At 40.5% G+C, this 57,671-nt stretch carries 51 protein-coding genes and 1 pseudogene (1 of these 52 running past the window's edge); 29 read left to right on the top strand and 23 right to left on the bottom strand.

The window, feature by feature from the left end:
* The first annotated feature begins 403 nt into the window (after nucleotides 1-403).
* The 15 genes from G3T18_RS03140 (at nucleotide 404) to lepB (ending at nucleotide 18,301) form a co-directional block, all read left to right on the top strand.
* A complete protein-coding gene (locus G3T18_RS03140) occupies nucleotides 404-1,156 on the top strand; it encodes a WecB/TagA/CpsF family glycosyltransferase (protein ID WP_224409069.1) in 753 nt (250 codons plus the stop codon).
* Nucleotides 1,157-1,236: 80 nt separating this feature from the next.
* On the top strand, nucleotides 1,237-2,349 hold the full coding sequence (locus G3T18_RS03145) for a glycosyltransferase family 4 protein (RefSeq protein WP_224409070.1): 1,113 nt from the start codon (nucleotides 1,237-1,239) through the stop codon (nucleotides 2,347-2,349).
* A gap of 30 nt (nucleotides 2,350-2,379) precedes the next feature.
* Complete coding sequence (locus tag G3T18_RS03150) at nucleotides 2,380-4,620, top strand: GumC family protein (protein ID WP_224409071.1); 2,241 nt, start codon at nucleotides 2,380-2,382, stop codon at nucleotides 4,618-4,620.
* 67 nt (nucleotides 4,621-4,687) lie between these two features.
* Nucleotides 4,688-6,067: a flippase gene (locus tag G3T18_RS03155; RefSeq protein WP_224409072.1), complete on the top strand. Its 1,380-nt coding sequence runs from the start codon at nucleotides 4,688-4,690 to the stop codon at nucleotides 6,065-6,067.
* A 14-nt stretch (nucleotides 6,068-6,081) separates the two neighbouring features.
* The gene (locus tag G3T18_RS03160; RefSeq protein WP_224409073.1) at nucleotides 6,082-6,984 is read left to right on the top strand and encodes a sulfotransferase domain-containing protein; all 903 of its coding nucleotides are present in this window, start codon (nucleotides 6,082-6,084) and stop codon (nucleotides 6,982-6,984) included.
* Nucleotides 6,985-7,046: 62 nt separating this feature from the next.
* Entirely contained in the window at nucleotides 7,047-7,985 is a 939-nt protein-coding gene (locus G3T18_RS03165) for a glycosyltransferase family 2 protein (RefSeq protein ID WP_224409074.1), read from the top strand.
* Nucleotides 7,979-9,229, top strand: coding sequence for an O-antigen ligase family protein (locus tag G3T18_RS03170; protein WP_224409075.1), 1,251 nt, complete (start codon nucleotides 7,979-7,981; stop codon nucleotides 9,227-9,229). The genes G3T18_RS03165 and G3T18_RS03170 overlap by 7 nt, the downstream gene beginning before the upstream one ends.
* Before the next feature lie 60 nt (nucleotides 9,230-9,289).
* Nucleotides 9,290-10,384, top strand: coding sequence for a glycosyltransferase (locus G3T18_RS03175; protein ID WP_224409076.1), 1,095 nt, complete (start codon nucleotides 9,290-9,292; stop codon nucleotides 10,382-10,384).
* A gap of 63 nt (nucleotides 10,385-10,447) precedes the next feature.
* Nucleotides 10,448-11,557, top strand: a complete 1,110-nt coding sequence (locus tag G3T18_RS03180; RefSeq protein WP_224409077.1) for a glycosyltransferase family 4 protein — start codon at nucleotides 10,448-10,450, stop codon at nucleotides 11,555-11,557.
* 63 nt (nucleotides 11,558-11,620) lie between these two features.
* Complete coding sequence (locus tag G3T18_RS03185; protein WP_224409078.1) at nucleotides 11,621-12,232, top strand: serine O-acetyltransferase; 612 nt, start codon at nucleotides 11,621-11,623, stop codon at nucleotides 12,230-12,232.
* A gap of 67 nt (nucleotides 12,233-12,299) precedes the next feature.
* Nucleotides 12,300-13,403 (top strand): glycosyltransferase family 4 protein, encoded by a 1,104-nt coding sequence (locus G3T18_RS03190; RefSeq protein WP_224409079.1) that lies wholly within the window; start codon nucleotides 12,300-12,302, stop codon nucleotides 13,401-13,403.
* A 66-nt stretch (nucleotides 13,404-13,469) separates the two neighbouring features.
* Nucleotides 13,470-14,348, top strand: a complete 879-nt coding sequence (locus G3T18_RS03195; protein WP_224409080.1) for a DUF6492 family protein — start codon at nucleotides 13,470-13,472, stop codon at nucleotides 14,346-14,348.
* A 128-nt stretch (nucleotides 14,349-14,476) separates the two neighbouring features.
* Nucleotides 14,477-16,813, top strand: a complete 2,337-nt coding sequence (locus G3T18_RS03200; RefSeq protein WP_224409081.1) for a carbohydrate-binding protein — start codon at nucleotides 14,477-14,479, stop codon at nucleotides 16,811-16,813.
* Between the two features lie 81 nt (nucleotides 16,814-16,894).
* On the top strand, nucleotides 16,895-17,602 hold the full coding sequence (gene rpe, locus G3T18_RS03205) for a ribulose-phosphate 3-epimerase (RefSeq protein ID WP_224409082.1): 708 nt from the start codon (nucleotides 16,895-16,897) through the stop codon (nucleotides 17,600-17,602).
* A 99-nt stretch (nucleotides 17,603-17,701) separates the two neighbouring features.
* Complete coding sequence (lepB, locus tag G3T18_RS03210; RefSeq protein ID WP_224409083.1) at nucleotides 17,702-18,301, top strand: signal peptidase I; 600 nt, start codon at nucleotides 17,702-17,704, stop codon at nucleotides 18,299-18,301.
* Between the two features lie 38 nt (nucleotides 18,302-18,339).
* On the opposite strand, the gene G3T18_RS03215 is transcribed toward lepB, so the two are convergent.
* The 5 genes from G3T18_RS03215 to G3T18_RS03235 all read right to left on the bottom strand — a co-directional run bounded on the left by G3T18_RS03215 (nucleotide 18,340) and on the right by G3T18_RS03235 (nucleotide 25,115).
* On the bottom strand, nucleotides 18,340-20,547 hold the full coding sequence (locus G3T18_RS03215; protein ID WP_224409084.1) for a GumC family protein: 2,208 nt from the start codon (nucleotides 20,545-20,547) through the stop codon (nucleotides 18,340-18,342).
* A gap of 242 nt (nucleotides 20,548-20,789) precedes the next feature.
* Nucleotides 20,790-22,103: a polysaccharide biosynthesis/export family protein gene (locus G3T18_RS03220; RefSeq protein WP_224409085.1), complete on the bottom strand. Its 1,314-nt coding sequence runs from the start codon at nucleotides 22,101-22,103 to the stop codon at nucleotides 20,790-20,792.
* A gap of 12 nt (nucleotides 22,104-22,115) precedes the next feature.
* Nucleotides 22,116-22,802 carry a cyanoexosortase B system-associated protein gene (locus G3T18_RS03225; protein ID WP_224409086.1) on the bottom strand — a complete coding sequence of 229 codons (687 nt, stop codon included), beginning with the start codon at nucleotides 22,800-22,802 and terminating at the stop codon, nucleotides 22,116-22,118.
* A 269-nt stretch (nucleotides 22,803-23,071) separates the two neighbouring features.
* On the bottom strand, nucleotides 23,072-23,953 hold the full coding sequence (gene crtB, locus G3T18_RS03230) for a cyanoexosortase B (RefSeq protein ID WP_224409087.1): 882 nt from the start codon (nucleotides 23,951-23,953) through the stop codon (nucleotides 23,072-23,074).
* A 4-nt stretch (nucleotides 23,954-23,957) separates the two neighbouring features.
* Complete coding sequence (locus G3T18_RS03235) at nucleotides 23,958-25,115, bottom strand: DegT/DnrJ/EryC1/StrS family aminotransferase (protein ID WP_224409088.1); 1,158 nt, start codon at nucleotides 25,113-25,115, stop codon at nucleotides 23,958-23,960.
* Between the two features lie 207 nt (nucleotides 25,116-25,322).
* Here G3T18_RS03235 and G3T18_RS03240 point away from each other — a divergent pair, with 207 nt between their 5' ends.
* The 3 genes from G3T18_RS03240 (at nucleotide 25,323) to G3T18_RS03250 (ending at nucleotide 27,529) form a co-directional block, all read left to right on the top strand.
* A complete protein-coding gene (locus G3T18_RS03240; RefSeq protein WP_224409089.1) occupies nucleotides 25,323-25,793 on the top strand; it encodes a hypothetical protein in 471 nt (156 codons plus the stop codon).
* A gap of 84 nt (nucleotides 25,794-25,877) precedes the next feature.
* Nucleotides 25,878-26,714 carry a dienelactone hydrolase family protein gene (locus G3T18_RS03245; RefSeq protein ID WP_224409090.1) on the top strand — a complete coding sequence of 279 codons (837 nt, stop codon included), beginning with the start codon at nucleotides 25,878-25,880 and terminating at the stop codon, nucleotides 26,712-26,714.
* Nucleotides 26,715-26,812: 98 nt separating this feature from the next.
* Nucleotides 26,813-27,529: a Uma2 family endonuclease gene (locus G3T18_RS03250; RefSeq protein WP_224409091.1), complete on the top strand. Its 717-nt coding sequence runs from the start codon at nucleotides 26,813-26,815 to the stop codon at nucleotides 27,527-27,529.
* A 43-nt stretch (nucleotides 27,530-27,572) separates the two neighbouring features.
* Here G3T18_RS03250 and G3T18_RS03255 read toward each other — a convergent pair.
* Together G3T18_RS03255 and uvrB are read right to left on the bottom strand one after the other, a co-directional pair.
* Nucleotides 27,573-27,761, bottom strand: a pseudogene (locus G3T18_RS03255) (Uma2 family endonuclease); the annotation flags it as partial.
* 65 nt (nucleotides 27,762-27,826) lie between these two features.
* Nucleotides 27,827-29,824 (bottom strand): excinuclease ABC subunit UvrB, encoded by a 1,998-nt coding sequence (gene uvrB, locus G3T18_RS03260; RefSeq protein ID WP_224409092.1) that lies wholly within the window; start codon nucleotides 29,822-29,824, stop codon nucleotides 27,827-27,829.
* Nucleotides 29,825-30,002: 178 nt separating this feature from the next.
* Here uvrB and G3T18_RS03265 point away from each other — a divergent pair, with 178 nt between their 5' ends.
* Nucleotides 30,003-30,419 (top strand): hypothetical protein, encoded by a 417-nt coding sequence (locus G3T18_RS03265; RefSeq protein WP_224409093.1) that lies wholly within the window; start codon nucleotides 30,003-30,005, stop codon nucleotides 30,417-30,419.
* 258 nt (nucleotides 30,420-30,677) lie between these two features.
* The gene (locus tag G3T18_RS03270; protein ID WP_224409094.1) at nucleotides 30,678-30,866 is read left to right on the top strand and encodes a CsbD family protein; all 189 of its coding nucleotides are present in this window, start codon (nucleotides 30,678-30,680) and stop codon (nucleotides 30,864-30,866) included.
* Nucleotides 30,867-30,968: 102 nt separating this feature from the next.
* Here G3T18_RS03270 and G3T18_RS03275 read toward each other — a convergent pair whose 3' ends face one another.
* The 10 genes from G3T18_RS03275 to pdxH all read right to left on the bottom strand — a co-directional run bounded on the left by G3T18_RS03275 (nucleotide 30,969) and on the right by pdxH (nucleotide 38,148).
* Entirely contained in the window at nucleotides 30,969-31,676 is a 708-nt protein-coding gene (locus tag G3T18_RS03275; protein WP_224409095.1) for a rhomboid family intramembrane serine protease, read from the bottom strand.
* A gap of 173 nt (nucleotides 31,677-31,849) precedes the next feature.
* Nucleotides 31,850-32,185, bottom strand: coding sequence for a cytochrome c6 PetJ (gene petJ / locus G3T18_RS03280; RefSeq protein WP_224409096.1), 336 nt, complete (start codon nucleotides 32,183-32,185; stop codon nucleotides 31,850-31,852).
* A gap of 469 nt (nucleotides 32,186-32,654) precedes the next feature.
* On the bottom strand, nucleotides 32,655-33,161 hold the full coding sequence (gene petE / locus G3T18_RS03285; RefSeq protein ID WP_263480253.1) for a plastocyanin: 507 nt from the start codon (nucleotides 33,159-33,161) through the stop codon (nucleotides 32,655-32,657).
* Between the two features lie 160 nt (nucleotides 33,162-33,321).
* A complete protein-coding gene (gene psbV / locus G3T18_RS03290) occupies nucleotides 33,322-33,813 on the bottom strand; it encodes a photosystem II cytochrome c-550 (protein WP_224409097.1) in 492 nt (163 codons plus the stop codon).
* 151 nt (nucleotides 33,814-33,964) lie between these two features.
* A complete protein-coding gene (locus G3T18_RS03295) occupies nucleotides 33,965-34,156 on the bottom strand; it encodes a translation initiation factor IF-2 (RefSeq protein WP_224409098.1) in 192 nt (63 codons plus the stop codon).
* Nucleotides 34,157-34,306: 150 nt separating this feature from the next.
* Entirely contained in the window at nucleotides 34,307-35,107 is an 801-nt protein-coding gene (gene cobA, locus G3T18_RS03300) for a uroporphyrinogen-III C-methyltransferase (RefSeq protein WP_224409099.1), read from the bottom strand.
* Nucleotides 35,104-35,916, bottom strand: a complete 813-nt coding sequence (locus G3T18_RS03305; protein ID WP_224409100.1) for a sirohydrochlorin chelatase — start codon at nucleotides 35,914-35,916, stop codon at nucleotides 35,104-35,106. Before G3T18_RS03305 ends, cobA begins: the two co-directional genes overlap by 4 nt.
* A 115-nt stretch (nucleotides 35,917-36,031) precedes the next feature.
* Nucleotides 36,032-36,760: a phosphatase PAP2 family protein gene (locus G3T18_RS03310; RefSeq protein ID WP_224409101.1), complete on the bottom strand. Its 729-nt coding sequence runs from the start codon at nucleotides 36,758-36,760 to the stop codon at nucleotides 36,032-36,034.
* A 160-nt stretch (nucleotides 36,761-36,920) separates the two neighbouring features.
* Nucleotides 36,921-37,409 (bottom strand): hypothetical protein, encoded by a 489-nt coding sequence (locus G3T18_RS03315; RefSeq protein WP_224409102.1) that lies wholly within the window; start codon nucleotides 37,407-37,409, stop codon nucleotides 36,921-36,923.
* 94 nt (nucleotides 37,410-37,503) lie between these two features.
* Nucleotides 37,504-38,148, bottom strand: coding sequence for a pyridoxamine 5'-phosphate oxidase (pdxH, locus tag G3T18_RS03320; protein WP_224409103.1), 645 nt, complete (start codon nucleotides 38,146-38,148; stop codon nucleotides 37,504-37,506).
* A 197-nt stretch (nucleotides 38,149-38,345) separates the two neighbouring features.
* Here pdxH and G3T18_RS03325 point away from each other — a divergent pair, with 197 nt between their 5' ends.
* Nucleotides 38,346-38,684, top strand: coding sequence for a LapA family protein (locus G3T18_RS03325; RefSeq protein ID WP_224409104.1), 339 nt, complete (start codon nucleotides 38,346-38,348; stop codon nucleotides 38,682-38,684).
* Nucleotides 38,681-39,490 carry a segregation/condensation protein A gene (locus G3T18_RS03330; protein WP_224409105.1) on the top strand — a complete coding sequence of 270 codons (810 nt, stop codon included), beginning with the start codon at nucleotides 38,681-38,683 and terminating at the stop codon, nucleotides 39,488-39,490. Before G3T18_RS03325 ends, G3T18_RS03330 begins: the two co-directional genes overlap by 4 nt.
* A 38-nt stretch (nucleotides 39,491-39,528) precedes the next feature.
* On the opposite strand, the gene G3T18_RS03335 is transcribed toward G3T18_RS03330, so the two are convergent.
* Together G3T18_RS03335 and G3T18_RS25695 are read right to left on the bottom strand one after the other, a co-directional pair.
* A complete protein-coding gene (locus tag G3T18_RS03335; RefSeq protein ID WP_224409106.1) occupies nucleotides 39,529-40,884 on the bottom strand; it encodes a DUF3370 domain-containing protein in 1,356 nt (451 codons plus the stop codon).
* A gap of 243 nt (nucleotides 40,885-41,127) precedes the next feature.
* Nucleotides 41,128-42,285: a hypothetical protein gene (locus G3T18_RS25695; RefSeq protein WP_318013922.1), complete on the bottom strand. Its 1,158-nt coding sequence runs from the start codon at nucleotides 42,283-42,285 to the stop codon at nucleotides 41,128-41,130.
* A gap of 53 nt (nucleotides 42,286-42,338) precedes the next feature.
* On the opposite strand from G3T18_RS25695, the gene hisH reads away from it, so the two are divergent.
* On the top strand, nucleotides 42,339-42,974 hold the full coding sequence (hisH, locus tag G3T18_RS03345; protein WP_224409107.1) for an imidazole glycerol phosphate synthase subunit HisH: 636 nt from the start codon (nucleotides 42,339-42,341) through the stop codon (nucleotides 42,972-42,974).
* A gap of 242 nt (nucleotides 42,975-43,216) precedes the next feature.
* Nucleotides 43,217-43,759 carry a 16S rRNA (guanine(966)-N(2))-methyltransferase RsmD gene (gene rsmD / locus G3T18_RS03350; RefSeq protein WP_224409108.1) on the top strand — a complete coding sequence of 181 codons (543 nt, stop codon included), beginning with the start codon at nucleotides 43,217-43,219 and terminating at the stop codon, nucleotides 43,757-43,759.
* 42 nt (nucleotides 43,760-43,801) lie between these two features.
* Here the strand turns inward: rsmD and petG are convergent, their stop codons facing one another.
* Nucleotides 43,802-43,915 carry a cytochrome b6-f complex subunit V gene (petG, locus tag G3T18_RS03355; protein ID WP_224409109.1) on the bottom strand — a complete coding sequence of 38 codons (114 nt, stop codon included), beginning with the start codon at nucleotides 43,913-43,915 and terminating at the stop codon, nucleotides 43,802-43,804.
* A 249-nt stretch (nucleotides 43,916-44,164) separates the two neighbouring features.
* Here petG and G3T18_RS03360 point away from each other — a divergent pair, with 249 nt between their 5' ends.
* A complete protein-coding gene (locus tag G3T18_RS03360; protein ID WP_224409110.1) occupies nucleotides 44,165-44,554 on the top strand; it encodes a c-type cytochrome in 390 nt (129 codons plus the stop codon).
* Nucleotides 44,555-44,768: 214 nt separating this feature from the next.
* On the opposite strand, the gene G3T18_RS03365 is transcribed toward G3T18_RS03360, so the two are convergent.
* On the bottom strand, nucleotides 44,769-45,215 hold the full coding sequence (locus G3T18_RS03365) for a hypothetical protein (protein ID WP_224409111.1): 447 nt from the start codon (nucleotides 45,213-45,215) through the stop codon (nucleotides 44,769-44,771).
* A gap of 43 nt (nucleotides 45,216-45,258) precedes the next feature.
* Nucleotides 45,259-49,377 carry a PAS domain S-box protein gene (locus G3T18_RS03370; protein ID WP_224409112.1) on the bottom strand — a complete coding sequence of 1,373 codons (4,119 nt, stop codon included), beginning with the start codon at nucleotides 49,375-49,377 and terminating at the stop codon, nucleotides 45,259-45,261.
* 423 nt (nucleotides 49,378-49,800) lie between these two features.
* Here G3T18_RS03370 and G3T18_RS03375 point away from each other — a divergent pair, with 423 nt between their 5' ends.
* The 4 genes from G3T18_RS03375 (at nucleotide 49,801) to G3T18_RS03390 (ending at nucleotide 57,422) form a co-directional block, all read left to right on the top strand.
* On the top strand, nucleotides 49,801-53,751 hold the full coding sequence (locus G3T18_RS03375) for a PAS domain S-box protein (protein ID WP_224409113.1): 3,951 nt from the start codon (nucleotides 49,801-49,803) through the stop codon (nucleotides 53,749-53,751).
* A 95-nt stretch (nucleotides 53,752-53,846) separates the two neighbouring features.
* Nucleotides 53,847-54,302 (top strand): response regulator, encoded by a 456-nt coding sequence (locus tag G3T18_RS03380; protein WP_224409114.1) that lies wholly within the window; start codon nucleotides 53,847-53,849, stop codon nucleotides 54,300-54,302.
* An 18-nt stretch (nucleotides 54,303-54,320) separates the two neighbouring features.
* Nucleotides 54,321-55,790: a sensor histidine kinase gene (locus G3T18_RS03385; protein ID WP_224409115.1), complete on the top strand. Its 1,470-nt coding sequence runs from the start codon at nucleotides 54,321-54,323 to the stop codon at nucleotides 55,788-55,790.
* 75 nt (nucleotides 55,791-55,865) lie between these two features.
* Nucleotides 55,866-57,422, top strand: coding sequence for an ATP-binding response regulator (locus tag G3T18_RS03390; RefSeq protein WP_224409116.1), 1,557 nt, complete (start codon nucleotides 55,866-55,868; stop codon nucleotides 57,420-57,422).
* Nucleotides 57,423-57,446: 24 nt separating this feature from the next.
* Here G3T18_RS03390 and G3T18_RS03395 read toward each other — a convergent pair whose 3' ends face one another.
* Nucleotides 57,447-57,671: the 3' portion of a hypothetical protein gene (locus tag G3T18_RS03395; protein WP_224409117.1), read on the bottom strand. It continues 321 nt past the right edge of the window; the window shows 225 of its 546 coding nt (coding positions 322-546); its start codon lies off the right edge, out of view; the stop codon is at nucleotides 57,447-57,449.

Consider the following 57,671-nt stretch of genomic DNA (forward strand, 5'->3'; position numbering starts at 1 on the left):
CCAATCGCGCTCTTTCCTCGATCGACCGTCAAGGTCAACTTTGTCACTTAGGGAATAGTAACAATTACTTATTGAGATAGATACATCAGCGAACAATTAAATTTAAAGTTTAAGTAAAGTTACTGCCTCAAACAGCAAACTAACTACCGTTTGCCTAATTTTACTGAAACTCTCAACCTGCCTGGCGAGAAGACAATCCCGGGTCTGAGAATTTATCGCCTGATTTTCAGCCCTAATGCCGCCTAATTTAAAGATTCAATGAAGATTCAGTAAAGGTACTGACTCTCAGCCCAAGTAGTCGATATAATCTACATAAATTCCACTAGACTACGCAAAAATTATTTACTTATCCTCTTCGGAATTTTACTTACAAAAATTTTTTTAGTTGTACTGGGGTGTCCATATGAATAGAGTTAACTTACTTAACATCCAAATTGACAATCTGAGCCTAAATGAATTGTTAGAAAAGCTTAAGCAAGGAGGTGTAGTATATACACCTAACGTAGATCATCTAATTAAACTCCAAAAAGATTCGGAATTTTATCAAATATATCAAACTGCCGATTTTCGAGTTTGTGATAGTCAAATTTTGCTGTTAGCATCTAAATTTTTGGGTCAACCAATTAGAGAAAAAATCTCTGGTTCAGATTTATTTCCCGCTTTTTGCGACTATTATAAACAGGATCGAGATGTTAAAATTTTTCTTCTCGGAGGACCAGAAGGAGTAGCCGATCGAGCACAAAAGAAAATTAATGCTAGAGTAGGACGTCAAATAGTTGTCGGTTCTCATACACCTTCTTTTGGCTTTGAAAAAGACGAACAGGAATGTCAGAAAATTATTAATTTAATTAATAACTCTGGAGCGACAGTTTTAGCGATCGGTGTAGGCGCCCCGAAACAAGAAAAATGGATTTTTAAATATAAAAATAACTTGAAAAATATCCAAACTTTTCTGGCAATAGGTGCTACCATCGAATTTGAAGCAGGTGCCAAGAAAAGAGCGCCAAAATGGATGAGTCAGTTAGGTTTAGAGTGGTTATTCCGACTGATTTTAGAACCGAAGCGACTTTGGAAAAGATATTTAGTAGAAGATATTCCTTTCTTAGGACTAATTCTGCACCAAAAACTCAGTTTGCATTTAGCAAGAACTAGGTAGGAAACTCGCAAAAAGAGTGTGATAGAATAAACCGTACTTCTAGTGACTACACTGGAAAATAGCTACTCGTAACGAAAAAGATGAAAAAGCTGAATGTGGTGATGCTCGGTCCTGGGTTGGAAGAGAAAGGAGGAATGGGTTCAGTAGAAACTCTAATTCTGAATACTGCCCCTTCCGAAGTAAAAATTGAACACGCTTCCACCTGGGATGGAGAAAGCAGTACATTGAAACTCTTTTCTCAGGCAGTAACTTTTTTCTTGGGGAAACTATTACGAGGAAAAGTAGATTTAGTTCACATTCATGTAGCTGAAGGAGGTAGCACAGTGCGAAAATCAATCCTCGCACTGATTGCCTTCGCCTTCCGTAAGCCAGTAATCATGCACGCTCATGGTTGCGAATTCCATTTGTTTTACGAAAAACTACCTAAACTGCCCAAAATAGGACTCAACTGGGTATGGCGACGATGTAGCTATATAATCGTCTTATCCGAAAGCTGGAAAAAATTTTACAGCGATCGCTGCGGCTTGAAACCAGAACAAGTGGTAGTCCTTCCTAACCCAGTAGCTATCCCTGAGAGCATACCCGATCGCCAGAACTCCGAACAAGTTAAATTCCTGTTCCTGGGAAAAATCAATCAACGTAAAGGCATCTTTGACTTACTCCAAGCCTTTGCCCAACTTCCACCACCACAGCGAGAAAAAGCACAGCTAATTTTAGCAGGAAGTGGAGAAATCGAACAAGCAACCAACCTAGCTCAAAGCTTACAAATCGACCAACAAATCCTCTTCCCTGGTTGGATAACCAAACAGCAATGCCAAGAATTATTAGCCCAGGCTGATGTCTTCCTCCTCCCTTCCTATAACGAAGGTTTGCCAATGGCATTACTAGAAGGAATGAGTTGGGGACTACCAGCAATTACTACCCCCGTAGGAGGTATTCCAGAGCTAGTCACAGACAAACAGACAGGATTATTAGTTAATCCGGGTGACATAACCGGGTTAAAAGAAGCAATGCAGTCTTTAATTGAAGATCGTTCTTGGAGATTACAGTTAGGAAAAGCTGCCAGAGACTGTGTCGCCCCCCTAGACGTAAAAATTTACAGTCGTTCTCTGTTTGATATTTATTACTCAGTAGGAGCAAGGAAGGAAAATCAAGATGCCAAAATTACTAACCTTAAGAGAGTGGCAGAGTAGCACTAGATTTGGTAGGAATTAGAATAAGAGATGATTCCTGCTTTATTAAAAACATCTATGCAACCTCAAGAACATCCGGAAGAAATCGATTTGCAGAAATACTGGCTGATTTTGAAAAGGCACTGGTTGCCCGCAAGCCTAGTTTGGATAGCAGTTGTTGCTATTTCTCTTTATAAAGCCCTGTCGATCGAGGATATCTATCAAGCTTACGGCAAGCTGAGATTCAAAAAACAAAATACTACTTCCGCCTTGATTACGGAAGCTGGAGAAAAAATTGGTAAACTAGATTCTTTAAATACCAACAATACTCCTTTAGATACAGAAGCACAAGTAATTCGCACAGCTCCCGTTGTCAATCGAACTATCGAAACCTTAAATTTAACCACCGAAGAAGGCAAACCTCTAACTTACCAAAAATTCATTAGCCGCCTTAACGTTAGTAATATTCCCGGCACAGACGTTTTACTAATTTCCTATAAAAATCCCGATCCAGAAAAAGCTGAGTTGGTAGTTAACCAACTTATGGAAATTTATATCGAAAATAATATTCTGGTTAATCGCGCCGAAGCAGCCGCAGCACGACAGTTTATTACAGAACAACTTCCCAAAACCGAAGCAGCGCTACAAGAAGCAGAAATAGCACTGCGAAACTTTAAAGAGAAATACGAGATCGTCAATTTGGCAGCAGAAAAAGAATTCGCCGTTGCTCAAACTAATCAATTAGATAGCCAAATTGACCAAGCAAATATGCAACTGCAAAGAGTTACAGTTAGGATCGCAGAAATTCAAAACCAAATGGGACTGAATTCTCAACAAGCCTTAGCCGTAAACTCTTTAAGCGAATCCGAGGGAGTTCAGCAAGCACTTACGAAATTACAAGAAGTAGAAGAAGAGTTAGCCACCGAACAAAGTCGGTTTTCCGATCGCAACCCAATAGTAATCAACTTACAAGAAAAGAAAATAGCCCTAGAGGATCTCTTAGCACAACGAGTCAACGCAGTTTTAGGTGAGTCCCCAAGACTCAGCGAACAAAATTTCCAGATGGGCGAACTACAAGCAGGTTTAACCGATAAATTGGTAAGTGCTGAGTTAGAACGTCGAGAACTACTCGAACAAATAGAATCTTTAGAAAAACTGCGCTCATTGTATAACCAACGCGCGAATCAAGTTCCGAAACTCGAACAGTTACAGCAAAAATTACAGCGACAAGTAGATGCTGCTCAATCTACTTATCAAATTTTACTCAATAACTTACAACAAGTTCAAATTGCTGAAAATCAAAATGTAGGCAACGCTCAAATCATTAGTCCGGCTATTGCCTCAGAAGATCCAGTTTCTACCAGTAAAAAAATGGTTTTAGGGACAGGAATTATTTTTGGTGCTGGACTATATGTAATTACAGCATTTGTCCTAGAACTGATCGATCCCTCAGTTAAAACTAGCAAAGAACTGCGCAATTTGTTTAACTATACATTATTGGGTATGATTCCTAGTTCTCGGAAAAAAGGTATTTTTTCCAGAATGCAAGTAGAGTCAACTATCCCAGAACGTCAAGTTATCGACTCACCTCATTCTATAAATAGCGAAGCCTACCGAATGTTGCAGGCGAACTTGAAATTTCTCAGTCCCGATCGCGACTTAAAAGTAATTGTCGTTACCAGTTCAGTTTCCAAAGAAGGAAAATCCACCATCTCAACAAACTTAGCCGCCGCGATCGCCCAACTTGGTAGTCGCGTCTTATTAGTCGATGCCGATCTACACCATCCTTACCAACATCATATTTGGCAGTTAACTAACGAACTAGGTTTGAGTGACGTAATCGTCGATCGCGCGGAATTAGAACGAGCAGTAAAACCAGTTATGCCTCATCTTGATGTTTTACCCTCAGGAGTAATTCCTCCTAATTCTTTAGCTTTGCTAGAATCCAAGCGCATGAAGTTATTAATTGAGAGTTTCCGTCAAGATTACGATTTTGTCATCATTGATACACCTCCACTGTTACTAGTAGCAGATGCCCTCACACTCAGTAAAATGACAGATGGAATTTTGCTAGTAGCAAGACCAGGCATAATTGACAGAGTAAGTGCAACTGCGGCTAAAGAACTTTTACAAAAATCAGGTCAAAATGTTCTCGGCTTAGTAACGAACAGTGTCTTCGTTGAAAATGAACCTGATAGTTATTTCCATTATGCTAAAAGCTATCATGAGGATCATAGTGATGTGCCAGCAACAAAAGTACCCAAAGCGCCCACAAACTCTCTGAAACCATAAATCAAACAAGACAGACAAAATTAAAAATTTTCCCCAAACAATTTGTGCTTTTTGTTAGGTACTTTTTATGTATCAGCATATCCTTACTGCCGCAACCAGATTAAAGCAGCATCTTCTCAATTCCGGACAAAAACTTATCAGAAAAACTCAGTCTGACAGTCTGCAAGGCTTCATCGCCAGGGTCGCAGCAGGAACTTTTGGGATCAAAGTAGCCAATGCTTTTTTGGCATATGCTATTAGCTTACTTTTGGCGAGAATTTTAGGAGCAGAAGGATTTGGCAGTTACGCTTATGCCCTAGCTTGGGTAAGCCTTCTGTTAATACCAGCAGTACTGGGACTTGAAGGAGTAATTACCCGTGAAGTTGCCGTTTATCAAACTAAATCAAACTGGAGTCTGGCTCATGGTCTTCTTCGTTGGGCTAACCAAGTCGTTCTACTTTCTGCTCTCATCTTGGGTATCTTAGCAGCCGTGGTTATTTGGGTTTTGACCCCAACTTCAGACTCACAAACGCTCTTTACATTTTTAATCGCCATAATTTCATTACCTTTTGCCGCCTTAGCAAGACTTAGACAGTCAGCAATGCAAGCTATTCAACGTATTGTCATCGGGCAAGTACCAGAAATGCTCGTTCGTCCGATCTTGTTAATTATTCTACTTGGGGGATTGTCTCTTCTGGGTATCAGTTTGAGTACCCCTTGGGCAATGGGAATGAATACTGCGGCTACAGGAATAGCTTTTTTGGTTGGAGCATATTTACTCGATCGATATTTACCAGAGAATATTAAACATACACCTGCTGAATATCGCCCCTTACTTTGGCTCCGCAGTGCATTACCAATGCTACTTATTGGTAGTTTATACATTGTTAATAACCAAACAGACACAGTGATGTTAGGGGCAATGAAAGATTCAGAAGCGGTAGGTATCTACACGGTTGCTAATCGAGGTGCTAGTTTAATTACATTCGTGTTAGTAGCTTTCAATACTTCTCTCGCACCTACTTTTGCGAGTTTATATGCCCAAGGAGATAAAAGGCGACTACAGCGAGTCGTTACCAAAGGTTGCCGAATGGTTTTGTTAGCTGCTTTACCAATTGCTTTTGCTTTAATAGCATTTGGTTATTGGTTTCTCTTGCTTTTTGGTGCAGAATTTGTTCAAGGGCAAACAGCCCTAACAATTTTAAGTTTTGGTCAGCTAGCTAATGCTGCTACAGGCTCAGTTGCTTTACTATTGATTATGACTGGTCACGAACGCGATACGGCGATCGGTATTTCTGCCAGTGCGCTTTTAAATATTATTTTAAATGCGATCCTGATACCCCAGTGGGGTGTAGAAGGTGCTGCTACGGCAACAGCAACTAGCACATTTTTTTGGAATATTATTTTAGTCGTATTTGCCCAAAAAAGGTTGCAAATTAACTCGACTGTTCTCGGAAAACTTAATTGAGGGGATCGAAAAAAATGAAGAAGCCAAATTTTTTTATCATCGGCGCTCCCAAATGCGGGACAACCGCCCTGAGCGAATATTTGAAAACTCACCCGAATGTTTATCTATCTTCCCCTAAAGAACCTCATTATTTTGCAGAAGCAGAATTTAATACTCCTAATCTAAAAACCTGGGAACAGTATTTAAAATTGTTTGAAGAGGCTACTGATAAGCATCTCGCAATTGGAGAAGCCTCAGTACACTATTTGTATTCGTCTATTGCTTTACAAAGAATTTATGAATATAACTCAAAGGCTAAAATTATCGCAATGTTTCGCAATCCAGTAGATTTGGTTTATTCTTATCACTCTCAACTGGTGTATAACTACGATGAAGATGAAAAAGATTTTGAGAAAGCCTGGAGTTTGCAGAAATCTCGTCAAGAAGGCTTTAATTTACCTAAATTAGCTCAAAATCCTTATGTTTTTCAGTATAAGTCAATTGGTCAATTAGGTTCTCAAGTAGAGAAACTGTTACAAATATTTCCCTCTGAGCAAGTAAAATTAATTCTATTTGATGATTTTAAATCTTCAACAGCGACAATTTATCGAAAAGTTTTAGAATTTTTGGAACTACCAGATGACGGCAGAGTTGATTTTCCGCGAATTAATGCCAACAGAAAGCACAAAATAGCTTGGTTGGGGATAATTACCGAAAAAACTCCTCCGAGTTTAATGAAAACAGCAGCGATCGCCAAAAAAGTTTTAGGCGTAGAAAGTTTTGGACTGGTGAATAAAATTCGACAGACAAATAGAGAAGAATTTAAACGAAAACCTCTTAGCTCAGATTTTCGTGCTAAATTGATCGAGGAATTTAGCACAGAAATTGATACTCTGTCAAGAGTTTTACAAAAAGACTTAACTCACTGGAAGATTTAAGCAAAAAATTATTAGGTTTACACAAGTTACAAGAAATTTTTTAGTCATGTCTAAATTTAAGTATGGACACTAATCCTTTAGTCAGTATTCTCATTAATAACTATAACTACGAGCGCTTTCTTGGAGAAGCAATTAACAGCGCCCTCAACCAAACCTATTTTAACTGCGAAGTAATTGTTGTCGATGATGGTTCTACAGACAACTCACCGGCAATAATTGCTAGTTATGGCAAGCAAATTATTCCCATACTCAAAAAAAACGGCGGTCAAGCTTCAGCTATTAATGCAGGCTTTGCTGCAAGTAAAGGAGAAATCATTTGTCTTTTAGACTCTGATGATTTATTTCTGCCCACAAAGGTAGCCGAAGTCGTCAAGATTTTGAGTAATCAACCAGATTTAGGTTGGTGTTTCCATCCCCAAAATTTAGTTAATACAGACGAGCTTGAACTTGAAAAAGAAATGCCTTTTGAAGGTAAACAAATAAGTGCTTCCAGAGAATATGATTTAAGAATACCAATTAGGAGAGGTAAAATTAACGGCTATCTTCCTCCCTGGGGAATTCCTGCCACTTCTGGGCTTTGCTTTCGGCGATCGCTTTTAGAAAAGATTTTACCAATGCCTGGAGGCGAAAAAGTTTCTTTGAGCGATAACTACATCAAGTTTGCTGCACTAGGTTTAGCTAAAGGTTTTGCTTTAGCAAAAGAATTATCTCTTCAGAGAATTCACAATAATAATATTTACACTTACCGGAAAGATCGAGAAAAAGAAAAAGTAAGAGCTAAAATATATATTTTAACCGCTTATTGGCTGAGAATAAATTTCCCTTCAATAACTAAGTTTGCCAACAATTCTTTTACCACCGGATTAAGTCTCTATCAAAGTACAAATAGCAATGATGCTGAGTGCCAAGTAGTGATTGAAAAATACTTATCATTGTTAAGTTTGCCTGAAAAAGTTGAAAATAATTTAAGGCTTTTCTACTATCGCTTAAAGACATGGTAAAAATATCTAAATTAGAAAATATATATTCACTTTTTGCCCTACTGTTTTTCAGTGGCGCCCTAGCTTTTGAAAGTTTATTTGCCAAATCTGAAGGTGAATTGGGTTCTCCTGTCCCTGGTTATAATCCACTTTCTTCTCTTTTATCCTTGTGGCAACATGGCATTTTTTTACTGGCTTTAGCTTTGCTGGTTGTGCGCTGGCGAAGGACTCTTGGCGCGGCATTAAGAAATAAATTTATTTGGTTTTTAATTGCCCTAATTATAACTTCTTATCTTTGGTCGGATTTTCCGGATTTTACCCAACGTCGTTCTCTGGCTCTTTTAGAAACAACTACATTTGGTTTATATTTAGCTTCACGCTATAGCTTAAAAACCCAGCTCAAATTTACAGCTATGGCACTGGGAATTGCCGCCGTTTTAAGCCTTTTATTTACTTTAGCTTTGCCAGGACGAGGTATTGAAAGTGGAGTTCACGCAGGTGCTTGGCGAGGAATCTTTATTCAAAAAAACATTTTTGCTCGCTTAATGGTTTTGAGTTCGATAGTTTTTTTAGTTGTAACTCCAGAAAATCGCAAACAACGTTATCTTATTTGGGCTACTTTTGGTCTTTCTATTGGTTTAATTCTGCTCACAACTTCAAAAACTGCTCTAGCATTATCAATGATTCTCTTACTTATGTTTCCTTTATATCAAGCGTTTCGATGGCGATTTACTTTGGCAACACCTTTCGTCCTTAGCGTAGTTTTGGTAGTTGCTAGTACAGTTACTTGGGTTTTGAGTAATGCAGAAAGGATTGTTAGCAGTGCGGGACGCGATCTTACTTTATCTGGACGGACGATAATTTGGTCTGCTTTAATAGATAAAATTCAGGAACGACCTTGGTTAGGTTATGGATATATGGGATTTTGGCACGGCATTTACGGACAGTCAGCTTATGTAGGAAAAGTTTATGGAACAACTTACATTCCGCCTCATTCTCATAATGGTTTTTTAGAGTTAGCTCTTGCTTTTGGCTTCGTCGGAGTTTTATTTTTTGTACTGAGTTTTATCAGTATTGCTAGAAGGGGAATTCTTTCAGCCCGTTTGACGAAAGCTAAAGAAGGATTGTGGCCTCTGATGTATTTATCGTTTCTAATACTTTATAATCAAACTGAATCTACACTCGTAGAACATAATTCAATTTTTTGGGTATTGTATGTGTCATTGGCTTTGTCGAGATTTATCCCAGCGAGACAAACAGATTAACAGCGAGTTCGGTGTCGTGAAAAATTCTCGCCCTAAGCTTTGATTGAGGAGAATTAATTAATGGGTAAAGTAGCAATATTTCTTTCGTCTTTAGAAGGAGGTGGAGCAGAACGAGTAATGCTTAACTTAGCTGAGGGTTTCTGTAAAAATGGTCTTGGCGTGGACTTGATTTTAGTTAAAAGAGAAGGTTCCTATTTGACTCAAATTCCAGCAAACGTCAAGGTGATTAATTTAGAGAAGAAGCGATTACTACAAAGCTTACCTGCTTTAGTTAATTATTTAAAGAAAGAGCGTCCTTTAGCGGTGTTGTCGGCGTTGGAAGATACTAATTTAGTCGCATTGGGCGCTAAATTTTTTTCGGGAGTTTCCACTCAAGTCGTTGTTACGGTACATAATACACTTTCTCAGGAGTCCCGAAATGCGACAAGTTTGAAGCGGAAAATAATTCCTTATGTGGTTTCGTGGTTCTACCCTTGGGCAGATGCAGTGATAGCTGTATCTCAGGGCGTAGCCAAGGATCTGACTAAACTAGGCTTGCGATCGCGTAATCTAAAAGTTATTTATAACCCGATTGTCACTCCCCAGATGAAAGCAAAAATTCAGCAACCACCAGAACATTCTTGGTTGGCGCCTGGAGAGCCACCTGTAATTTTAGGGGTGGGACGTTTGACTAAGCAAAAAGATTTTTCTACTCTTATTGAGGCATTTGCCAAAGTCCGACAACAGCAACCAGCGAGACTGATAATCTTAGGAGAAGGTGCAGAACGTTTACCATTAGAAACTTTAGCTCAGAAACTTGGTGTCGCCAAAGATCTAGATTTTCCTGGTTTTGTGGATAACCCTTATGCTTATATGGCAGGTGCTGCTGTACTGGTTCTTTCTTCTGCTTGGGAGGGTTTTGGCAATGTACTGGTAGAATCAATGCTAGCAGGAACTCCAGTAGTTTCGACTAATTGCGAAAGCGGTCCGGCAGAAATTTTAGCAAATGGCAAATATGGAAAATTAGTTCCTGTAGGAGATAGCGAGGCAATGGCAAAAGCGATCGCTCAAACACTTGCAGAATCTCCTGACTCCAAGTTACTGCAAAAACGAGCATTGGATTTCTCTTTGGAGAAAGCTCTTTCACAGTATCAGCAGTTATTGCCCCTTAACTAAAAACTGCTTTTTGGGTAACTATGAATTTGAAATTACAATTATTTCAGTTACAAGGAAAAAACTATGCAAATCAAAAAGCTTCTGGTTACGGGAGAGGAAGGATTTCTCTATCGCTATCACTTTCTGGTTGAAGCTATCTCTCAATACGTTAAGCAAGTAGAAACTTTACCCAGTGGCAACTTTTCTAATTTGCGAGTTATTGAATCATTAATTAGTTTGATTTATCGAATAACTTACAAAATTTCCTTAAGTACCGCCGATCGCCTTTTTCAAAAAAATAAACGAGCCTTTATTGCTAAATCTCGTCAAACTGAAGCGAAAATTAAACAACTAGGATACAAACCGGATCTAGTTCTTCATATTTTTAGTAAGTATTGTCCAATTTGGGATAATAATTTAGATATTCCTTATGCTATGTATCTCGATTATACAATGGCGCTTGCGATCGAAAATTGGTCTCCTTGGGCACCTTTTTTAAATGACAAAGAACGTGAAGATTGGCTGGAGTGCGAACGTCAAGCATACCAAAAAGCTACTCATCTTTTTACAATGAGCGAACAAGGAAAAACTTCTCTCAAAGAAGATTATGATGTGCCTGAAGAAAAAATTACTGTGGTCGGTTCTGCTGGTAATTTTCAATTTCCATACGAGGGCAAAAAAACCTTTGGCAGTCAGCAAATATTGTTTAATGGTTCGGACTTTGAAAGAAAAGGAGGCGATTTAGTTTTAAAGGCTTTTCCAAAAGTAAGAGAAGCACTTCCTAATTCCCAGCTAGTTATAATTGGTAAAAAAATTTTGACTAGCGAACCAGGAATTATTAATCCCGGACGGATATCATCTCGAGACGAAATGCGCGAACTTTTCCTCAACAGTGATTTAGTAGTTGCTCCTTCGCGGTGCGAACCTTTTCAAGAATTTTTGCTCGAAGCACTGAATTACGGAGTTCCTTGTCTCGTTTCCGATAAAGATGGAATGCCAGAAATTATTGATGACCAAGTAGATGGGATTGTAATTCGGGAAATGGATGCTGAAGTTTTCGCAAATAAGATTATTGAATTACTCTCTGATTCTAGCAAATTAATTTCTATGTCTAAACAAGCGAGGAAGAAAATAAAATATCAATTAAACTGGAATAAAATTGCCGTTAAGATGCTGCAAAAATTGGCAAGTTGAAAGTGGCTTTCTAGGAAAAAGTGAAAAACAATTTCTAATTTAAACGAAGAACAAGTTATTATCATGTTAGAAAACTTACGCGCAGATATCGATCGGTATGTATATACCGATAACACACCCTGGTTGATGGTAGTCTTAACAAGGCAAGGTGTATGGGCTACGGCTCAATACAGGTTTAGTCGTTGGGTTCACTATCACGTTCATATACCTGGTATTCGACTTATTTTAAAGATTTTATCGGCTATCTGGCGAAAAATAATTGAGTTTATTAGTGGTATTGAGTTACCCAATAGATCGGAAATTGGCAAAGGTCTTTTTATACCTCATCCATACAATATAATCGTCGGTGGTGCGAAGCTCGGTGAATATTGTACGATAAGTCAAGATGTGACGATTGGAATTGGTGGCAGGGGAGATAAGCAAGGCTTTCCTAAAATTGGCGATCGCGCTTATATCGGTGCGGGCGCTCGGATTATTGGTTCAATTACGATTGGTAATGATGTGGCGATCGGAGCTAATGCAGTGGTTACTAAAGATTTACCCGATAATGCTGTAGCTGTAGGTGTACCTGCAAAAATAATTAATTACAAAGGCTCAAAAGATTTTATATTTTATCGGGAACAAGAATCTGAGGAAGTTACCGAATTAGTAAATGAAGTTCAAGAGCAAAATTGAAAGTAATAGCAAGTTAAAAATTTACTGAGTTTGAAGATCGATTTGTTGATAGCTTTAACTAATTTATATGCCTCTACTCTATCGCTTTGGTTTTGTCCTCGAACAAACGCTAGGTCATGTTACCCACGCCCAAAATCTAATCCAGTCGCTGGCTGAAGATAATTCTGTACAGCCATCTTGGATGTTAGTACCTCTGGAAGTTAACGATATTTGGAAAAGAATACGAGTACCGAATATATCTTTGTTGCTTAGTTTGCGAGCTAGAGGTATGGTAAAAACAGCCTTACGCCAAGAAAATTTAGACTGTTTGTTCTACCATACGCAACTGACTTCGTTATTTAGCTTGGAACATATCCAGCGTATTCCCACCGTAATTTCTTTGGATGCTACGCCTGATAACTTTGAAACGATCGCCGCAGCTTATAGTTCTAATACTGCTAAAGGAGCGATCGCGCGACTGAAATTTGCTTGGTATCGAAAAATATTTCAACAAGCGGCGGCTTTAATAACTTGGTCAAATTGGGTTAAACAGAGTTTAGAGAAAGATTACGGGATCGAAGCTGATAAAATTACGGTCATACCTCCAGGTGTTCATCTCGATCGCTGGCATTTTACTCCTAAACCAGTAGTAACAGATCGACCTATGCGTCTGCTGTTCGTTGGTGGTGATTTTGAACGCAAAGGGGGAAGTATCCTGCTGGATGCGTTTCGTGGAGGTTTAGCCGATCTTTGCGAGTTAGATATCGTTACAAAAGACGAACAAATTTCCTCAGAAGGTTCGATTCGCGTGCATCGAGGATTAACACCGAATAGCCCTCAATTGCAACAGTTGTTCGCTGAGGCAGATATTTTTGTCTTTCCCACGTTAGGAGATACAAACGCGATCGTGGTTTTGGAAGCAATGGCATCAGGACTTGCGGTAATTACCACTAAGATAGGAGCATTAGCCGAAGAAATAGAAGACGGGGTGAATGGGTTATTAGTACCAGTTAATGACTCGGAAGCGATCGCTGATGCCGTGCGATCGCTATGTGAATCTCGCCAACGTCTAGCTGCAATGAAAGTCGCCAGTCGTGCTAAAGCTGAACGTTATTTTAGTGCTAAGCATAATTATCAAGCTTTGGTAGATATTCTTAAACATTGTGTAGACAAAAGCAAGGGCAACTTTTAAACTCAATTATCTTTGCTAAAGAACGTTATTTTATTTCACGAGAACGCGCTAAAAACTGCAAAAAAAATGAACGATAAGCAAGTTACTTTTGGTATTATTACTCCTAGCTATGCTCCTGATTTCGAGCGCTGTAAATTATTGTGTGAGAGTGTCGATAAATTTATTTCTCCGGCTGTTAAACATTATTTGATTGTCGATCGGCGAGATTTACAACTTTTTCGGCAATTAGAAAATTCCCATACTGAACTGCTAGCAGTAGAAGATATTTTACCTTGGTGGATTCAGCGCGTACCTTTCCTAAAAAAAGCCTGGTTGAGCCTGAAAACAATGCCTTTACGGAATTGGTTAGTTCAGCAAATTGTCAAGATTGCCACCGGACAAGAAATTGCCGAAGATGTAGCTGTTTTTGTGGATTCAGATGTAGTCTTTGTCCGCCCTTTTGATTTTCAAACTTTTGTTCGTGATGACGGGAAAGTAAGATTTTATCGCGAACCAAAAGGAAACGAAATTCAAAAGAAAGTACATCTCAAATGGCATCAGTCTGCTAGTAATTTGCTAGGATTGCCTGATGTAGATCTGACAATTCCTGACTACATTGGTAATGCGATTACTTGGAAAAAAGAAAATGTAGTTAAGTTATGCAAACACTTGGAAAGTGTGTCTGGACGAGGATGGATTGAAACATTAGCAAATACTTATAATTTATCTGAGTACGTGCTTTATGGTATCTTTGTCGAGCGGATTTTGCAATCAGAATCAGGACATTACAATCGAGCAGAAAATCTTTGTAATGACTATTGGTATCCCGAAGCTCTTGATGATGAAAAATTGTCACAATTGATTAAAAAAACTGCACCAGAACAAGTAGCTTTGATGATTACAGCGAAAGCGGGAATGCCAGTAGAAAGATATAAACCTTTGTTAGAAAAAGAGTTTTCTTTTTAATGTTTGAAAGGTTCAAGGGGAGAATTTGTAACTCTAAAGTATCGGTTTGGGAACTTTTAGTATGCGAGCATCTCGCTCGCTATTTTTATACATCTCTAGCTAAAAATTAACTATTTTGTTTAGATAAAATGAATTTCGTAGATAGAAAAAAAGCCCGTTATTTAGTTAATAAAGTTAAATCTTTGAGAATTTTGCCAAAAGCTAAATTGGCTTATCTGGGTTTAGCGATCGCTACTTTATTCTTCGTATTTTTTAGCAAAAATTTATTGACTTTAACCGACAATAGTGGTATATCAAGCCTACCAAGCGAGGTAGCTTTATTTACAACGACAACGAATGAAGTATACGAATGGAAAAATGTCAAAATTGGTGGTGGTGGTTTTGTGACGGGTATAGTCGTTCATCCTACAGTTCCTGACATAGTATACGCTCGTACTGATGTGGGTGGATTATATGGTTGGAACTCGACAAACCAAAGTTGGCGACAATTATTTCAGGCTGATAACTTACCCGAAAATATACCATATCCACCTTACTCAGTTGAAAGTGTAGCGATCGCGCCTAGCAATCCCGATTTAATTTATGTAGCAACTGGTGCTTATACTAAATCTCAAGACAAATTAAATCCTGGATATACCCTTAAATCTAGCGATCGCGGCGAATCTTGGCAACTCCTCAATCTTTCTTTACCAATGGGTGGAAACGAACATTGGCGATGGACGGGAGAACGTTTAGCAGTAGATCCTCATAACCAGAATATCATTTATTTCGCTTCTCGTTTAGACGGACTTTGGCGTAGCGAAAACGGGGGAGAAACTTGGAATCAAATCGATCCGAAAATGGTTCCCGTAGGTGAATCTCATCCCGATAGCGAACAAAAAGCTGGCGTAACTTATGTAGTTTTCGATCCCACCTCAGATACAGTTAATAGCCAAACTCAAATAATCTATGCCGGGGTAGCTGGTAAAGGAATTTATCAAACTACTGACGGCGGAACTAGCTGGAAACTTTTACGAGAATTTTCATCTACCGATCTCGTTCCTCAACAAGGAATTGTTAACAATAAAGGAGAGCTATTTACTACTCTTTACCAGCGACAAAAAGATTCATTAGGTAGTGTTTGGAAATTCACCTCCACAGGTTGGCAAGATCTTACCCCAGAAACAGGGAAAAACTATTCGGCTATTGCTGTCGATCCTCACCAACCGGAAACTATTTTTGTCGTTACTTATCCGATGACTCCTAATAACATTTACCGTTCCGAGGATGGCGGTACAACCTGGACAACATTGAAAAATACTATTAACAAAGTATCTTGGTATCCTGACTGGTGTTTTTACACTCTGACAGGAGGTATAGCTATTTCTCCTTTTAATTCCGAAGAAGTTTGGCTGACTAATGGTGTTGGGGTTTGGAAAACAGAAAATAGTCGCGATCGCCAGGTAAAATGGGCAGCAGTCGTGAATGGAATTGAAGAAATTGTTACCTTTGATGGCGTAAGTACGCCCGGAGGAGCAAGTTTGCTGACTGCGATCGCCGATTTTGATGGATTTCGCCATGATTCTTTAGATGCTTTCCCTGAGAAAACTCACGGTAGAGAAGTTTTTAACACAACCACCAGCATCACCTACAGCAGTGGTAATCCTAACTTTATTGTTTCTGTCGGCGCATCTCATCACAATTTTTCCCAAATTCGTGCCGGATTTTCAACTAATAATGGAAAAACTTGGCAACAATTTCCTTCCTTAGAAAAAGGAACTCATCCCAATGAATTAATCTTTGGTAACGTGGCTGTTTCGGCTACAGATGTCAACAATATAGTTTGGCAACCTACTAACTGGAAACCTGCTTATTTTACTAAAGATCGAGGCAAAACCTGGCAAAGAATCGATTGGTTTACCGAAGGAGATCTTGGCGGTGGAGCGCATACTCATCTTTGGAATAGTCAACAAATATTAGCCGCAGATCCAGTTCGAGGTAGCACATTTTACCTTTATCATCACGTCAAGGGACGAATGTTACGCAGCGACAACGGTGGTGAAACTTGGCAAATTGTCAATGAGATGCTACCTGAAGGCGTCTGGAAAGGAGCGAAAGTAAATACTGCTCCTGGTATGGCTGGTGAAGTTTGGGTGAGTTTAAAAGAAAAAGGCTTATATCGCTCCGGCAACTTCGGTGAAGAGTTTGTCAAAGTGGCAAATGTTGACGAAGCACAAGTTTTTGGCTTTGGGAAAGCAGCTCCTGGGGTAAATCATCCGACAGTTTTCCTTGAAGGAAAAGTCGCTGGAGAGTCGGGAGTTTTTCGCTCAACCGATCTCGGTAAAACTTGGCTACGCATCGCTGACTACCCTCAAGGCTATTTGGGGGACTTCAATGTCTTGGTGGGAGATTTAAATGTCTTCGGACGAGTTTTTTTGGGAACTAGTGGGAATGGATTTATTTACGGAGAGCCGCAAACAGATTAATTGAGGTTCCCACGCTCTAGGGAAAAAACTAAAGATTTTGTTAATATTATTACCAAATATGAATTTTACTGAGAAACCACGATGACCAATACCCCCTCCGATAATAAAGTTGTAATTGCACCGTCGATTCTGTCGGCGGATTTTAGCCGTCTGGGAGAAGAAATTAAGGCTGTAGACGAAGCGGGTGCTGACTGGATTCACGTTGATGTGATGGATGGTCGCTTTGTGCCAAATATTACCATTGGTCCACTGATTGTGAAGGCAATTCGCCCAGTGACGAAAAAGCCTCTGGACGTTCACTTAATGATCGTGGAACCAGAAAAATATGTCGAAGATTTCGCTAAAGCAGGCGCGGATCTTATTTCTGTTCACGCCGAACATAATGCTTCGCCGCATTTACACCGCACTCTCGGTCAAATTAAGGATTTAGGTAAGCAAGCTGGAGTTGTACTTAATCCGGGTACTCCTTTAGAGTTGATTGAGTATGTGCTGGATTTGTGCGACTTGATTTTAATTATGAGCGTTAACCCTGGTTTTGGAGGTCAAAGCTTTATTCCTGGTGTAGTACCGAAAATTCAGCAATTGCGTCAAATGTGCAGCGATCGCGGACTGAATCCTTGGATTGAGGTTGATGGCGGTCTGAAGCCAGATAATACTTGGCAGGTGTTAGAAGCTGGTGCAAATGCGATCGTTGCTGGTTCGGCTGTATTTAAAGCTCCTAGTTATGCTGAGGCTATTGAAGGTATTCGCAACAGCAAGCGTCCTGAAAAGGAATTAGTTACAGCTTAATTAGTAATTTAATCATCAGGAGAAAAGGCGATCGCCTTTTCTCCTGATTTTATCAATCAATTTGGTATAAATATATGTTCTAGTAGCTAAGTTTTGTCCATGCCTTTACGACATAATCTTAATCTATTAGCTAAAAAGCCGCTAATTTTACTAATCGTTATTACTGGTGGTTTTTTTTCTCTGAGTATCCTCGCTTTTTTGGGTTATCTAAGTGTTGCTTACAAAAGTTTTTATGTACCTTCTGGTTCTATGGAACCAACTTTAAAAATTAACGATCGTTTATTGGCAAATCGATTAGCTTATGATTCTCGCCTACCTCAGCGAGGAGATATTATTGTTTTTGAGATAACTGAAGCTTTACGAAAACGAAATTTTCAAGGTACTTTTCTCGGTCGAGTTGTGGGTTTGCCCGAGGATAAAATCGAACTCAAAGAGGGAAAAGTTTACGTTAACAATACAGTTTTAACAGAAAATTATCTTCAGGAAAAAGAGACAGAAATTTTTTGTTTACCTGAAGATCGACCTTATCTGACTCAACCAGTAGTCATACCAGAAAACTCATACCTTGTCTTGGGAGATAACCGCGATAATAGCTATGATGGTCGCTGTTGGGGAGTTGTTCCCGAAGAAAAAATAATTGGCAAAATAGTCTTTCGCTATTTCCCCTTTAAACGTTTCGGTTCTTTGAACGAGAAATAGGCTTATGAACTACAAGAGCAAATTTACTTTGACTCCTCTTACCGATAAGTAGTTTGAGGTGAAGGTTCTTTTTCTGTTTCTGGAGATAACTCTGGAGTGTCCTCTTCACCGAGTCGATCCGGTTCTTCAAAATGAGTTTCTTTCACCTCTGGAGCAGAAGGAAGTGGAACAAACTTATCAACATCATTAATTACTGCTCCCAACAAAGGCAGTTCCGCTTCAGTAAATCGATCGGCAGTTTCAGTTAGCATCGCGCCGACAGTGTAACCAGGTCGAGTGACTAAAACTATACCATCAGTAAGAGGTTCAAGTAAGAGAGCATCATTACAACTGAAAAGGGAAGGAGTATCTACCACTACAAAATCGAAGCGTCCGCGAGCATCTTCAATCAACCGTCGTAGTTCGCTAGACTCAACAATAGCCGCAGCTTGGCGTTGCGGTCCGGGACTAGGAACAATATAGAGATTTTGGATTTCGGGAACTAAGCGAATGCAATCATTGCGAGAACCGTAATAACGTAGAGGTTCGACTTCAGCATCAGGATCGGCAGCCAATTTTAGAGCTTGAGAATGAGAGCGATCGCGCAAATTAGCTTCAATTAACAAAGTACGCTTACCAGCCGCCGCCGAGGCGATCGCCAAATTATACGCAGTCACCGTCTTACCTTCTTCGTGACTTACACTGGTAATCAACACCACCTTCGGTGGTTTCGCACCTAAACGACGGATATTACTACGGAACCGTTCGTAAAGCGGTAAATAAGGAGAATCCGACTCGATAATTCCCGTTTCTTCCGGAACTGGCACCATACTGAAAACGCGAGGTAGTTCTCCCAACAGCAACACATCCCGACTCGAAAGAGCTTCTCGCAACTCTTGAGGCGTATAAAGCTTGTTATCCAAAGTCGAAAGCAAGAAAATTACCCCACCAGCCACCAAAGCACCAATACCTACACCCGCACCAACTAAAATAATTGGACTCATCGGCGGTTCCGGTTCCTCAGCCTTGATCGTTGGTTTTTGCGTCACCGTCAAACTACCCACCGTTTCCGCTTCCGCGGCTTGAGCATCCAGCAACGCCGCTTGAATTTTCCCATAGAGAGACTGTTGCAGTTGCACCTCCTGCTGCAAGCGAGCTTGTTCCATCTGCTTATTCGGTAAAGACTCGTAAGTTTGCCGCAATTCCAACTCCGTTTCTCTAGTCGCTGCTAATTGTTGGATAAGCGTTTCCCGTTGAGTTTGCAATTGAACCAAGTTATTTGCTAATTGCTGTCTCGCTGGATCTAAAGCACTATCTTGACGAATTTGACTTGGTAAAGGAGCAAACTCACCTTGACCCCCGATTACTTCCGCCGCTCTTTCTCGCAACAGTTGTTCGTTAGCTTGTTGCTGTCGGCGCAACTCAATCATTTGTGGATGTTCCGGACGCAAATCTTCCTCTAAAAGTTCTATTTGCGCCTCAGTTTGATAAATTTGCGCCCGCAAATTAGCAATAATTGGGTCAGCACTCAAAGCCGCCGAAGTATAAGCTTCATCAGCACTTAAACCCAACCTATTTTCCAAACTTCTAATTTGCGTATCGATTCCTTGGAGAGTAATTCTTAATTGACGTTGTTGTTCTTGAGCGCCAGTAATTGCTCCCACTAAAGTACCGTCCTGAGCAGCTAACAAAGCCGAACCTTCCTCACGCACAAATCGATCTAGTTCTTGTTCTGCCTTTTTTACTTCCACCAAAACTTCTGGTAATCTTTTTTCCAACTCCTCAATCTTTTCTCGGAGTCGAAAAGTATTACGTTCTCGACTATAATCAACGATCGCTTGCATAAACGAAGCCAGCACCTTCTCCGCCGCTTCTTCGGTGGGAGCCACGTATTGCAAGCGATATTCCGGAGGCTCGTCTTCTTTGGGAATTCTAATATCTATTTGCTTATCAGCAATAATCTTTTTTACTTCTTTGATTTCCGCACCTAATTGTTGGGCGACATTTTCAATTACCCAATCAGCTTTAATAATATCGCCAGTAATTTCTCTACCTTGTTGTTGCAGTAATTCTCCAGTTGCCGTAAAAGTAACAGGTTGAGGACTATATGTTAAGGTTCCGTTAGCTCTATAGATTGTGGGAGGAGTTGGTGGTGTTTGCACAGCTACTACCCCAGAAACCCCGACAACAAACATAAAACTGAATAAACCGATCCATTTGTTGCGATCTAGGGAGATAAGAAAGCGTTTAACAATAGGTAGAGTCATAACTGTAAAAGCATTGGGTGAAACAAACTTGAGCGTTAGCTATATTGGTTATTTTTGGCGATCGTCTCCACGTTAACATTATTCTGGTGATTGGTGATTGGGATTTTCAGTGAACAGTGAACAGTTATCAGTTACCAGTGAGTAGTGTGCTTGGTAGTCGATATTGACAGTGGGGAAATTGGATGAATTGGAAGGGATTGGGGACTGATAACTTATAACTGATAGAATCAATAGTTTTTTCATTAATTATCGGTATTGGTATCAGTGTTATCGGTGTTATCAGTGTTGGGATCAGTGTTATCGTTATTATTGTCGTTATCAAAGACATCAGCACCAGGACCGAATAATTCTCTCGCACTATCCTGCAAAGAATCAAAAAAGAGTAAAAAGCCGAGAATATCGCGAAATGGTTGAGTAAAGACACTCAAAGCATAGGTGATTTTCGCCACTAAACTGCGACCAACTACAATAACATCATTATCCTGGAGAGGGACATTTTGAGCGAGATCGCCCCGAAGCGCTCTTTTCCCATTTAAAATTTGCGTAAGGGCTTTACCTTCTTCAGGATCGTAACGAATTAAGGCAATTTCACTGAGGTTAGCATCATTAGGGCTAGGAGCGATCGCGGTTAGTGCATCGAGAAAGTTACTACCATTGGGTAGATTGATTGCGCCAATTCTGCCTGTAGGATAACTTAAGACTCGGATGGTAATTTGCTGTTCGGCAATACTGGAACGAGCAACGAGAGTGCGATCGTAATCTCGATCTGTCCCTACTTCTAAGCGAGAAACAATCACTGCATCCCCGTCTTGTAAGCGTAAGTTGGGAAGACTGGTTCCGTTTTGCAGTGGCGTGTATAAGTCAACTTCTTGCTCGATAATTGTACCGTCAATTAAAGTACGACGCACTAGGATCGAACGCAAGTCTGCTTGGTTGGTAACGCCACCTGCGGTTAAAATTGCTGAGGTAAGCTGAATTCCGGCTTGGAGAGGATAGTAACCGGGTCTAAATATTTCTCCTGCTAAGGTAATTTGTGCGGGACGTGGTGCAGCTAAAGCAACATTTAGCACTGGTTCTTCTCTGAGAAAGCGACGGGCTAACTCAAAGCGAATTTTTGCCTCTGCTTCTTCTAAAGTTAATCCTACCAGAGAGATTCTACCTAAAATTGGCATGACGATATCTCCTTCGAGATTAATTACTCCTTGAAAATTAAATTCTGGAAACCGAGGTACGATTACTGCTATGGTATCGCCAATCCCAAGACGGTAGCGACTAAACTGGTTTGAGGGATTAAATTCAAAGGGTTGGGGTGATACCCCAGTTGGTGGAATCGGACTTGCTGGACCAAAGGTTTCTGGTATTGGTGGTAATGTTGGGGTTTGTTCGTAGGGTAGCGGGGGTAAGGGTACGGGTGGTAAAGTTTGGGCAATGCTAGTTTGGGTAAAATTATTGCTAAACCCAAATAAGAGCGTTAAAGGTAATAAAGACGCGATCGCTTCTAAACTAACTAATGTCACTGCTTTAATTTGTCTTTGGAAAAGATAATTTTTCCCCACTTTTCTACTTCCTTAACCAGAAACGGTAAAAATTTCTTCCATTAAAGTTTTTTGCACGGTTTTTGCGAAAGATTCGGCTGACTCTTCCACAGTTTCTAAATCTGCCGCAGGCTTAGTTGGAATTTTAATTGAAACTGCTACCCAAGGTATCCGAGATCCCCGTAATTGTGCGAGACTATCGGCAATAAACCACTGCATTGGCGAGGCATAACCACCACTAGGTGTAGCATACCATTGCACGACGGCGGCAAATCCTTGTTGACCGTAAGCACGAAAGAAACGGGCGACTATTGATGCTGAATCTACATTAAATTTTAATTGCCGATGAGAATCGCTTTTCCACCTTTCTCTTCCTCTAATATCCATCCATTCTACTTCTGGTCGATCGGTATGGTCTTTTTGGCTTAGTAATAACAGTAAAACTGGTTTTTCTGCGTTTTTTTGAATTATTTGCGCTAACCATTTATGACCGCCTATGGGTATTTCTTCTTGTTCGATTGTTTGCCATCCTGGAAGTGTTAATCCTTTTTGTCGCAAATCTCGAAGCTGTTTGATATTGGTTATTTCTGGGGGGTTCATCCATGCCCAAGTTCCTCGCAAGTAACTGGGTACTGCTCCAATTATTACTAGGAAAAGTAAGAAAATAATTATCGTTACGCGTGCGATCGCAAATGGATTTTTTATTTTTTTGTTAAGCATCTTTCCTCTTGAATTTAGATTTGAAGCTTATTCAATTTACTTGGCTTTTAAATTTTCTCAAAGCTTTTTTGGAGGTTGAAAGTATTAAATTACTTTTAACTATTATAGATAGATAGTAACATTTATCTAACTGGGAAATAAATAATTATTTTGTTTGCTTCACTCTTGCCGGCAATTAACAGCAATTTATTGACAATTTAATTGCGATATGGTAGAAAAATTTGCACCCTGAAAAGCTGAAATTAAAAATCTGAAAACATTAACCAAAATTACCCACTACTTTCACTTTCTTGAGGGTAAAATCGGTCAATTATATTGAGTAAAAGCACGATCAAACCTAACATCAAAGCTGAATAAACGTCACCTCCCCAGCCTTCGTGCAACCATTCAAAAGCCACACTTTGTCCTGTCCCATGAAAGTAAGTTAGGAGAATATTACGGATAATGTTAGCCGTAACGCTGATAATTATCGAACCTGATAACAAGATAATTGTTTTTTGGCGAGAAGCTAATGCTCCAGTCCAGTAGAGCAGCATTAAAGCTATATAAAGACTGGTAAATAGCATTTTTAAACCCGCACAGTAAGGTGCAACTTCTACTACTCTTCCACCAACAGTCAGGTAGATTTCTTCAACAGTAATATCCATCCCAAACTGAATTAAAACAAATCCAGCTACGCCTGCAATAAATTTTTGTAAAGGAAGCGTGTAAGGAGAGATTAAATAAGGTATGGAATTAGGGGTTGCTAGCAATACCAGCAACAAGGGAAAACTTTGGAGTTTAAAGCCAGGAAGACCTTTTAATCCTAGACAAATTCCGGCTAAAATAGCAGGAAACGATAAATTAACTAATTCAGAAATACCACTGAGATAAAAAATCGCTCCCACGGCTAATAAAACGCCACCTAGAGGATGAAAAGTATTAGCTAACCTGCGCCATTTTTTCCGCTTTAGCCAAGTAATATAAGCGGCAAAAGGTAAACCGATAATTCCGTGGCTGAAGTATTCGTGTTCGATACCAATACTTTTATTTAACCAGCCATCGTACCAATAAATTAGCACAGGTAGATAAAGAATTGCTAGTAAAGCAATAATCAAAAATTCGAGCAAATTTCGTTCAATAAATAAAGGTAGTTTGCGCGTATTTTGCATAATTTTATCCGGCAATAACAGCAGTGGTGAGTAGATTTTCTAAACTGGTTGTCACTTCTTCAATTTGACTTTCGCTCAAGCCAGGATACATGGGTAAAGAAACAATTTCTTGACACAAGGCTTCAGCGTGGGGAAAATCTCCAACTTGATAACCAAGATAGGTATAAGCTGGTTGTAAATGACAAGGAATAGGGTAATGAATACCTGTTTGAACTCCTTTAGTAGCGAGTCCGGCAAGGATTTGTTCTTGATTTAAAGAACAGCGATCGCGAACGCGGATTACATACAGATGATAAATGTGTCCGGTGCTACTATGATTGGCGATCGCGGTAATACCTTGGGAATCTAGTTTCTGTAACTGGCGATCGTATTGCTGCGCGGCTTGATTTCTCAGGGCGTTCCATTGAGATAGATAAGGCAGTTTAACGTTTAAAACTGCGGCTTGCAAACTATCAAGACGGCTATTTGTGCCTACTTCTGTATGATAATACTTTCGTGGCGCGCCGTAATTGCGTAAACTACGCACTTTTTTCGCGACGTTTTCATCTTTGGTAAGTAGTATTCCGGCATCGCCAAAAGCACCGAGATTTTTACTAGGATAGAAACTGTAAGCCGCAGCAATTCCTACCGAACCTGCGGTGTAACCTTCTCGTTGGGCGAGATGAGCTTGCGCTGCATCCTCAAAAATTAGTAAGTTATAAGTAGAGGCAAAATCAAGTAATTGGTGAGGAGAAACCATTTGCCCGTACAGATGTACGGGAACGATCGCCTTAGTTTTGTTAGTGACGGCTTTTGAGGCAGCTTCTAAGTCAATTAAAGCTGTGTTCGGGTCGCAATCAACTAAAATCGGCGTTGCTCCAGTTGACAAAACACCGATTAAAGTGGCGATAAAAGTATTTGCTGGGAGAATAACTTCATCCCCAGAACCAATTCCACAAGCTTGTAAGCCAAGGGCGATGGCGTCGGTTCCAGAACCTACTCCGACTCCGTACTCGACATTACTTGCTCGAGCAAATGCTTGCTCGAATTCGCTTACTGCTTGACCTAAAATAAAATCTCCGCGCTCGATAACATTTTCAATTGCAGCTTTAAGCTGTGCTTGAAGCGGTTGATGTAAATAATTTAGGTCAACAAAGGGAATTTTTACCGAAGTAGGGGTCATAAGCTACGAAAAATAATTGGTGTTAGTTAGGACTCGCTTAGTCGATCGGCGATACCTTATCTATTTATGGCTTATCTATCTCTAGCTTTCCACCCTAAATTTATCAAGAGTTTGTAAAGGAGTTACTTTTGGGAGCGATCGCTAATTTTTCCTTGCCTTTTGCTGAGTCAAGAAAAGAATCGAAACCATTAAGAATCAAGCATTACAATGAATTTAGGGGTAATGCCCACTGTAGCTAGCTTAGAGGATTTACAATCTATGAAAAATATTTCTTGTGTATCTCGTAGGAGAGCGCACATCAGAACCCAAAGAACTAATCAGGGAGTGAAAGCAGATTTGAGACGAGATAAGGCGATCGCATTTGTTTTTGTGGCGGGATTGATTTTGAGTACCCAAATGCTTGAATCTTTACCTGCTGCAAGTAACACTACAATTAAGCGGGGACTAATCCCGACTAAACAAGCTCAGTTTCCAACAAAAACTTTTGAAGGTTTCGATCCCGAACCTATTGGATGTGATGTTTCTCAAATACAAGGTTGGTTTTATTGGTACAGAACTTATCTTGGGGAATGTGTTGTCATCCCGGTGGCGAATGGGGATCGAGCTGTAGCGAAAGCTGAAGAAATTTTAGAGGCTTCTTTTAGTGTAGTGGCGACTGGCTACGGTTTGCGTAATTAAGATTGTCTTGGTATTTGTCAATCATTAACCGGATGCGATCTAACAAGCTAAAATCCTTTCAGTTGTGCTGGTTGGAATTAGAAAATGAAAGAATTGACGCGCCGGAAGTTTATTATTGTTAGTGCGATCGCTGCTGGATTTGCCCTTTGTACTCATCCGATTTCGGCTCAGACGATTGTTACTGATGCAGAAGGTTTAGTCGTCGGTGAGGTGAAAATTCCTGTCTCAGATGGAGAAATTCCTGCTTATCGGGCAATGCCTGCGACGGGAGCTGATTTTCCGGTAGTCTTGGTAGTACAGGAAATTTTCGGCGTACACGAACATTTACAAGATATTTGTCGCCGTTTGGCAAAATTAGGTTATTTGGCGATCGCTCCGGAATTATACGCCCGTCAGGGTGATGTTTCTCAACTCAATGATATCCAAGAAATTATCACTCAGGTTGTCTCGAAAGTTCCTGATGCACAAGTTATGTCGGATCTAGACGCAACTGTGGCTTGGGCAAATAATACAGGTAAGGCAAATGTTGAGGAATTAGGGATTACGGGTTTTTGCTGGGGCGGACGTATCGTTTGGCTTTATGCTGCTCATAATCCTAATCTTAACGCTGGTGTGGCTTGGTACGGACGTTTAATAGGTGAATCTACCGCTTTAACTCCTCAACATCCTATCGATCTTGCCGATGAATTAAAAGCACCAGTTTTAGGGCTTTATGGTGGTGAAGATAGCTTAATTCCTCAAGAAAATATCGTGAAAATGACTCAAGCTTTGGAAGCTGCCGATGCTAATTTTCAGTTTATCGTCTATCCGGATGCACCCCACGGTTTTTATGCCGACTATCGCCCCTCATATCGCCCAGAAGCCGCCGCCGATGCTTGGCAACAAATGTTAGCTTGGTTCGAGCGCTTTGGGGTGGTTTAAGGAGAAAAGATCGGGAGCGCGATCGCTTAAATTATCTTTCCCATACGAGTGTCTCGCTCACTAGAAATATTTAACAATTAATTAATTTATTGAAAAGTATGATTAAACAACCACCAGAAAAAATTCAACCCCAGATTGACTACCCTGACAGTGACGGTCAACCAATGGCAGACAATACTAAACAATTTCGTTGGATCGTTATGATTAAGGAAAATTTAGAAATTTTATTTGCTAATAACGATGAGGTTTTTGTTGCTGGCGACTTGCTTTGGTATCCAGTTCAAGGTGACAACAAAATTCGCGTCGCCCCAGATATCATGGTAGTTTTTGGCAGACCTAAAGGAGACAGAAGTTCCTACAAACAATGGGAGGAAAATAATCTTGCTCCTCAAGTAGTCTTTGAAATTCTCTCTCCGGGAAATACTACCGCGCAAATGGCAGAAAAACTACTTTTTTATCAACGTTTTGGTGTCCAAGAATACTATATTTATGACCCCAATAAAATAGAATTATCCGTCTTACAACGTTCTGGTGATTGGTTAGATTCTGTTGCTGAAGTTAATGGTTGGGTTAGCCCTCATTTGGGTATCCGCTTTCAACTTACTGAAGATACTTTAGAAATTTATCGTCCAGATGGCGGACGTTTTCTTACACCCTTGGAAATCGATTTACTCAGACAACAAGAAAGTCAACGGGCTGAACAAGAACGTGAAGAAAAAGAACGAGCTTTAAGGGAATTAGAAGCGGAAAGACAACGCTATCAAGCTTTAATTGAAAGCTTACGAGCAAGGGGAATCGAGCCAGAAGAAATGTAATTTTTTCCAGCGACAACACTTATATGAATTTCTGTCGCTGGCTTTACCAAAATTTGTTTAAATTTAAGACAAATCCGGGCAAAACATCTTCATCAGACACCGTATTTGGTGATTCTAAAACTTCTACATTTCCCTCGGAATGATAGATTTCTACTCGTTTTTAAATTGGGTCAATTAACCAACACAAACGAGTACTGTTGTCAAGATATTCTTGCATTTTTTCTCGAAGTTTTTTCTATCGGTGCTTGAGCGTAATTCAACTAACAAAAGCCTAGAAAATATTTCTAGGCTGGAGTATTAACGACCGAGTAATCTTTCGCGAAGATGTTTAATACGATCGCGGAATTTTGCTGCTTCTTCAAACTCTAAGTTTTTGGCTGCGCTTTTCATTTGTTCTTCCAATTGCTCGATTAATTCGGGGATTTTTTCTAAGGGTAAATCCTCAGATTGTTCGTAAATTTTCTCTAATTCTTGACTATTCAAACGGCGCGAAATATCCAAAAAGGAAAGAATAGCATTGCGCGATTGTTTAACGATTGGTTGCGGAGTAATATTATGTGTTTTATTGTATGCTAGTTGAATTCCGCGACGGCGATCGGTTTCATCGATCGCCTTAATCATACTATCAGTTAAATTATCTGCATAGAGGATAGCTTGTCCGCGCACGTGACGCGCAGCCCTACCAATAGTTTGAATCAGCGATCGCTCCGCGCGCAAGAAACCTTCCTTATCTGCGTCTAAAATGGCTACGAGAGATACTTCTGGCAAGTCTAAGCCTTCTCGTAATAAGTTTACACCAATTAAAACGTCGAAATCTCCTTCTCGTAAAGCCTGCAAAATCTCAATTCTTTCAATAGAATTAATTTCTGAATGTAAATACCTTACCCGAATTGCTCTTTCTTGCAAATATTCAGTTAAATCTTCCGCCATACGTTTCGTTAAAGTAGTAACTAAGACTCTTTCTTTGCGTGATACTCTTACGTTAATTTCGCCTAACAAATCGTCAATTTGACCCTCCGTAGGACGGACAAAAATTTCCGGATCGACTACACCAGTAGGACGAATAATTTGTTCGATGACTTGTTCCTGAGATTGTTCGATTTCCCAGCTTCCTGGTGTAGCTGAAACAAAGATACATTGATTTACTTTTGCCCAAAATTCTTCCGCTTTTAAAGGACGATTGTCAGCAGCCGAAGGAAGACGAAAACCATGTTCGATTAAGACTTGTTTGCGGGCGCGATCGCCGTTGTACATTCCTCTGATTTGCGGTACGCTAACGTGAGACTCATCAACGACTAATAGCCAATCTGGGGGAAAATAGTCGATTAAACATTCTGGAGGTTCCCCTGGTTTACGCCCTGCAAGGTGACGAGAATAGTTTTCCACACCGTTACAATAACCTACTTCTTGCAAAAGTTCTAAATCGTAACGAGTGCGTTGTGCTAATCTTTGGGCTTCTAAAAGTTTATTTGCTTCTCTTAATTCTGCTAACCTTATTTCTAATTCCTCAGCAATTTCTTGACAAGCCATTTCTAAACGTTCGTCGGGAGTAACAAAGTGACGCGCTGGATAAATACTCACATTATCTGTACTTTGTAAAATTTCTCCAGTTACCGGATCGACGTAGCGAATTGCCTCAATTTCATCGCCAAAAAATTCCACCCGAATAATCCGATCTTCGTAAGCGGGGACAATTTCCAAAACATCGCCTTTGAGTCGAAAACGCCCGCGACTCAAATCTAAATCGTTGCGCGAATATTGTACCGATACCAAATCGCGCAACAGTTGACGCTGATCTAATTCTGCACCTAATTTAATCGGAATCGCCGCTTTGAGATATTCCGCAGGGATTCCCAAACCATAGATACAACTAATCGAAGCTACCACAATCGTATCCCGACGTTCAAACAGCGATCGCGTTGCGGAGTGACGCAGCATATCGATTTCATCGTTAATCGAGGCTGTTTTCTCGATATAAGTGTCAGTAACGGGAATATAAGCCTCCGGCTGGTAATAGTCGTAATAGCTGATAAAATATTCCACCGCATTGTGAGGAAAGAAATCCCGTAACTCGTTACACAACTGGGCTGCAAGAGTTTTGTTATGCGCCAAAACCAGCGTCGGTTTGCCAATTTTCTCAATTACCGCCGCGATCGAAAAGGTTTTTCCGGTTCCCGTCGCCCCTAAGAGGGTTTGAAAGCGGTTTCCTGCTTGTAAAGAGGTTGTCAGTTGCGCGATCGCCTGGGGTTGATCGCCTGTAGGTTGAAATGGTGCTTGAAGCTGAAATTCACTCATACAACTTAATATAGCTATTTTTTTTGATTATGCTTGCTAATTTTTCCTTTGTGATTCTTAAAGTAATTGTATATTTTTTCCTGGTAACTTGAAGATATTTGTAGTAGCTGTGATAATATTAAAAAAAAATAAAACCCTTAATTAGGTAAACCAATTTACAATTGTCAGGTATCTAACTATGACTGTCAGCAACTCAAATAAAGAAAAGGCTATAGCAAAAACGACGCGTAGCAAAAAGAATGATAACGGTAAGCAAGAAAGTCAAGTAACAGTCGATCAAGTACAAGATTTAATGGACAACCAAGATGGCGAAGCACTCAACATTCAAGTTAGAGATTCTGCAAGTCAATTAGCTTTAAGTCGCCCCGTTACTCCCGGTAAACTACAAGTAGCTGAAACCTTTACTGAGATGGGAGGAAATCGTCCTGTTTTCTCAAGTGGAATGAAAATTGCTGGAACAATTAATGCTTCAGGAAATCGCCCCATAGCTGCTTCTACACTTAAAGTCAGCGAGACTTATCAATTAATGGGAAATCGTCCCATTGCATCTAACGAAATTGACGATCCCGATACCCTCATGGGTTATATCGACTAATATTATCAACCGAGTTTGCTTTTCTCCCTCCGCCTCAAGACGGAGGGTTATTTATCATTAACTAATCGACAATTTTCTGCCAAACTTCTCGGAAGAAAAACTAACTTACTTAACTAAACCTCACTCCAATTAGGTATGACTTCAGGCGGAAGATATTCAGAGAAATAATTTGTTAACTTGATCGCAGAACAAAAACACAGATGGATAAATTAAATCCGTCGCATAAAATCGCTTTTATTGTTATCTAAGGAGCATAACATGAGTACCGAAGACAGAGCAAAAGCAACAGCCAAAAATATCGAAGGTAAAGCTCAAGCTGCCATGGGAGAAGTAACTGGCGATCCTGAAGATAAAGCAGCAGGTAAAGCCAAGCAAGCTGAAGCTAAAGCTCAACACGCGAAAGAAGATGTGAAAGATAAAGCTAAACAAATGGTTGATAATGCCTAAGCATTTTAGTAAGTAAAAAATAGGTCTGGTTAGCAATAATTTACTCCAGACCTATTTCTCTTATGGGGTGACAAGTGGGTGGAAACCAAGACTGATAAGGTGTTAACTGTTATCTTCTACTTGAGAAAATAAACCCAATAACGGACCGAGAATGGCTCCAAATACGAAACCTCCTGCGTGCGCCCAATAAGCAACACCGCCTCCTTCCATACCAATATTAGCTGGTGCGTTCAGAGAGGCAATACCGTAAAAAGCTTGTTGGACAAACCAAAAGCCAAGAAAGAACACGGCAGGAATGCGGAATGTAGTGAGAAAAAAACCAAGGGGAACCAAAGTGAGAATTTGGGCTTTTGGAAAACGCAGTACATAAGCTCCCATTACTCCAGCGATCGCGCCACTAGCCCCTAGAGAAGGAATTTCTGACCCTGCTGAGAAAAACCACTGAGCTAAAGCTGCTAGCGCTCCACAAGCTAGGTAAAAAATTATAAACTTGATGTGACCGAGTTGGTCTTCTATGTTATTACCAAAAATCCACAGAAATAACATATTTCCAGCAACGTGCAAAAAGCCGCCGTGGAGAAACTGAGAAGTAAACAACGTCAACCATTCTGGTACTGGCTGTCCGACATTAATTCCCTCTAGACTGGCAGTTAACTCTCTGGGAACCACAGCATAAAGGTGAAAAAACTGCTCCAACGCTGGCGGAGTTAACTGAAGCTCAAAAATAAATACCACTATGTTAATAGCGATTAGGGCATAAGTTATATACGGGGTGATTCTCGTCGGATTATCGTCACGCAGGGGAACCACAGTTATTTTTCCTCATCGATGGCAAAACTGCCAAAAAGATAACCTAATTTAGAGCTTCTTGTCTGCTTGCTGAGGGTAGATTTTTCCGTTTCGCCAAATTAAACTACAAAAGTGACAAAACTTTTGTAGTTTAACTGCTTTCTATCAAGAGCAAAGCGAAACTGAAAGAGCCTTTACCAGCCTTTTTCAGCTTGTTCGAGAACGTAGGTAGCTACATCTTCAATTTGTTGGCTGTTCAAACGACCAAGAAAAGAAGGCATGGCAGATTTACCACGAGTAACTTGAGAGATAATTTTATCTAACGACGCCATACCATACTTTTCCAAGTCAGCCTTAGACAAAGTTTTTGAGGGGTTGACATAATTCTTTCCACCTGCATGACAAGACGCGCAGTTAGCAGCAAAAATTTTCGCTCCGTTTAAAGCATCGCCTTCTGCTAGGGCAGGGCTGCTAACGATAAAATTGAACAGCGCAATTGCTACTAGCAAGCTCAAAATCAACTTTCTCAATTGTGTTCTCCTCTTTTGACAATAGGTCATAGTTAAATTTGTCGCAGATTATTTTCTCGAATAGGTTTACTAATGTCAAAAGACAAAATGTCAAACTTATATAAGGTAAGTATTTTCTTTTAAAATCAAAAACACCCCTAGACATTCTAGGGGTGTTACGTGATAAAACTGGATTAAGTTTATGGGGAAGTAAACCAGACTTACTTACCGATAATCTACTACAGAGATTTTGCTTTTAAGGAGGCGATCGCCCAAACTGATTTTCCGAGAATGATTAAATTTGAGCGGTACTTTTTCTGCGTTGCCCGACGCAAAATCACCTTGAGCCTGTCTATGTAGTTATAGCGATCGCTTGTCTGGAGAATTCCTCTAACCTTGTCGAGATTGACTCGAAGCTCACCAATAATTTTCGAGTCCTAATGAGAGTTTTACTGCTCACTTTTTGCCCAATGTAGCAGCAAACGATCTCCTAATCGACAATAATTTTGCCTACCATACCAGCCCCACGGTGGGGTTGGCAATAGTAGGTATATTCTCCTTTCGGAGCATCTGCGGGGAAAGCTACTTTGTAGTCTTGACCGGGACTAAAGAGTAACTTATCTTGAGATAATTTCGCTGCTAATTCTCCGCCAGCAGGAGTTTTATCAAAGATAGCATTGTGAGGACCGAGCTTGTTCATCACAAAATCCACCGTGTCTCCTGGGTGGATAGTCAGAGTTTCAGGAACAAACTTCAATAATCCATTGTCAGCTCCCATTTTTACTGTATAAGTTTCGGCGGCGGCTGGTGCTACCGATAAGAAAAAGCTAACAGCGACGAGTAAAACTGTAGACAAAACTAATGCCAGATTTTTCGGCAATTTAGCTGTAAACTGCATATTTTCCTCCGAAGAGTTTTTGACTTTCTTTAGTATCTTATCTTGAAGGTATACCCCACTCAAGTTAGAAATTTCTAGTTCGGGTTCGGTTTGCCGCATCAATTTTGATTAAAGTATTAATCTGCATAAAGATGGCGGATGGTAGTGATAGGTGCCGACACCTAGTTACTCTTCCATCCGCCAAGCTTGTTGGTGCGGTAATTAGTTCCTCAACTATCGAGCAAGTAACCGCTTGGTAGTTAACTCCGAAAAAACTAGCTTAGTTATAAACTTTACCTCCTCCCCACTTGACACCTTGAATCTTCGGCTGAATCAGAATATGACCAGCAATTTCTTTAAGGTCTTCTTGAGTAAGATTTCTCATCTCTGTCCAAATATCAGACCTTTCTTTATTCGGGTGTAACTCGGTGAGGTCAACTTCGCCATCGTAGCTGGTAGGGTGGATTAAGTAGTCTACCAAGGTGGTGAGATTATCCCGTGGGGGTTCTGCACCAGCTAAACTATCAGCAGCGAGAGTAATATTAGGGTTAGTTTTGGTTCTGCCTGCGGCGTGGCATTTAGCGCAGGTATCATTAAATAGCCTTCTGCCTCGGTCAAGTTGTTTAGTGCTTAAAACAACCGTGTCGCCTTTGTCATTTAGGGGTACAGTGCGGACTTCCTCACTTAGTTCGTAAGCGGCTGCACTGCCGATAGGTAATTGAAGGGCGAAAAATAGAGTAGCTATAGCAACCCAGATGAATCGCTTCAGCATAGTTCTCCTCAAAAAGTTGATTTTTTTCATTAGGTTTTTTCAACACAGCAGTAACTAAATCAATTCGCTGCTGATATCTAATGTGTTTGAGTCACTCTAGATATCGTTAAAGGTAAAAACACTTGGGTTGTTTTTTTGGTTGCTAACCTGTCTAGTCCTCCTGTTGCGAGCTTGGTTTTTGAGACAAAATTTGAGAAATAATTGCTTTAGCATCCTCCAACGCAAGATTGGTCTGTCGATCTTTATAAGCAATTCCCAATTGGTCGCACAGATGGAACACTTGCTCCACCGAAAGGTTATATTCTGCGGCAATTTCCGCAATTGACAGGTCTGCAAAGCCCATAACGATAATTTGGCAGCGAATATCAAGTTGTTCTCCTTAAATATCATGCCATTCAACATACCCCTTTCCAAGTAGGTTAGGAAAGGAGTAGGAGATTGGGACCCTTGAACCCTTGGATTGGTAACTGGTAAATGCGCTTACGTGCTCAAGTTACGGGCGACAGATTGATAAGATTGAGTGGAGTTTAACTACGTTACCGATAACAGCGATCGCTGGAGCCTCAAAGTTGGTTTGTTCTACTTGCTCGACGATCGTTTCTAATGTACCAATTAGTTCTTCTTGGTCGGAGCGAGTTCCCCAGCGAATTAAAGCGATGGGAGTTGATTTACTTAAGCCTGCTGCTGCTAGTTGAACCACAATATTGGGCAAATTATGGACTCCCATATAAACTACGATCGTTTCTGCACTTTGGGCGATCGCACTCCAGTTTACTCGCGGTCGATATTTTCCTCTAGCTTCATGTCCGGTGACAAAGACGACTGAAGAACTATAACTTCGATGGGTGACGGGAATTCCGGCGTAAGCTGGTGCGGCGATACCGGAAGTTATTCCTGGTACCACTTCTACTGGTACTCCGGCTGCGATTAAATCTTCCATTTCTTCTCCACCGCGACCAAAAACAAAGGGGTCTCCGCCTTTGAGTCGAACGACGATCGCGTTTGTTTGCGCTTTTTCAATTAATAATTCTGTTGTTTGGGACTGTAACTTAGAATGTCGTCCCCGACGTTTACCCGCGTTAATTTGCTCGGCTTGGGGGTTGATGGTAGCTAAAATTTGGGGACTGACTAAGGCGTCATAAATCACTACATCGGCACATTCAAGCAGAGTTTTGCCTTTGATTGTCATTAGTCCGGGATCTCCTGGACCTGCACCCACGAGATATACTTTGCCTACCGATCGCTGCTGTTGTGTTTTCACTGGAATTGTCACTAAATCTCCCCGATCGTTCATTTGTCAACCCCCTCGACAACTAAATCTGCTAATTCTGCACTTGCTCCCAAAGGTTTACCAAGAAGCAATTGTACGTGAGGAAATTTCAACTGTAGTTCTTTTACTTGTGTGGCGATCGCTTCGGTAATGCCGCCCTGAAAAAGAAAATATGGCACAATAGCTATTTCCTGCTTTTCTGCCGCTACTAAAGCTTCTACTTGCGCTGATAAGCTGGGAGATACTGACCAATAAGCAGCAATTGCCTTTAACTCAGAGGCGATCGCTTCTATTGCCTCATTTGCTCCTACTCGACGACTGCCATGAGACAATAAAATTCTTGTCGGCGTACTAAAACACTGAAACTCTTTTGCTAATAGTTGTTTCAACCCTGGATTACTGCCTAGGTGAGGTTGTAATTGTATGGGGATCTGCTCGCCTATTGCCTCCTGTGCTAGTTTCACGGCGCTGGGAATATCTTCTTTGACATGAACTCCAGGTAAAAGAAACAATGGTAAGATTTGCACTTTCGTGTTTCCCTCAGCTTTGGCTCGACGAGCAAATTGTTTAATACTTTCATGTAAAGGCATGGGAGTTAGTTCCAAAGCTGCACAGCCAACTAAAGGACATATTGGCTCGCTCGCTATTCCTCGACTCCTTTTGTGCTTTTGGCGATCGCACTTCCCTACATTAGAACTTAACCAATTTGGCGAGATACCCAAAGGGCGCTGGTTTTCTAAGCGCTGGCGGACTAAATTTGCTAGTTGTTCTACGGCTATTCGGGGACGAGCATCGCGACTTCCATGAGATACCAGTAAGCAGGCTGAAGGCATTGAACAAAAATTCTTAAATAAAATTTTATTTTATAAACAATTGTATCTTTGCCAAATGTTTCTTTTTGTATCAATTGATGCAAGTAATACTCATTAAGTGGTAATTACCAATCACTCACTGCGCCGCATTTGCATCTCGTCGCCAGCGAATCTCCAAACCGAGGATGCTAGCAGCTAGCCAAGTAAGTCCTGCTGCTTGTCCGGCAACTACGTCTGTCGGCCAATGAATGCCGAGATAAAGCCGACTAAAACCAATAATTGAGACTAATAAAATCGTGCTAATAGCAATCCACCAGCGCCACCGATGATAATGACTTGCTAGTAAGTAACCGAGAAAACCATAGATAATTAAAGATAGCATGGCATGACCGCTAGGAAAACTAGAAGTGCGCGGTTCTTTATTCGTCATTTCCCAGAGTTCGGGGCGATCGCGATCGAAAAACTGTTTAATCAGTAAATTTAAACAAGTTCCTCCGATCGCTGTAATTGCTAAAGCTGTAAATTCTACCTTTTGTCTTCGTCGCCACAAAAATACCCCAGCACCAAGAGCAATTGAGGTAACAACTATTGTGCCACCAATAATCGAAAAGGTGTGCATCAAAAAAGTTAATACTGGTCTATGCCAATCATCTATAGCCAATAAAATAGCTCGATCGAGGGTTTGGGTTTGCTTTTCGAGGACTTCATCAGCAATTTCGATAAATGCCCAAGTTCCTAAAATTGCAATAATTAGCCCTGTCAAGGGAATAATTGACAGCAACAAAAACAAATTTTTTCTATTTAGTTGTCGTCGCCAAAAACGAACTATTCGCTTGGCTATGTAGCGCAGATTAAACAGCAGCATCGATTGTCCCTATTCTCGATCTTATAAGGAAGAAATCGATCTTAACATGAGAGTGCGGGTATAGTTAAATGAGGCAGAGAAAACCCATAGCCGTCTGAGAAGAAAAATTTCACTTATGATTAGAGATATTTGCCAAATTTCTTAATTCCCCAAGCTCAATTTAGGAAGGAAGTGGAACAAATAAACAACCTCCTTTTCCACGCCTGATAATCTCACCCTCAAACTGATGTTCGATAAATATTGCTCCCACATCAATGTCGTAACCGACAACTAGCGTTGCCGCAAAATCTTGGGGAATATATTCAATTAAATTACTTTCTTGGGAATGTTTCACTAAAGGAATTTTTTCATATAAAGGCAAATACTTTTCTTGTTCTGGTTGCTTACTATCTACTGACAAGAAAATATTGTTTTCATCAAGGTTGACATTAACACCATTTTCTACTGGCTCGCCATAGCCAAATGCTCGGAGATGATAGCCATAATCTTGTTCAATTTGTTCAGATGCCGGAATAAAAGAATGACACTCGACATAAAATTTACGTTGTGTGGGAGCTAATTCGGCTGGAGGTGCGATCGCTGGGGGATCTTGGACTGCTCCGAGAATCATTCCTACACTAAGTAGAAGTAGGCTAGGGTAATGGTTCATGGTCTGAAAAAAGTTAAAGGTTAATAACTGATAACTGATAACTGATAACTGATAACTGATAACTGATAACTGATAACTGATAACTGATAACTGACTAAGGTGCTAAACGCTCTCTAATCCAAGTATTATTTTCAACTCGTCGATAGCGCAGGCGATCGTGCAAACGACTAGGACGACCTTGCCAAAATTCTATTTCTTCAGGAATTACTCGGTATCCTCCCCAGTGAGGAGGACGCGGGATTTCTTGCTCTCCATATTTAGTTTGTAATTCCTGAAAACGCTGTTCTAAAACCTCGCGACTTTCAATTACTTGGCTTTGATTTGAAACCCAAGCACCAATTTGAGAATTTTCTGGACGACTGTGAAAATACTCGTCTGATTCTTCAGGAGAAACTTTCTCGACTCTACCCGCAATTCGCACTTGTCGCTCCAATTCTGCCCACCAAAAAACTAGCGCTGCACGAGCATTATCAGCAAGCTGTTGTCCTTTGTAACTACTGTAGTTGGTATAAAAGACAAAGCTTTGTTCGTCGAAATCTTTGAGTAGGACAATCCGAGCTGAGGGCGTACCATCTAGGTTAGCAGTAGCAAGAGTCATCGCGTTAGGTTCGCTTAGTTGAGCTTTAAGAGCTTGCTGGAACCAGGTTTGAAACTGCTTAAATGGATTTAGCTCAGCATCAGCTTCGCTCAAACCAGCGCGAGTGTAGTTTTTCCGTAATTCACTAACAGGTATATCCATTTTGAGTTTCTTCTTTCTCTTTTAAGCTTTTTTGGCTAATAAATAGTGTAAAAGTATCTTCATCGGGTATTAAAACTAGATTAAGCTGATTTTTGACGAAAACGTTGTATAAATTATGCTTGTGGAGATAGAACTGTTATCTCGCGCGAGATCGTTTTCCAATCTACACCTAATTTGACTTTTACAGGAGTTGGCGAATGCGACAAGTAAATTTTCTGATTATTTTTGCTCTTTGTTTGGCTCTGGCTTTATTTAGCATTGAGAATACTCAAGCTTCGACGATTAATGTACTTCCGGGTGTGGAGGTTGAGGCTCCACTGTCGATAGAATTAATTTTAGCTGCTGGAGTGGGTGCGGTTCTGGGCTGGTTGTTTAGTATCTGGACGAAATTGCAACGTTATTTGGTTGCGGCGAAACAAAGACGGCAAGTTCGCGCGAAGGAGAAGGAAATTGAAAAGTTGAAAAAAGACCTCGAACAACAAGATCGACAACAATTTTTACCTGCGGCTGAGACAATTGAAGGAAGTGAGGAATGACGGTATCACCTGCTCGCGAAGCGATCGCGCTTTTAATTGATTTGGCGCAACGAGGAGAAATCGATCCTTGGGATGTTCAAGTGATTGAGGCGATCGATCGTTTTTTGAGTGAATTGGGTTTAAATGGTCAGGGTGAACCAAATTACGATCGCGCTGATTTGCCTCAGTCGGGACAAACTTTTCTCTGGGCTTCGATGTTAGTTTTACTTAAGGCTGATACTCTCCAACGTCTCGAAGAGGAGGAGGAACAACCAGAGTTGGAAGTGGCTGAATTTGCAGGTGAGGAGGCGAATGAACGTGCTTTACCACTTCATCTCGAACGTCATATTCGTCGCCGCCCTACCGCCCCTCCACCTCGCAAGCGTCGCGTTACTTTACAGGAGTTAATCGAGCAAATTGAGCAAATTGCGGCGGTTTTGGAGTCTGCACCCGATCGCTCAACTCAACGACGTTCTCGCTCTTTGTCTCGTCGCGCTACTGCTCGCGCGATCGCTCAACTTGCTCATGATGAAAATCTTACTGAAGTTGCTGCTCAACTTGAACAATTTCTCACTGCTAATTTGTCTCAATTTCCCTCAGCACAAGACTTTATCCATTTAGAGCATTTACTCGATTTATGGACATCAAATAAACATAAAAATGAGGATTTGTCAAGTCATAAAGGTAAAGAAAAAGTTGGGATTTTTTGGGCGTTATTATTACTTTCCGCACAGTCGAAAGTGGAATTATCCCAAGAAGAATTTTATCAGGATTTGAAGATCAAACCTCTCATCGACGAGGGAAAATCTCTTAAAGAAAATGAATAACTTGTGGAGACGTTGCATGAACGTCTCTACAAGTTATTTTATTCAGTTAAAGTTTTCACTGTCAAAACTTGTGGTGGGGTAGCATCGGGAGGATAGAGAAAATCAACTTTTACCGTGCGAGTTTCTTTTGGTGGTATGGTTAAATTTGCTAAAGGTTCTGCTTGTTGACCTCGTTGTTGAACTAAGTGAAAATAATTATTAACAGAATTACCTTGTTCGTCCTCGTAGCTAATTTCTACTGTACCTCGGAAAAAAACTTGTGGGGCTGGAGGTTCAAGAAAGCGTAATCCTTGGGTTAAAATATCTTGTTTGATGGGAGTTTGTAAAGTAACAGCTACAGTTTTGCTAGCTTCAGTTGGGTTGTAAAAAGGTAAGGTTAAACTGTATTCTACGCCATAGTTACCGTGAGCGCTATAAGCCGTATCAGGATAGCGCACTAGCATCGGTGCAGTTTGAATTTGATTTGTTCCTAGTCTACCACCAGCGAGGGTACTAATACCATAAGAAAAAGCTTCACCGACGCCGGGAATCGTAAGTTTTTCGCTACGATTATTATCGGTTAAAGTAGCTTTCCATTGGGAACCTTGGGAAACGCCCGCAACTCGTCCGTAAATTATACCACCAGTGGTATTATTGGGAGGAGTCGGGACGCGATCGCGTGGCGTAACTAATTCTCCTTCTGCTAATAATTCTTTCCATTCTGCTAATGTCGGTTTCCTCTCTTCTCCTCTTTCATCTACAGGCGCAAACATTGCTAAACTTGCTGCATAAACTTCCCCGTTACTATCTAATTTTATGTAAGTAGAACGACCATTTAAAGGTGGTTCCCATTCTCTTACTGGAATAGGCAAATTAAGTAACATTCTACTTTCTCCGGGTGGAATAACTAACTCGTCAGGAAAGTTTTCTTGTCTTACTCCCCTTAAGATATCATTCATTACTCGACTACCGGGTCCCGCGTAAACATTTCCTTCTGGGTTTGGTACTTGAGAAGGTAGTTTAATAAATGGTGCATCTGGTCGAGAAAGATAACTTGCTGCGGCTAAAATGTCAACTGTTACTGTTTCCTTAGTTGGATTATGTAACATTATTCCTAGATACAAAGTTCGTAAATCTTCTGGGGTTGGCGGTTTAGCAATATGATGGGCGAAAATGTCAAAACGTCCTTGAAAAGGAAAGCTTAAATGGGCTTCGGGATTAGCTTTGTTTTCTTTGGCAAAAGTGGAAAGTAAAATTCCTTCAGATAAGACTACTTCTGGGCTATTACTGTTAAATACGGGTACGGAATTTAATTGTCCTGCTAAAGGACGAACTTCTTGAGGTTTCACTATTTCTTGAGGAGTAGGTTCGGGTGGTGGTGTTGTTTGAGCGAAAAGTAAGCCAAGTAAAAACATGAATTTGTTTCCTTATTTATTGTACATTGTTTATTGTCGCACGCGAACATTAAAAGTTCCCAGAAAAATCCTTTTCGCTGAAAATAAATTTTAGCAAATAAGACGGACATTCTCTAGAAACGTTGCCGGCAATGTCTCTACATTTGTGTATTTTATGTAGCTTGGTTACGATTTAACTTAAATAACTGAAATTTAGCTCGCCGATCGATTAACTAGAAATATTCTCAATTTTTTTTGATAAAGTTATGAAATCTGTAAGTCACACTGGTTAAAAAGATAGTTTATCGCAGCGAAAAGTCGTTCTAATTCTTGAATTGTGTAAAAGGTAATATTTTTAGTAAAAGTGTTTGCTTTTAGTTGACCAAATTGCCAAGTAAATCCATTAGTAATAATACTAAAAATTTTTAGATTCGGTGCTTGGTTAAGTTGCTGTGCGGCAATTGTTTCTACTAATGATTCGATTAACATTGTGTTGAAATTAGCTGGTTTTGCTTTGACTAAGAGTAAATAAGGTTGGTCGAAAACAATTTTTCCGAAAGAAGATCGTTGAGCTAAAATATATTCAGGAAAATAGGATAAATCGCTTTCGTAGTTTAAAGGTTGATGACTCCACAAAAGTAATTTGCTGCGATAAGATTTCCAGGCTTCTTTTAAAATTGGATAAATTAAGTTTTCGCAAATAGCAGATTCGCAATTATCGACTATTCCCTCCTTCATTACTGTTTCTAAGTCTTCTCGAAAGTGGTTGGGAATTTTTAATTGAGTTTCGACAATGAAATTGGCTTCTTCATATTTAATTTGAAATTCTTTGACAACTTCACCAAGAGTTTGATAATGGCTGGTAGGAATTTTTAACTTGCAAGTGATAGAAGTGTTGACAAGGCGTACTAATTTGTTGATTATTGTGCAAAAATCTGTTATAATTAGCGGTGAATTTTCCGGAGTAAGCAGGGGAATGTGAACGAAAATACACAGACTTGCTGAGTTGGTTTGTTGGAGATAGTTCAAGACTTCGTAGTATAAACCTTCACAAACAAATTTTCCGGCATCGTGGCTTATTTCGGTAAATTCTAAGCCAGTTAATAAGTCTGATAAATCTACTTTTGTTTGTAGTAAGAATGCGCCGCAAGTAGCATTTGATTCAATAGTTAGTTGGGTGCGCGATTCTGCCATTCCACAACAAACGATCAGATCGGGCTGCCATTGTTGAATTTTGCCGATCGCGTTTTTACTCGCTGTTTCGGTATCGACAACAAGCTGTCTTAAGAAGGCTATCTCAGCATCAGGAAAATTAGATCCGGCAATTTGAGCTAATAAGTCGTCTGAGGAGTTAGACTTTTGGTGGGGTAGCCAGGTTTGAAAGGAGGTTAAGAGGATTTTTCGCTTCCAGGAATTAATCACAACTCAAGTTGATACACTAAAGTAAACATAGCAAGCTAAGGGAGTTAAATTTGATGGCGGCGATCGCGGTAATCGATTATGATATGGGAAATTTGCACTCTGCTTGTAAGGGTTTGGAGAAAGCGGGTGCAACTACTAAGATAACTGATTCTGCTGACGAAATTGCTCGCTCTGAGGCGATCGTTTTACCTGGAGTAGGGGCTTTCGATCCGGCTGTACGACATTTGCGATCGCGCGATTTGGTGGAACCGATTCGTGAGGCGATCGCGTCTGGTAAACCTTTTTTGGGTATTTGTTTGGGTTTACAAATTCTTTTTGATGGTTCGGAAGAAGGAAATGAACCGGGTTTAGGTATCATTCCTGGAATGGTACGTCGCTTTCGTTCGGAACCAAATTTGACTATTCCTCACATGGGTTGGAATCAGTTACATTTTACCCAAAAAAATCTCGCTCTTTGGCGGCAATTACCAAGCGATCCTTATCTTTATTTTGTCCATTCTTATTACGTCGATCCGAGCGATTCTGCTTACACTGCGGCTACAGTTACTCATGGTAGCCAAACTGTGACTGCGGCGATCGCCAGAGATAATTTAATGGCTGTTCAATTTCACCCAGAAAAGTCTTCTACTTTGGGGTTACAAATTCTCAGTAATTTTGTCCGCTTGATTCGTGCTCGGGTTGCTGCTTAAATTTGGTTATATTTAATCTTCAATATTTGAAACTAATTTTTCGCCAAAAAGCTTGCTTTTTTCTAACTTTTGTGAAATGATTATCGTTAAGGGTTCATACATAATGGAAAATAAGCGTAAAAATTTTTCGGCACAGATTCCCATTATAAAAAAATGATACCTAAAAAAATTCAGAAAATCTGTAAACTAGTATACATTTTTCCAATCAAAGTAACGCCGGCATCGCAACAAAAAACAAAATTGTGAGTATCAGAATCTACGGCAATCGACAGTTAAAAACCTTACCCGGACAATCAACTCGTCCCACAGCAGCGAAAGTAAGAGAAGCATTATTTAATATTTGGCAAGGCGCGATCGCCGATTGTCGCTGGTTAGATTTATGTAGCGGCAACGGCTCAATGGGGGCGGAAGCCTTATGTCGAGGGGCGAAATTAGTCGTAGGCATCGAAAAAAATCCGCGTGCTTGCGCGATTATCAGAGAAAATTGGCAGCAAGTAGCCACCGATGGACAAGAATTCAAAATTTTGCGCGGAGACGTAGTAGCGCGTCTAAAAGCCTTAGCAGGACAGAAATTTGACCGCATTTACTTCGATCCCCCTTATGCAAGTAACTTATACGATCCGGTATTAGCAGCGATCGCCGAATATCAACTTCTCGAAGCAGAAGGAAGAATAGCCATCGAACACGATCCTCAAACTTGGACAGCCACAGAAATCCAGCAACTCTCTCTCTGCGGCGAAAAACTCTATGGAACTACAGCCCTCAGCTTTTATTGTCCAGTTTAAATCCTCAGCCCCCTGTAGCAGAAGGCTAAGGATTTCCAAGTGTTAAACCTTCAGGTTGTCACCGCGCTTGTACTGCATCCAAGCCGCATAGAAGAGTCCAGCCAGAGTAACGGGAATTAAACCCAAGACAATTCCCAACAGCAATGGTTCGATCACCTTTTGTCTCCTTTGTTATATTTTTATATCTTTTGATAATCCTACTCGATGAGGGCGTTTCAGTTCCACCACCTCTCAATTCTGCCCTCTTGAGCTTGCTTACTCAGTGGAGAAATTTTAAGCTATGTGTATAAATAAAAATAATTGTGGAAAAAAATGTAGCTTACGTTGCCCCAAAAATGACTAGATTGAGGTAAAAAATTCATCTACCACCAAACGACCTAAGCAAAAAGCGATTATTAGAAAAAAATGCTGGAAAAAACCGTGGATAACCAGTTCGCCAATCCCAAAATTATCACTCAACGAATAACTTTCATCGTCATGGCGGTGGTGCTGGCAATCCTGGCTAGCATTCTAGCGATGCAAATGTACCGGGTTTCCGATCCCTACATTCAAGAAGTTTTCTCTCAGACAGGAAATCCAGTCAAAGGACAAGCCATGTTTGAAATCAATTGCGCTGGATGTCATGGTGTCACCGCCGAAGGTAATGTCGGACCGAGTTTACATAACGTTTCCAAACGGCGATCGCCAGTAGATTTGATCGAACAAGTGATTAGCGGCGATACCCCACCAATGCCAAAATTTCAACCCAGTCCTCAAGAAATGGCAGATTTGTTAAGTTATTTACAGCAACTCTAAGTTAAAAAGTCAATTGATTTTCAATCGCCATTCAAGCTTTTTAATTAACTCTAAATTACTAGCACGACTTCCTTGAAAATAGCAACAATAATAGCTAATAATTCCTTAGCAACAGTTGAGTAATCCGAGCTATTTTCAGGGCGAATCTTCATGATCAATTAAATTCAAATATTACTCTCAGTATTTAGACTAAAAAAAACTAAATTTGTCAAACTTAATTTTCTTCGTTATTTAGCATTTGACATTGACTAAGATTAGCTCTAGTTTGAGCAATATCTGCTCGATCTTGAGCTTCATCAGCTCGTCTTTGCACTCGATCGGCTTCATCTTGTGCTAAAGTAGCTTCATCGGAAGTCACTGAATTATATTTATCTACCTCTTGTTGGGCTAAATTAGCTTCTTGTTGGGCTAAATTAGCTCTATTTTGAGCAGCATCAGCTCTGGATTGTGCCTTACTCGCACGAAGTTTTGCTAACGAGTCTCTAAGTTGTTCGGCATCAGATTGAAATTTATTCAAGTTAGCTCGATCTGTAGCTGCTTCCTGCTTAATTTGTTCGACTTCTGCTCGCAAAGCAACTATTTGACTTTTGAGTTTTTCGTCTTCAATAACTAAAGAACCTAGTTCTGCAACGATCGCATCAAGGAGCTCAATATTTTCCATAGCTGGATACACCAACAGTCTCGCCTAATTATTTTATCGCTTATTAGGGATTTTGCCTTAAAAGCTTGATAATTTGCGCTACTAGCTTTCTCGGCGGTACTGGTTTACTTAAATGAACTTGGAAACCTGCGGCAAGAATTTGTTCTCGCTCAGTTTCTGAAGCATAAGCAGTGAGAGCAATAGCGGGAATTGCGGCTGTTGATTCTCCAGCGCGAATTTCCTTAATTAACTCGTAACCGTCCATTTCTGGCATTGCTATATCGCTAATCAAAAGATCGAACTGAGAAGAAGCCAGATTTGCTAATGCTTCTTTTGCACAAGCTACAGCTTCAATAATTGCTCCTGACTGTTCGAGTATAAAGCTAACTAATTCGCGGTTATCAGCTTCATCTTCTACTACCAAAATTCTCACCCCAGCCAAAGAAACAGAATTAGCTTTCTTGGGTTGCTGTTTGAATTTATCTTGCTTAATTTCACATAAAGGTAAAGTAACAGTAAATGTGGCTCCTTGGTTTTTTCCGGCACTATAAACACTAACTTTGCCACCGTGTAACTCAGTTAAATAACGGACGATCGCCAAACCTAATCCCAAACCGCCAAACGAGCGAGTCCGGCTACTATTTTCTTGACGGAAGTATTCAAACAGAAAAGGCAAAAACTCTGGATCGATACCTTCACCCGTGTCTCGAACTTCAATTTTCGCTTGGCGCCGATCCTCATCAAGTCGGACTTCAATTTTGCCGCCTTCTGGTGTAAATTTTACCGCATTAGAAAGTAAATTCCACATTATTTGTTGCAGTCGGTTAGAATCTCCTTTAACTCGATCGTTCTCTATTTCTAAGTTGGTAATAATTTCAATTGACTTGGCTTCTGCGGCTAAATGAATAGTTTCAATAGCTGCTTTGATAATTGGCGTTAAAGATACTTCAGTAGCATTAAGAGAAAGTTTGCCGCGTAAAATTCGAGAAACGTCGAGCAAGTCTTCAATTAAGCGATGTTGAATTTGGGCATTCCGGGCAATTGTTTCTAAAGCTTTCGCCGTTGTCGCTTTGTTAAATTGTTTTCTTTGTAATAGTTTTGACCAACCGAGAATTGAGTTCATGGGGGTTCTCAATTCGTGAGAAAGCACTGCTAAAAATTCATCTTTAACTCGGTTAGCTGCTTCGGCTTCTGCACGAGCAGCTTTTTCTCTAGTTAAGAGAATCTCGCGTTCGGCTTCGGCTTGTTTGCGTTGGGTTAAATCAATGACAAAACAAACAGTTTGTTCGCTCGATCCCTTTAACAAAGCACCTGCTAAGAAAATTGGTATGCGAGTGCCATCGCGGCGAAAATATTCTTTTTCATAAGGCGTACAAATTCCCGTCGTAGAAATTTCTCTGACTTTTTGGCGATCTAATTCTTGATATTCCGGTGGAGTCATTTTTTTCCAATGCAAATTTCCTGCTTCTAAATCAGCTTTGGTATAACCGACCATTGCTAAGAAAGCATCGTTCGCATCGGAAATTTTCCCTTCAAGATCGGGAAAAATTACGCCGATAATATTTGACTCAAATAAACGCCGAAATTTCGATTCACTTTCACTCAAAGCTTGTTCGGAAAGCTTACGAGCAGTAATATCGAGTAGTAAACCATCCCAAATCAAACCGCCATCTGATTGCTGAGTAGCTTTAGCTAGTCCGCTAATCCATTTGATTTGACCGGAGGGAGTAATAATTCGCCATTCGTGTCGCCAAGAATTGCCTGTATCGGCTACCGCAGAAACTGATTCTTCAAAGGCATTAAGATCGTCAGGATGGACTAACGACCAAAGTAACTCGGCGTTAGCTGCGATCGCCTGGGGTTCTAGTTCAAATAAGTCTTGACAGCCAGAACTAATATAGGTGAATTTGTCTTTTTTCTGGCGATCGTTGTACTGATAATAGCGATAAATGACGCCAGGTAAATTTTCTGCTAGCCGACTAAAGCGGGTTTGAAACTGTTCGAGTGCGATTTCGGTTTCTTTGCGATCGCTGATGTCGCGCCAAGTGGCAACAAAGCCATCTCTAAAGGGTACAATTCGGATGTCGAAGGCTCTTTCGAGATAGCGAAATCCGTATTTATCGGCGTAAGTTAGCGATTCTTTCACTAACGGTTGTCTGGTTTCGACTACTTGGCAATATTCGGCAAATAAGCCGCTATCGCGATGAGCAGGCAAAATTTCGCACAAACCGCGACCAATTTGTTCTTCAAAGCTGAGGCAATTATTTTTGCAAGCTGCGGCATTGACGTACTCGATGCGAAAATCAACGATCTCGCCTTCTGGGGAGCGAATGGCTGAGTAAATGCCAAAACAGTCGAGAATGTTTTCTATTGAGGTGCGAAACTGTTCTTCACTTTTTTCGAGTGCGGCTTTTTGACGTTGAGTTTCGCTGAGATCGAGGAGAAAGCAAACTCCTTCGCTTTGAGACTCTTCTAATAATGCTGCACCGAAGAGAATGGGGACGCGAGTGCCGTCGCGACGAAAGTATTCTTTTTCAAAAGGCGTGCAAACTTTTTTTTCGTGCATTTGAGCGATCGCTCTTTCGTCGAGGTGTTGATATTCTGGGGGAGTTAATTGTTGCCAGTTTAGTTTTCCTGTTTCTAAGTCGCGGCGATCGCGATCTAGAAGTTGCAAAAAAGCTTCGTTGGCTTCGACGAGCGTGCCGTTAGTATTCCAAAAGGCGATCGCGAGTAAGTTTGACTCGAAAATACACCGAAAGCGCGATTCACTTTGTCGCAGAGCTATCTCAATTTGTTTATAATCGGTGACATCTCGACAAATACTCATTACTGAGGCTACTTCGCCGTTTTTTCCCCATTCTGCTACTGTTTGAGTTTGGTAGTAGCGCAATCCTGCTGGTGAGGTAAACTCAAATTCCCAAAAGTCAGCTTTTCCCGTGTGAAAAATATTTTCTATTCGCTGTTGCCAATCCCTTACTGATTGTTCGGGAAAGCCTATTTCGGCATTAGTTTTACCAATAAATTCTTTTGGAGATCTTCCCGTTGCTTTGGTAAGCGCAGGATTCACATAAAGATGGCGTAATTGGCGATCGAAGCGAGAAATTAGATCGGGTGAATTTTCTGCTAAACTACGGAATTTTTCTTCTTGTTCGTGTAGTGCTTGTTGGACTTTTTTGTATTCAGTAATCTCGGTGATTGTTACGCCAATCCCGATTATTTCTGCATTTTGGCAACGTACGGGGAAATAGTTACTTAACCAGTACCGTTCTTCTCCTGCGGGTACCTCTCCTAAATTAGTTTCTTCTAAATTTAAAACTGCTTCTCCGGTCGTTAAAATTTTTCGGTGGCGCCGATCGAGAATATTCGCTAATTTGCTGGGTAGGATCTCCCAAACTGTTTTGCCGATATGTGCTTTGGGGCTAGCTTTGTTTAAATTAGCTAGATATTCATTAACTTTAACAAAACGAATCTGGCGATCGAGAAAAGCTACGCCGATGGGCGCGCTTTTTAGTAATGCTGCTAAAAAAAATTGCTCTTGAGCTAATTGGGCTATATTTACCTTTTCTCCTGCACAATCCGCACATTCTTCAATTTGACTTGATTGAGAATTAATCTCTTTTTCTAAGAGACAATTCCTTGATGATAATTCTTTCGATTCGTCTTCTTTTTTCGCTAAATCTGTCTGTTTTGGCTGGTTGATTTTCGTTGCTGCGATTAACTTTTGCTCTTTTTCTAAGTTTACTATTTGCAGTAAATGCCAGCCATATTCTCCATCAATTTGTTTCAGGCGACAAGTAAATTCTCCTTCAGTTTCCTTTTGCCAATCTTGACGATCTTCTGGATGAATAACTTGTTGCCATTCAATACCATGACTTTGCTCCTCTGTCAAGCCAGTATAATCGAACCAACGCTGATTAAAATATTTTCCAGTGCTATCGGCGTCAATTATCCAGGTTAGTTGGGGGAGATTTTGCACGATTAGGCGATCGCGCTTGAGTTGTTCGACGACGAGATCGGCTTTTTTTTTCGGTAAGGCGATCGCTAGCAAACCAATTGCACCAAACAACCAAGGGACAACTGTTAATTCTTGTAAAGGAGATTTTACCTGAAATAGTATTCCCGCAGCAATCAAAGCCGTAACTAGCCAATAATACCTTTGTGGAATCGGAGTAACTTTCAACATTAAGAGATTGACCGATTTTTAACTACTAACGTCCTCAAATCCGGTAGATTCACCGTCAAATTTCGTCTATATCGGGAAACCAAGTCCCTGACTGCAAATTCCTGGATCGGTGTTTCTTCGTCACTATCCGGATTTCACTTGAGAGCAAATTTCCGTCAATTTTAAGCTAAGGTGTTATTTTTTTACACTCCCCCTAGGGTCGATTTTGGCGATCGATTTACCTATTTTCGGCAAAATGTAAGTACAATTACCATAAAAACAACTTTGTTCTCATTAATTTTTGTAAAAAAATGGCTCTTATCTAGAGGAAACTAGAAAATGTACAACTAGACTAGGATTTTGAACCAACTACTAATGATTATCAATTAAAGTCTTGTCATTTTTCCTGCTGGAGTTTCTTCATTTTCAAGTTATTAAAAGCAAATGTCATCTGACCAAAGAAGGATAAATAGATCGGAAAAGGCAAAATTAATTCAGATTTTGCAATTGCTAGGTAAAATTGCCACTATTACCGTCATTTGTCTTGGCTGTGTGGTAATCCTTGGTTGGACATTCAAAATTGCCATCCTCAAGAGTGTCATTCCGGGGACAGTATCGATGAAATCTAGCACAGCGATCGCGCTAATCTTAAGCGCAATTGCCTTAAACATCTGGCAACAAGTATACCAAAGAAACTCGCCAAATCCTACCCGCAGCTATTGTTTAATTTATAGCTGCTTATTTTTGGTATTAATCATTGCCTTAGTTACCCTAATTCAGTATACTTTTCAACTAAACTTAGGCATCGACCAACTAATTTTCAAAGTCGCACCCGACTCCGTAGATGCCGCAGCCAAAGGCAAAATGGCTCCCAATACAGCAATTAGTTTTTTATTAATCGCCTTAGCCTTACTGCTGTTAATTAAAAGAATTTATCGTCCGGCACATTGTTTTGCCATAATTACTTTTTTAATTGCTTTTGTTGCCTTAACTGGACACGCTTACCATCTTATCTTTTTTTACGGGATTGGTTCGCCAACCGGGATGGCAATTCACACGGCAATTAGCTTTATTTGTTTATCATTAGGAATTTTGTTTACAGTTCCCGAAAAAGGTGTAATGAAACTTTTAATCAGTCAAAATGCTGGGGGCGTTGCTCTCCGCAATCTTTTACCAGTGACAATTCTTTTTCCTACCTTACTAGGATGGTTGTTGCTAATAATTTTTCAAGATCAAATAGCCACAAATTCTTGGATAATTGCGTTATTTAGCGTCGGTAATGTCATAGTTTTCTCCTTAATACTCTGGTTAAATGCCAACAAACTCGATCGTTTAGATTTGCAGCGAGATCGATATTTTCAAGAACTTGTAGAAAGCGAAGATAAATTCCGCGCTATTTTCAACCAGACTTTTCAATTTATCGGACTACTCAAACCAGACGGGACAATTTTAGAAGTAAATCAAACCGCATTAGAATTTAGCGGAGTTGCCAAAAAAGACGTAATTGGTAAACCATTTTGGGAACCTCGTTGGTGGATTCCAGACACAGAAACCGAACAACAATTGCGAAACGCGATCGCTCTTGCCGCTAGAGGTGAATTTATCCGTTATGAAGTGGATGTTCGAAGTAAAGAAAATCAGGTAATCACGATTGATTTTTCCCTCAAACCAATTAGCGACGAAAATGGAGAAGTAATTTTATTAGTTCCCGAAGGAAGAGACATTAGCAAACACAAACAAGCCGAAAAAGCCCTAGCCAACTTCACCAAAGAATTAGAAAATCGAGTTAGAGAAAGAACTACCGAACTTGCAGCCACAAATAAATCTTTACGTCGAGAATTGCGCTTGCGACAACGGGCAGAAACGATCTTGAGAGGACAAAATAAAATTCTCGAAAGAATTGCTTGGGATTTGCCACTCTCAGAAACTTTAGCAGCAATTACTACTTTAATTGAATCTCAAGCCGAACAAGCTTTATGTACAATTCTCCTGCTCGACGAAACAAAAACGATCTTACATTATGCTGCGGCTGAAAGTTTGCCCGCAGACTTTAAAAAATTCATGGCAAATGGTTTAGTAATCGGCGAAAATGTTGGCAGTTGTGGCACCGCAGCTTATCGAGGCGAACCAGTTATCGTTACCGACATTGCTAGCGATCCTCTTTGGCGAGATTATCGAGATTACGCTTTACAATTTGGACTTCATGCTTGTTGGTCGATCCCAATTTGGAACAGTAAAAGTGAAGTTATTGGCACATTTGCAATATACTATCCTACTCCTCGCTCCCCCAGCAAAAACGATTGGGAATTAATCGAATTATCCACTGGATTAGCCGCAGTCGCGATCGAAACTAAGCAAAATCAACAAGCTTTAGCCGCCAGCGAAGAAAGATTTCGTCAGGCGATCGTCAATGCTCCTTTTCCAGTGGTTATTCATGCAGAAAATGGTAAAATACTGCAAATCAATCGAGTTTGGACAGAATTAACCGGATATACTCCAGAAGATCTTCCGACGATCGCCGAATGGACAGAAAAAGCTTATGGGGAACGTCAGGAAATTGTGCGATCGCAAATCGATCGCTTGTACGATTTAAACGAACGCATCGACGAAGGTGAATTTACGATTACTACGGCTAGCGGCGACAAGCGGATTTGGGATTTTAGTTCTGCTCCTTTAGGCATTCTCCCTAACAACGGGCGTATGGTAATTTCAATGGCAATGGATATAACTCAGCGCAAACAGGCACAATTAGCTTTAGCTCAAAGTGAAGCAAGTTTGCGTCGCTTAGTAGAAGCTAATATTATTGGCGTTTTCTTCGCTAACTTAAGTGGGACGATTTTTGATGCGAATGATGCTTTTCTCAATCTAATTGGTTATACTCGCGAAGATTTAGCCGCAGGAGAACTTTCTTGGATTAAATTAACTCCCCCAGAATACAGCAGCCAAGATCGAGAACAAAATCAAAAACTGGCAGAGACAGGAGTTTCCGATACTATCGAAAAAGAATACATTCGTAAAGATGGTAGTCGGGTTCCGGTTTTAGTTGGGGTTGCCGCGATCGCCGCCGAAGAGGAAAATTATGGTGTTTGTTTTGTCGTCGATCTTAGCGATCGCGTGCGAGCAGAACAAGCTTTGCAACTTCGCCTCAAACAACAAGCCGCCGTTGGCGATCTCAGTCAATTAGCACTTTTAGGGATGGATCTTGATGTAGTTTTTGCTTGCGCTACTGACCTGGTCGCGAAAAATCTCCATGTAGAGTATTGTAAGGTTTTGCAGCTATTACCCGATGGTAACTCTTTACTGCTGCGCTCTGGAGTCGGTTGGCAACCGGGACTTGTCGGTCAAGCTACTGTGGGTACTGACCTCGATTCCCAAGCGGGTTATACTTTACTTTCCCACGAACCAGTCGTGGTGGAAGATTTACGCACCGAAACTCGTTTTAGCGGTCCGCCACTACTCAGAGAACATCGAGTTATTAGCGGCATGAGTGTAATTATTTCCGGAAAAAACCGTCCTTTTGGCATCCTCGGCGCTCATACCACTTCTCATCGCCAGTTTAGCCACGAGGACATTAATTTTCTTCAGCTTATAGCTAATGTCCTCGCGACCGCAATTGAACGCCACCAAGCAGAAACCGAAATTCAGCAACTTAATGCCTCTCTCGAAGCACGAGTACAACAACGTACTCAACAACTCGAAGAACTTAATCAAGAATTAGCAGCTTTTGCTTATTCTGTCTCTCACGATCTTCGCGCTCCTCTGCGAGCAATGCAAGGATTTTCGATCGCTTTACTGGAAGATTATGGCGATCGACTTGATGAACTTGGTCAAAATTATGCCCATCGCATTGTTAATGCCGCAGCCCGGATGGATAATTTGATCCAAGACTTACTCGCTTACAGTCGTTTGGGTCGTACCGATATTAAATTACAACGAGTTAATCTCCAAGTCGCGATCGCTCAGGTATTATCTGAACTGGAAAGCGAATTGCAAGCTCAACAAGCTCAAGTAAAAGTCGAACAACCCCTCGGATTCGTCATTGCTAATAGTCGGATTCTCCAGCAAATTTTGCTGAATTTATTAACTAATGCCCTTAAATTTGTTCCTCCTGAAGTCCCACCTCAAGTACGAATCCGTACAGAAGAAAAAAACGATCGCCTCTATCTTTGGGTAGAAGATAATGGTATCGGTATCGCTCCCGAACACCAAGAAAGGATTTTTCGCGTTTTCGAGCGTTTGCATGGAGTCGAAACTTATCCAGGTACGGGAATCGGCTTGGCGATCGTGCGCAAAGGTATTGAACGTTTAGGTGGTAGTTGTGGAGTAAAATCAATTCTAGGTCAAGGAAGTCGTTTTTGGCTTTCTTTGCCAAAAAGTGAAAAAAATCAGCAATAGTTTCCGTTATTTGGGGAAAAATGTTAACTTAATAGAGAAAATTCTCACCAATCTTAAGAAATGGTCAAAATTTAGCTTAATAAATAAAAAAGTAAATGAAACCAACAAATAAATATCCTATTTTATTAGTAGAAGATGATTCCAATGATGTTCTCTTGATTCAAAGAGCTTGCCGTCGTGCAACAATTGCTAATCCGGTGATTGTGGTAGAAGATGGAGATGAAGCTGTAAGTTATCTTAGTGGTGAAGGAAAATATGCTGACCGAGAAACTTATCCTTTGCCTGTAATTATGTTATTAGATTTGAAATTACCTCGGCGATCGGGTTTGGAAGTATTAACTTGGTTGAGAAATCAGCCAAGAGTCAAACGTTTGCCGGTAGTAGTTTTAACTTCTTCTCGCGAAAATCAAGATGTTGACCGAGCTTACGATATTGGCGTAAATTCTTATTTAATTAAACCAGTGGCTTTTGAGGATTTAATGGAATTAATCGCAAATCTCAATATTTATTGGTTATTACTTAACGAGCATCCTTCTCTAGAAACAGCTTAAATTTAAGGGAATTAACCTGTGTTGCGAATTTTGCTCGTAGACGACAACCCTGACGATCGCTTGTTATGTGTCCGTGAATTAAAACGGGAATTTGCTCAGTTGGAGATCGAGCAAATTATCGATCCCCAAGGTCTAGAAGCGGCAATAACCGCAGATAAATATGATTTAGTAGTTACTGACTATCAACTTCGTTGGAGTAATGGGTTAAAAGTTTTGCAAGCGGTGAAAAAGCGCGATCGCTTTCGTCCTGTGGTAATGTTTACCAATACTGGAACTCAAGAAATTGCCGTGGAAGCGATGAAAGCAGGACTTGATGATTATGTGGTTAAGTCACCAAAGCATTTTGTCCGTTTACCCGTGACGGTGCGTTCGGTTTGGCGAAGTTCTCAATTGAAGCGAAGAACTGCTGAATTGGAGTTGCGTTTTCAATCTTTGTTGAATAATCTCGATGTTGGGGTATTTCGCACTAATTTAGCTGGTGAGTTGTTGGAAGCTAATGCGGCTTTTTTGCAAATTATCGGCGTTGATTCTTTGTCTGAAGCGCAACAGTTGGATTTATCCCAGTTATATCGAACGGAAATAGCTAGTAAACAGCAGCGAGAATTAGAGTTACAGCAGCCAGAGGGGAAGAAGATTTGGTTGAGGGTAAAACAAATTAAGATCGAAATTGATGGTAAAAGTTTTCTTGATGGTATCGTCGAAGATATTAGCGATCGCCGACAAGCAGAACTAGCCATTCGCGAACTTAACCAAACTCTCGAACAACGCGTAAGCGATCGCACTAACAAACTCAAAGAAGTTAACGAAGAATTACAAGCTTTTGCTTATTCAGTTTCTCACGATCTCCAAGAACCTTTGCGAGCAATTCAAGGATTTTCCAGCATCTTTTTACAAGATTACGCTCAACAACTAGATTCTGAAGGTCAAAATTATGCTCGTCGTTTGCGTAACGCTGCCCAACGTCTCACTGAAATGGTGCAAGACCTTCTCGACTATACTCGCATAACTCGTAACAAATTTCCAGTTGAACCTGTAGATTTGTCCTCAGTGGTTGAGCAAGTGTTAAACAATCTTGAAGTTTCGCTGCAAGAACGAAAAGCAGAAATTATCGTCGAGTCACCTTTACCCGTCGTACTCGCTAATGAGGCAATTTTGATTCAAGTTCTCGCCAATATCTTGACAAATGCCATAAAATTTGTTAACAAAAACAATTTGCCAAAAGTTAGAATCCGTACAGACACCAGAGGCGAAATGGTGAGAATTTGGGTAGAAGACAATGGCATTGGGATTGAAGCGGACAAACAACAGCAAATTTTTCGCGTTTTTGAGCGATTACACGGAGTGGAGAGCTATCCAGGAACCGGAATCGGTTTGGCGATCGCTCGTAAAGGAATCGAACGACTTGGCGGAAAAATAGGTGTAGAATCAAGAGTGAATCAAGGCAGTAAGTTTTGGCTAGAATTAACAAAAATAGAAAATTGTGCATAAGTTTGACCTCAAGGTTTATTGCCTAAATTTGGCACAATCAATAGTTAACTCTGAGAAAATAGAGACAATAGCCAAATGTTACGCATTCTCGTAATTGACGATAGTTCCGACGACCGTATCTTGATTATCCGCGAACTCAAACGTGAGTTTAGCGAAGTAGAATTTGAGCAAATAATTGACCGCCAAGAATTCGTTTGCGTACTTGCTACAGGTGATTTTGATTTAGTAGTTACAGACTATCAATTACGCTGGAGTAATGGCATAAAAATTCTTGAAGAAATCAAAAATAACTACCCCAACTGTCCGGTAGTAATGTTTACCAATAGCGGGAATGAAGAAATCGCAGTAACGGCGATGAAAGCAGGTTTAGATGACTATGTAACTAAATCTCCTAAACATTATTTGCGTCTTGCTAAAGCAGTTAGTTCGGTTTGGCAACGTACCCAAGCCCAGCGACAAGTTTCCCTTTTACAAACAGAACTAGATTCGTTGCTGAATGACTTAAGCGTCGGTGTATTTCGCACTACTTTAGATGGGAAAATTGTTTCGGGAAATGCCGCATTTTTGCGTTTATTAGGCGTTAAGGAACTTGACGAAGCACAAAAATTACTTGCAACTCAACCAAAGGAATTACAGAAGTTCTTCTTTCTCGAAAAAGAAGCAAATCGCCAATTAGCGATCGATAATGTTAGAGAAAATCAAGAAATTAAATTGCTTCGCGCGGACAAACAAGAAATTTGGGTAGATTTAAGTCATCAAGTTCGCACCTACAACGGAGAAAGAGTTATCGACGGACTGATGGAAGATATTAGCACGCGCAAACAAATCGAAGCCGAACGCCTGCGGTTACTCGAAAGCGAACAGAAAGCTAGAACAGAAGCCGAAAAACTCAATCGACTCAAAGATGAATTTTTGGCAAATTTATCTCACGAGTTGCGAACGCCAATGAATAGTATTCTTGGTTGGTCGCAGCTTTTGCGATCTGGTAATGTGAGTCGAGAAAAAATGACTCGTGCCTTACAAGTTATCGAACGCAATGCCAAAACACAAGTGCAACTAATTGAAGATTTATTGGATGTTTCGCGGATTATTCGCGGCAAAATGCAGCTATCTGTGCAACCAATAAATTTATCTGAGACGGTGGAAACAGCTTTAGATACGGTGCGTCCAGCCGCAGAAGCTAAACAAATTAGCTTAGAAATAGAATCTCAGCCAGAACTAGCAGTTGTCAATGGAGACAGCGATCGCCTCCAACAAGTTTTCTGGAATTTGCTAGTCAACGCAATTAAATATACACCTTGTCAAGGTTCAATCAGGGTCAAAATCCACAGCAATAACAACCAAGTGCAAGTTCAAGTCACGGATACTGGTAAAGGTATCTCCCCAGAATTTTTACCTTATGTCTTCGATCGCTTTCGTCAAGTAGATAGTAGCAGTACCCGCCTTCACAGTGGACTCGGACTGGGATTAGCGATCGTTCGTCATCTCGTCGAATTACACGGTGGAACAGCTTTCGCCGACAGCAAAGGTGAAGGACAGGGAGCAACTTTTACGATCGAACTGCCACTTCTGTGCGAAAATCAGCCCGCTCAATCAAAGCAAAAACAACTTGACTGCGGAGGAACTTTTTAACTCCAGCGATCGCCTGTGAAAATACTAACTAACTGATGTATTTTTTTTCCCTTTAACCAAACTGCCATTTTCTTCAGTTGTCATTGCTTCTTGCACTGTAAAAATTGCCTTTTCACTTAAATCTCCTTTGATTACTCCCAAAATCGAACTTAAATCTCCTGCTGAATTGCGAATTGATTCTAGTTCCGCAAATCCCGAAACAATACTAATAATTAATTGATGATTTTTTTTATCCTTAGCTGCTTCTCT

It is taken from the genome of Oscillatoria salina IIICB1, from assembly GCF_020144665.1.
In the GTDB taxonomy this organism is placed as follows: Bacteria; Cyanobacteriota; Cyanobacteriia; order Cyanobacteriales; family SIO1D9; genus IIICB1.

Excerpts from the sequence above, each read along its gene's own strand:
- G3T18_RS03145 (WP_224409070.1), top strand. The coding sequence starts at position 1,237 with ATGAAAAAGCTGAATGTGGTGATGCTCGGTCCTGGGTTGGAAGAGAAA.
- G3T18_RS03170 (WP_224409075.1), top strand. The coding sequence starts at position 7,979 with ATGGTAAAAATATCTAAATTAGAAAATATATATTCACTTTTTGCCCTA.
- G3T18_RS03215 (WP_224409084.1), bottom strand. The coding sequence starts at position 20,547 with ATGACTCTACCTATTGTTAAACGCTTTCTTATCTCCCTAGATCGCAAC.
- uvrB (WP_224409092.1), bottom strand. The coding sequence starts at position 29,824 with ATGAGTGAATTTCAGCTTCAAGCACCATTTCAACCTACAGGCGATCAA.
- G3T18_RS03225 (WP_224409086.1), bottom strand. The coding sequence starts at position 22,802 with ATGCTTAACAAAAAAATAAAAAATCCATTTGCGATCGCACGCGTAACG.
- G3T18_RS03175 (WP_224409076.1), top strand. The coding sequence starts at position 9,290 with ATGGGTAAAGTAGCAATATTTCTTTCGTCTTTAGAAGGAGGTGGAGCA.
- G3T18_RS03310 (WP_224409101.1), bottom strand. The coding sequence starts at position 36,760 with ATGCTGCTGTTTAATCTGCGCTACATAGCCAAGCGAATAGTTCGTTTT.
- G3T18_RS03140 (WP_224409069.1), top strand. The coding sequence starts at position 404 with ATGAATAGAGTTAACTTACTTAACATCCAAATTGACAATCTGAGCCTA.
- psbV (WP_224409097.1), bottom strand. The coding sequence starts at position 33,813 with ATGCTGAAGCGATTCATCTGGGTTGCTATAGCTACTCTATTTTTCGCC.
- G3T18_RS03240 (WP_224409089.1), top strand. The coding sequence starts at position 25,323 with ATGAATTTAGGGGTAATGCCCACTGTAGCTAGCTTAGAGGATTTACAA.
- G3T18_RS03305 (WP_224409100.1), bottom strand. The coding sequence starts at position 35,916 with ATGCCTTCAGCCTGCTTACTGGTATCTCATGGAAGTCGCGATGCTCGT.
- G3T18_RS03360 (WP_224409110.1), top strand. The coding sequence starts at position 44,165 with ATGCTGGAAAAAACCGTGGATAACCAGTTCGCCAATCCCAAAATTATC.
- G3T18_RS03200 (WP_224409081.1), top strand. The coding sequence starts at position 14,477 with ATGAATTTCGTAGATAGAAAAAAAGCCCGTTATTTAGTTAATAAAGTT.
- G3T18_RS03365 (WP_224409111.1), bottom strand. The coding sequence starts at position 45,215 with ATGGAAAATATTGAGCTCCTTGATGCGATCGTTGCAGAACTAGGTTCT.
- G3T18_RS03245 (WP_224409090.1), top strand. The coding sequence starts at position 25,878 with ATGAAAGAATTGACGCGCCGGAAGTTTATTATTGTTAGTGCGATCGCT.
- G3T18_RS03295 (WP_224409098.1), bottom strand. The coding sequence starts at position 34,156 with ATGGGCTTTGCAGACCTGTCAATTGCGGAAATTGCCGCAGAATATAAC.
- G3T18_RS03160 (WP_224409073.1), top strand. The coding sequence starts at position 6,082 with ATGAAGAAGCCAAATTTTTTTATCATCGGCGCTCCCAAATGCGGGACA.
- G3T18_RS03335 (WP_224409106.1), bottom strand. The coding sequence starts at position 40,884 with ATGTTTTTACTTGGCTTACTTTTCGCTCAAACAACACCACCACCCGAA.
- G3T18_RS03185 (WP_224409078.1), top strand. The coding sequence starts at position 11,621 with ATGTTAGAAAACTTACGCGCAGATATCGATCGGTATGTATATACCGAT.
- G3T18_RS03190 (WP_224409079.1), top strand. The coding sequence starts at position 12,300 with ATGCCTCTACTCTATCGCTTTGGTTTTGTCCTCGAACAAACGCTAGGT.
- rpe (WP_224409082.1), top strand. The coding sequence starts at position 16,895 with ATGACCAATACCCCCTCCGATAATAAAGTTGTAATTGCACCGTCGATT.
- G3T18_RS03180 (WP_224409077.1), top strand. The coding sequence starts at position 10,448 with ATGCAAATCAAAAAGCTTCTGGTTACGGGAGAGGAAGGATTTCTCTAT.
- cobA (WP_224409099.1), bottom strand. The coding sequence starts at position 35,107 with ATGAACGATCGGGGAGATTTAGTGACAATTCCAGTGAAAACACAACAG.
- G3T18_RS03165 (WP_224409074.1), top strand. The coding sequence starts at position 7,047 with ATGGACACTAATCCTTTAGTCAGTATTCTCATTAATAACTATAACTAC.
- G3T18_RS03195 (WP_224409080.1), top strand. The coding sequence starts at position 13,470 with ATGAACGATAAGCAAGTTACTTTTGGTATTATTACTCCTAGCTATGCT.
- pdxH (WP_224409103.1), bottom strand. The coding sequence starts at position 38,148 with ATGGATATACCTGTTAGTGAATTACGGAAAAACTACACTCGCGCTGGT.
- G3T18_RS03325 (WP_224409104.1), top strand. The coding sequence starts at position 38,346 with ATGCGACAAGTAAATTTTCTGATTATTTTTGCTCTTTGTTTGGCTCTG.
- G3T18_RS03370 (WP_224409112.1), bottom strand. The coding sequence starts at position 49,377 with ATGTTGAAAGTTACTCCGATTCCACAAAGGTATTATTGGCTAGTTACG.
- G3T18_RS03150 (WP_224409071.1), top strand. The coding sequence starts at position 2,380 with ATGATTCCTGCTTTATTAAAAACATCTATGCAACCTCAAGAACATCCG.
- crtB (WP_224409087.1), bottom strand. The coding sequence starts at position 23,953 with ATGCAAAATACGCGCAAACTACCTTTATTTATTGAACGAAATTTGCTC.
- G3T18_RS03375 (WP_224409113.1), top strand. The coding sequence starts at position 49,801 with ATGTCATCTGACCAAAGAAGGATAAATAGATCGGAAAAGGCAAAATTA.
- G3T18_RS03270 (WP_224409094.1), top strand. The coding sequence starts at position 30,678 with ATGAGTACCGAAGACAGAGCAAAAGCAACAGCCAAAAATATCGAAGGT.
- G3T18_RS03330 (WP_224409105.1), top strand. The coding sequence starts at position 38,681 with ATGACGGTATCACCTGCTCGCGAAGCGATCGCGCTTTTAATTGATTTG.
- G3T18_RS03380 (WP_224409114.1), top strand. The coding sequence starts at position 53,847 with ATGAAACCAACAAATAAATATCCTATTTTATTAGTAGAAGATGATTCC.
- G3T18_RS03235 (WP_224409088.1), bottom strand. The coding sequence starts at position 25,115 with ATGACCCCTACTTCGGTAAAAATTCCCTTTGTTGACCTAAATTATTTA.
- lepB (WP_224409083.1), top strand. The coding sequence starts at position 17,702 with ATGCCTTTACGACATAATCTTAATCTATTAGCTAAAAAGCCGCTAATT.
- G3T18_RS03155 (WP_224409072.1), top strand. The coding sequence starts at position 4,688 with ATGTATCAGCATATCCTTACTGCCGCAACCAGATTAAAGCAGCATCTT.
- G3T18_RS03390 (WP_224409116.1), top strand. The coding sequence starts at position 55,866 with ATGTTACGCATTCTCGTAATTGACGATAGTTCCGACGACCGTATCTTG.
- G3T18_RS03250 (WP_224409091.1), top strand. The coding sequence starts at position 26,813 with ATGATTAAACAACCACCAGAAAAAATTCAACCCCAGATTGACTACCCT.
- G3T18_RS03315 (WP_224409102.1), bottom strand. The coding sequence starts at position 37,409 with ATGAACCATTACCCTAGCCTACTTCTACTTAGTGTAGGAATGATTCTC.
- petE (WP_263480253.1), bottom strand. The coding sequence starts at position 33,161 with ATGCGGCAAACCGAACCCGAACTAGAAATTTCTAACTTGAGTGGGGTA.
- hisH (WP_224409107.1), top strand. The coding sequence starts at position 42,339 with ATGGCGGCGATCGCGGTAATCGATTATGATATGGGAAATTTGCACTCT.
- G3T18_RS03265 (WP_224409093.1), top strand. The coding sequence starts at position 30,003 with ATGACTGTCAGCAACTCAAATAAAGAAAAGGCTATAGCAAAAACGACG.